Origin of the sequence: Bradyrhizobium iriomotense, from assembly GCF_018129405.1 — a bacterium.
GTDB lineage: Bacteria > Pseudomonadota > Alphaproteobacteria > Rhizobiales > Xanthobacteraceae > Bradyrhizobium > Bradyrhizobium iriomotense_B.
Window position 1 is genome coordinate 57,672 of record NZ_JAFCLP010000007.1, and the last position, 56,160, is coordinate 113,831.

The following is a 56,160-nucleotide window of genomic DNA, read 5'->3' on the forward strand; positions in this document are numbered from 1 at the left end:
CTGCCAGAGCGCAACGTGTCATCCTCTCCGACAACCAGCGCAAACCTATCAATGTCCCGAGCATCGCACCTACAAGCGCCGCCAAGGCATAGAGCCAAGTCTGCTCGGAAGGGGCTTGACCAGCATATGCTGCGCCGAGAAACCCCAGAACCGAATTTGCCAAAATGAAAGGCGCTGAGAGCGCGGCCGTCTGTTTCGGCGAAGCCCAGCGCAGCGCAATCAAGATCGGTGCCAGGAAGATCCCGCCACCAACACCAGTAAGCCCAGACACGAGACCAACCGCCGCGCCGACAGCGAAGGCGCCGCGCAACGGCATCGATCGATCTTGTGCTCCCTGACGTACGTGACCAACAGCAAGGATTGCCGCCGCGAGCAAAAGCACAATGCCGGTAAGAGCCTTGTACAGATGCGCATCAAGCACGATGAACCCGCCGACAAGAGCGGCCGGCAGCGACGCGGCTAGCAACGGACGGAGTTTGGTCCAGTCGACCAAACGACCGCGATTGAAAAGCCAGGTGGAGTACGTGGCAGCAACGATATTCAGCAGGAGGGCCGTCGGACGCATCTCAGCCGGAGGGAACGAGGCGAACGCCATCAAGGCGAGAAACGCCGTACCGCCAGCTTGGCCCACCGTTGCGTACAACAGCGAAATGACCGCAAATAGCACTGAGAGCATTCTGCCTACGTACAACGTAGGCGGCCGAGACTACAAAGAAAAAAGCCCCAGAAATCACTCCGGGGCTTTTTCGTAGGGCGGATCAGCACCGTAGCCCGGATGAAGCGAAGCGCAATCCGGGACTCTCTCGGCGCGACAAAGGCCCCGGATTTCGCTTCGCTCCATCCGGGCTACGTACTTCGCTGATCGGCTTACCGCAGCGCCGACAGCACGATCAGGCCGAGGATCAGCGCCGTCAGCGAATATTTCAGCGTGTAGTAGACGTTGCGGTTCCACTCCTTGACCTTGCGGCTGGCGAGATGGATCTCGTAGAGCTTGCCGAACACCTTGTTGAGCACGCCGACATTCTCGCCGTCGACGTTCTGGGTCGCCGATGCCTTGACGATGTGATGGCTGACCCAGCGGTTGATCGCGGTCATGAAGCCATACTTCATCGGGCGCTCGACGTCGCAGAACAGGATGATGCGGTTGACTTCGGTCGCATTCTCGGCGCTGTGGATGAAGGTCTCGTCGAACATGAAGGCCTCGCCGTCGCGCCAGACGCATTCGACGCCGTCGACGAGGATGCGGCACTTGTTCGAGTTCGGCGTGACCAGGCCGAGATGATAGCGCAGCGAGCCCGCGAACGGATCGCGGTGCGCCCCTAACTTGCCGCCGGGCGGCAGCATCGCGAACATCGCGCCATGCACGCTCGGGATCGACTTGAGCAGCTCGACCGTCTTCGGGCACAGCGTGTTCGCCGACGGCAGGAAGTCGTCGTACCATTTCAGGTAAAACCGCTTCCAGCCGCTCTTGAAGAACGAGTAGAAGCCCCAGTCGTTGTTCTTGGCAGCGGCGCGGATGAAACCCTCGTCGAACAGGCGCACAGCCTCGTCGCGGATGGTCTCCCAGTTCTCGCTGAGGGGCTTGAGCTCCGGAAACTGCTCGACCGCGATCACCGGCCTGTTCGGCACGGCCGAGCCGGCGTACATCAGTACGTTGTAGGGCGCGAGATAGGTCGAGTGGTCGCCAAGCTGGCGCGCGAAGCGCAGCCGCTGCTTGCCGCGGAAGTGAACGTAAATCGTCGATGCCGCAAGCACATACAAAATGACGAGTTGCGGCGCAAAAAGCTGTTTCAGCATTTCCCCAAGTTCCCAGGTGACCCAGCCGGGGACGTCATCTACTCCCGCCCGGCCCGAGCGGCAAGATATTCACCGGTGGGTTGCAATCACGCCGGGGAGAGCAAGGGGGATGGAACCTAGGGCCGAACCGGCCGAAACGAGCCGAATCAGACCCGCGACAGCGCCTGCAGACCCTTGAAGGTCAGGCGTTTGGGATCGGTGACGCCGGCGAGATAGAGCCGGCGAATGAATGCGATGACGGCGTCACGGTCGCAATCGGTCAGCGCGACGACGGCGTCGACCGCGATCTTCTGGGCTTCCATTGGGCTCACCTCGGCCTTGCGAGTAACCCCGGCCGAGACAGGCTAGGACTCATCCGTTAAATCGGCGTTAACCGTTTTGGAACCATCGCCGATTCAACCGACCGGCCGTATACGCAAAACAACGCATTGCGGACGGCGCGAAGCGGCTCAGCGCGCCTTGATGCTCTTCTTCAGCAGCGCAAACTGCTTCTTCAGCCGCGGCACGGCGAAGTCAGTGAAGGCCCGCACCTTGGGCACCGAAAGCCTGCCTTGCGGGCAGATCAGATGCGCCGGCATCTCCGGATCCTCGTCGTCCGCCAGCACGATCTCGAGCTCGCCGCGCGCGACCTGCTCGGCCACCTGGTACGAATACATCCGCGCCACGCCGCGCCCGGCCACAGCGGAGGCCACCGCCGCATAGGTGCTGTTGACGACAAGGCGCGGGGTGAACTGCACGGTGCGCGGTGCCGCTGAGCCGACTTGCGCCGCAAAGGTCCAGGAATTGGGCAAATGCGCCATCGCGACGATCTGGTGCTTGGCGAGATCGCCCGGCTCAGTGATGCGCGGATGCTGCTTCAGATAGCGGGGAGCTGCCACGACGACACGGCTGATCCCGCCGACCCGCATCGCCACCATCGCCGAATCCGCCAGCGGACCGATGCGAAGCGCGACGTCGACGCCCTCCTCGATCAGGTTGACCGCACGGTCGAACAACAGCAGCTTGGCCGACACGGTCGGATAGGCGTCGAGAAACGCATCGAGGATCGGCCGCAGCACCATTTCGCCTGAGACCACGGGGGCCGTGATCGTGAGCAGACCGCGCGGCGCCGTACGTGGTCCTGCCGCGATGTCCTCGGCCTCCTCCAGCTCGGTGAGCACGCGGCGGCAGATCGCGACGTAGCGCTCGCCCTCCTCGCTCAGCTTGATCGAGCGTGTCGTCCGGTGCAACAGCGCGGCACCGACCCGCTCTTCCAGAAAAGCGATGGCGCGGCTCACCGCCGCCGGCGAGCGGCCGAGCTTGCGCCCTGCGGCAGCCAGGCTGCCCTCGTCCACCGCGAGGACGAACACCTTCATCGCATCCAGACGATCCATGCCAGTCCCGCCCCCGAGTTTTCGGCTGCAAACTAGGCGTTCGCTGCAACCGCGACAACCGTCGCCGGGCGCCGATCCGGCATTCGTTCGCGCCGCGAAAGAGTGTCTGCCGGGCAGCGGATATTCGCAAGCAAGCCGCCGCAGCGTACCTCAACGCGCAAGCCAGCCGCTGCTGGCGCAGGTTCAAACCAACAACAGGAGCCCGTCATGGGTATCGAGCAGAAGGTCGCCATCATCACCGGTGCATCGCAGGGTATCGGCGCCGCCCTGGTCCAGGGTTTTCGCGATCGCAACTATCGCGTCGTCGCAACAGCGCGCTCCATCAAGCCGTCGGGCGACGACGACGTCCTCGCCGTTGCCGGCGACATCGCCGACCGGTCCACCGCCGAGCGCGTAGTCTCGCAGGCGGTCGCCCGCTTCGGCCGCGTCGACACGCTGGTCAACAATGCCGGCATCTTCGTCGCCAAGCCCTTCACGCAGTACACCGCCGAAGACTATGCGGCGGTGATGGGCACCAACGTCGCGGGCTTCTTCAACATCACGCAGCTCGCCGTCGCCGAGATGGAGAAGCAGGGGTCCGGCCACGTTGTCCAGATCACGACCACGCTGGTCGACCACGCCAATTCCAACGTGCCCTCGGTGCTGGCCTCGCTAAGCAAGGGCGGGCTGAACGCCGCGACCAAATCGCTTGCGATCGAATACGCCAGGCGCGGCATCCGCGTGAATGCGGTGTCGCCCGGCATCATCAAGTCGCCGATGCACCCGGTCGCGACGCATGCGCAGTACGGCGCGATGCATCCCGTGGGCCACATGGGCGAGATGTCCGACATCGTGGATGCCGTGCTCTATCTCGAACGTGCCTCCTTCGTCACCGGCGAGATCCTGCATGTCGACGGCGGCCAGAGCGCCGGCCATTGAGCGGAGGAGAACCACAATGCCCATCGTCACCATTCAAGTGACCCGCGAGGGAACGACACCGGGCGCGGCGTCGCTCACGGCGGAGGAGAAGGCCGCGCTGATCAAGGGTTCGAGCCAGCTCCTGCTGGACGTGCTCGGCAAGCCGCTCGAGTCCACCTTCGTCGTGATCGAGGAGGTCGACACCGACAATTGGGGCTGGGGTGGTCTGCCCGTGCAGGAATTCCGCCGCCGCCGCGCCGCCCAGACAGGATGACCCGCGCGCCATCGCGCGCAAGAGGATGACATGACCAGTGCAGATACGAAGCGACACGTCGAGACCCGGCCGCACCCGCGGCCGGGCTCAGACTCACAATCAACTTCACAAAGAACTTGGCGATACGCCGTGGCGGGCTTGTCCGCATCGCTGGTCGGACTCGGGCTCGCCCGTTTTTCCTATACACCGCTGATCCCGGCCCTGATCGCGGCAAAATGGTTCAACGCATCCGATGTCGTCTACCTCGGTGCGGCGAATCTTGCCGGCTATCTCGCCGGCGCGCTCGCGGCACGCGCCATCGCCACCCGGATCGGCGCAGTCCGCGCACTGCGGGCGATGATGCTGCTCGCCACCCTCTCGCTCTTTGCGAGCTCCGCTCCGGTGTCGTTCACCTGGTTCTTCGCCTGGCGCTTTCTGTCGGGCCTGACCGGCGGCATCATCATGGTGCTGGCAGCGTCCGTCATTCTGCCGCACACCTCGCCCGCAAGGCGCGGCATCGTCGGCGGCGTGATCTTTGCCGGCGTCGGGCTCGGCGTCGCCGCGTCGGGGACGCTGGTGCCGCTGCTGCTGCAACAAGGCTTGCAGCAGAGCTGGTATGGCCTCGGCATGCTCTCGGCCGTGCTGACGCTCGCGAGCTGGTGGAACTGGCCTGCGGAAGCCAAGGCTGATGCTGCGCCTTCGCATCAGGCGAAGCACCATCGCAGCTCGCCGGCCGCCCGTGCGCTACTGGTGCAGTACGGCCTCAATGCCGTGGCGCTGGTGCCGCACATGGTCTTCATCGTCGATTTCGTGGCGCGGGGGCTCGGCCAGGGCATTGCCGCGGGATCGCGCTACTGGGTGCTGTATGGCCTCGGCGCGATCGTCGGCCCGCTCGCCACCGGCCATCTCGGCGACCGCTCCGGATTCGGCCCGGCTCTGCGCGCGGCGTTTCTGATCGAGGCGGCGGCCGTGCTGCTGCCGACCGTCAGCACCGAGCCTCTCTCACTGATCGTGTCGAGCGTGGTGGTCGGCGGCTTCACGCCGGGCATCGTACCGCTGGTGCTCGGACGCATCCACGAGCTGGTGCCTCATTCGACCGAACAGCAGCGCGCGACCTGGAGCCACACCACCACCAGCTTTGCGCTGTTCCAGGCGGCCGCCGCTTACGGCTTCTCCTGGATCTATGCGCAGACCGGCGGGGACTATCTGGTCCTGTTCGGCCTCGGCGGCGGCGCGGTGGTGCTTGCGCTCGCGATCGATCTCGGCCGCGCCCTGGTCGTCCCGCGCAGATCCTGAGCGCGATGACGGCAGGCGAGCGCATTACCTGTCACTGGGCTTTGTCATGCTTTGAGTAAGCGAGCTCAGCAACTCGGCTTGCTTCAGGACCAACTCACATTGCTTTCGCGCATGCGTGCCCGACAGCTCAACCAACTCCGCCAGCGTTCTTGCACGGCCTAGCTCCCGCACATATTCCAAGGTCGCGCCCGCATTGACCTTCATCAGTTCGAGCACGACGCTGCGACACTCGGCTGCCGTTCCAATCGCGTCGATGAGGTCGCTTTCCGCGACGACAGTTCCATTGGCCTCTGATGTCACACCGGCCAGCCGTGACTTTGCGAGGTCATTGGCGTAGTTGAGCGTAGCGCTCATGCCGTCCAGGGCGCGAGCTTGATACTCCTTGGCCATGTCCACGATCAGATCAGTGGTGGTACTGCTCGGAGGTTCAGGTCTTGCAACGATGACGGTGGCCGCTTCTTGTACCGGAACAGTCATCGGAGCAGGCGCTTCTTGCGCGATCTGCGGCGCATCTTGGGGGAAGACGGCGACTGAGCCCGGCGGCATGGCCAAGCCCTCGTCGACCGCACGGCTCACTTCCGCTGCCAGTTCCAGCAGCGAGCGACGCCCGGCGCGTGCAACGTCAGCAGGCAGCTTTGAGCGCGCTTTTCCCATAATCGTCCGACTCCTCGGCCAAGTGCGCCGCGATCCAACCCCACAAACCGACAATTTCGTTCGAAGCTTTGCCCGCCGGTGCGAACTCCGTCACACCCAACCCTGCTCCGAGCGCATCCTGGTGATCGTTACGCTGCGCAATAAACGGGAGTGCAAGCACGCCGAGCGTGCTTAGCGATGTGGCAGCTTCGCTCAGCCGGCACCCCCGCGTCGGCGTCTGATTGAGGATGAACGCAAATCGGCGGTTGAGCCTGCGAATGGCGATCAGTGTAGGGATTGCGGCTTCGATATCGGCCGGGCTCGGGCGCGCCGGGATGAGGCAGAGATCGGCGCAGGCGATGACGCGCATCGCCAGGCTGTTGGCCGTGGCAGCTGTGTCGATGATGGCAAGCCAGACGCCTTCGGCCTTCAGGCGCGCGATCAACGGTTCGATCTCGGCAGGATCGGTAACGCGCTCAACGCGAGGATAGGGCTGCTCGCGGCGCTCTCTCCATTTCGAGATCGTACCTTGCGCGTCCGCCTCAATGAGAGCGACGCGCTCCGCACGCTGCATTGCTGCCACCGCCAGTCCAACGGAAAGCGTACTCTTGCCGCTTCCGCCTTTTTGCGTGACCAGGGCAAGGACGTGCATGTCCCGCGCTCCCCTCAAGACCACAACGACGCGGAACTCAGACGTTGTCGGAAATAAACTTCTTGCAGTGCAAAAACACTACCGCAAGTCGCGATTCGTCTCAAGCGAACGCGAGGCTATCCCGGTATCCTACGTAGCAGGATCAGGAGTATTGCATCACGCCGTCATCGATCCGGCCGAAGCGCAGGGAGACGATGTCGAACGCGTAGTTCTGGTACAGCCGCCACGGCCGCTTCGAACCCTGCTTCGGCATCTTGGCGACCGAGCGCTGCACGTAGCCCGAGGTAAAATCGAGCGAGGGCTGCGCGGTGATTTCGGGATCGTCATTGTGCGGCATGCACTGCCGGAAATTGTGCCGGTCCATGTAGTTGATGAGCCGGCAGACATATTCGCAGGTGAGATCGCATTTCAGCGTCCAGGACGCGTTGGTGTAGCCGAAGGCCGACGCCATGTTCGGCACGTCGGCATACATCATGCCCTTGTAGGTCAGCGTCTTGGCGAAATCGACGGCGCGGCCATCGACGCTGACCTCGAGACCACCGACGACCTGGAGTACCAGCCCCGTCGCCGTCACGATGATGTCGGCGGCAAGCTCGCGGCCGTCCTTCAGGCGGATACCGTCGCGCGTAAACGTGTCGATCTCGCTGGTGACGACGGACGCCCGCTGCTCGCGGATCGCCTTGAACAGATCGCCGTCGGGAACGAGGCACAGACGCTGGTCCCAGGGATTGTAGCGCGGCGTGAAATGGGTCGCGACGTCGTAGTCGGGGCCCAGCGCCATCTGCACGCCCTTGAGGATCAAGTCCTTGACCTTCGCAGGCCTGCGCCGGCTGAGCTGGAAGAAGAACATTCCCCACATCACGTTGCGCCAGCGGATCAGATGATAGGCAAGGCGCGCCGGCAGATTGCGGCGCAGCTTGTTGGCGACGGGATCCTGCGCAGGGCGCGACACCACGTAAGTCGGCGAACGCTGCAGCATGATGACCTGCGCCGCCTGCTTGGCGAGCTCCGGCACCAGCGTCACCGCGGTCGCGCCGGAGCCGATCACGACGACGCGCTTGCCCGCGTAGTCGATGTCCTCGGTCCATTTCTGCGGATGCACGATGCGCCCCGAGAAATCCGCCGTGCCCTTGAACTCCGGCGTGTAGCCCGCTTCGTATTTGTAATAGCCCGAGCACATGAACAGGAAATTGCAGGTGAAGCGCACGAGCTCGGTTGCGCCCTCCCCCGTGATGCGCTCGGCCTCGACGGTCCAGCGCGCATCCGGCGTTGACCACGCCGCGCGCTTGACGTGATGGCGGAAGCGGATGTGCTTCTCGATACCGTTCTCGGCTGCGGTCTCGCGCACATAGTTGAGGATCTGCGGCCCGTCGGCGATCGCCTTCGGATCGGTCCACGGCTTGAACGAATAGCCGAGCGTGAACATGTCGCTGTCGGAGCGGATGCCGGGATAGCGAAACAGGTCCCAGGTGCCGCCGATGCAGTCGCGCCCCTCCAGGATGACGTAGCTCTTGGCCGGACACTTGGTCTGCAAATGATAGCCTGCGCCGATGCCTGATAGCCCGGCGCCGACGATGAGCACGTCGAAATGTTCTTGTTGCATGGCTTCCTCCGCCGAGGAGGATTGTCCGCCCGCCGCCGCCGGCCGTCAATTGGCAATCAGCCGTGCTGCAACTGCAAAGCGAGTTGAATTCCATGTGCCGAAACAACAAAGCCCCGGATCGCTCCGGGGCTTCGCGTCGATGGTTGGTCGAACCGGTGGCTCAGTAGCGGTAGTGATCGCTCTTGTACGGACCTTCCTGCTTGACGCCGATGTAGTCGGCCTGGTCCTTGCGCAGCTCGGTGAGCTTGACGCCGATCTTGGCGAGGTGCAGGCGCGCGACCTTCTCGTCGAGGGTCTTCGGCAGCACGTAGACTTCCTTCTTGTACTTGCCGTCCTTGTTGTTGGCGAACAGCTCGATCTGCGCCAGAGTCTGGTTGGTGAAGGACGCCGACATCACGAAGGACGGATGGCCCATCGCGTTGCCGAGGTTCACGAGGCGCCCCTCCGACAGCATGATGATGCGATGCTTGTCGGGGAACTCGATCTCGTCGACCTGCGGCTTGATGTTGGTCCACTTCAGATTGCGCAAGCTCGCGATCTGGATCTCGTTGTCGAAGTGGCCGATGTTGCAGACGATGGCGCGATCCTTCATCGCGCGCATGTGCTCGATGGTGATGATGTCCTTGTTGCCGGTCGCGGTGACGAAGATGTCGGCGCGGGGCGCCGCATCTTCCATGGTCACGACCTCGTAGCCTTCCATCGCAGCCTGCAGCGCGCAGATCGGATCGACTTCCGACACCATGACGCGGCAGCCGGCCTGGCGCAGCGAGGCGGCCGAGCCCTTGCCGACGTCGCCGAAGCCGGCGACCATGGCGACCTTGCCCGACAGCATCACGTCGGTGCCGCGGCGGATGCCGTCGACCAGCGACTCACGGCAGCCATAGAGGTTGTCGAACTTCGACTTGGTGACGCTGTCGTTGACGTTGATCGCCGGCCACAACAGCGTGCCCGCCTTCTGCATGTCATAGAGGCGATGCACGCCCGTGGTGGTCTCTTCGGACACGCCCTTGATGCTCTTGGCGATCCCGGCGAAGTAGCCCTTCGGCTTTTCCTTGAGCTGCTTCTTCAGAAGCGCGAAGAAGACTTCCTCTTCCTCGGAGCCGGGCTTGTCGAGGAAGGCGGCGTCGCCGTTCTCGGCGCGCAGACCGAGATGGACGTACATGGTGGCGTCGCCGCCGTCATCGAGGATCATGTTCGGGTGACCGCCGCCGTGCCAGTCGAACAGTTTTGCGGTGTAGTCCCAGTACTCGGTGAGCGTCTCGCCCTTGACGGCGAAGACCGGAATGCCGGCGGCCGCGATCGCGGCGGCGGCGTGATCCTGCGTCGAATAGATGTTGCAGGAGACCCAGCGAATGTCGGCGCCGAGCGCGGCCAGCGTCTCGATCAGCACGCCGGTCTGGATCGTCATGTGCAGGGAGCCGGCGATGCGTGCGCCCTTCAGCGGCTGCTTCGGGCCGAATTCCTCGCGGGTGGCCATCAGGCCGGGCATCTCGGTCTCGGCGAGCGAGAGTTCCTTGCGGCCGAAATCGGCGAGCGAAATGTCCTTGACGATGTAATCGGTGAAGCCGGGCTTCGCGTTCATAGGGGGTTCCTGTTTGTTGGGCTCGTCGTTCCGGCGCGCTCGTGAATCGAACGACCCCGGAATCCGTAAGGTTCGAGATTCCGGGTTCGCCGCTGTCGCGACGCCCCGGAATGACGCACGAGAACTAGAGCGCGCGCTTCAGCTGCTCGACGAGATCGGTCTTCTCCCAGGAGAAGCCGCCCTCGTTGTCGGGCGTGCGGCCGAAATGGCCGTAGGCCGAGGTGCGTGCGTAGATCGGGCGGTTGAGGTCGAGATGGCTGCGGATGCCGCGCGGGGTGAGATCCATCGCCTTGGCGGCGGCCTGCTCGAGCTGGTCCTCCGACACCTTACCGGTGCCGTGGGTGTCGATGTAGATCGACAGCGGGCGCGCCACGCCGATGGCGTAGGCCAGCTGCAGCGTGCAGCGGTCGGCAAGACCGGCCGCGACGATGTTCTTGGCGACGTAGCGCGCCGCATAGGCCGCCGAACGGTCGACCTTGGTCGGATCCTTGCCGGAGAACGCGCCGCCGCCGTGCGGGGCCGCGCCGCCATAGGTGTCGACGATGATCTTGCGGCCGGTCAGGCCGGAGTCGCCGTCGGGACCGCCGATGTAGAACTTGCCGGTCGGGTTGATGTGCCAGATGGTCTTCGGCGTGATCCAGTCCTTCGGCAGCGCCTCGCGAACATAGGGCTCGACGATCTCGCGGACCTGGTTCGAGGTGAGGTCCGGAACCAGGTGCTGGTGCGAGACCACGATCTCGCGCACGCCGACCGGCTTGCCGTTCTCGTATTGCACGGTGACCTGGCTCTTGGAGTCCGGACCGAGCACCTTCTCCTTGCCGGAGTGACGGGCTTCGGAGATGAGGCGGAGGATCTTGTGGGCGTAGAAGATCGGCGCCGGCATCAGATCCGGGGTCTCGTTGGTGGCGTAGCCGAACATGATGCCCTGGTCGCCAGCGCCCTCTTCCTTGACCTCGCCCGGCTGCAGCGCATCGACGCCCTGGGCGATGTCGGCCGACTGCGGATGCAGCAGGATCTCGATGTCGCAGGTCTTCCAGTGGAAGCCTTCCTGCTCGTAGCCGATGTCCTTGATCGCGCCGCGCACGACGCTCTCGATCTGCTCGTTGGTGACGGACTTCGGGCCGCGGGTCTCGCCCGCAATCACGACCTTGTTGGTGGTCGCGAGCGTTTCGCAGGCCGCGCGGATCTGCCACGGGTCGATGCCAGCTTTCGGCCCCTCGCGGTAGAACAGATCGACGATTTCATCGGAGATCCGGTCGCAGACCTTGTCCGGATGGCCCTCAGACACGGACTCGCTGGTGAAGAGATAGGACGCGCGCATCAAGTAACCCCTTGTTCCGCCACTCGACGGCGGTTCGTTTGCGATGTTTGCCGTTGGATTGTGTCAATCACGCCGGCGCGAGATGACGTAGGATTCGTCAAGAAACCAGAGGCCGTTGTACTTTCTCAGCACGTCCCTGGCGGCATCCAGAGTGCGGCCGTTTTGAGTCATTTCTGTCAACCGGTCGTCCTCGATCTGAGCGACATACACCGCCGCATTCCACGCTGCAAAGGCCGTCGAGGTTCCGATATTGCCCGTAACCTCGTTGGGCAGAGCTTCCATATCATACCTGAAGATCGAGCGGTTATCAGCATAAGCATTAAAATTTAAGTCGCGGCCCAACGACCCGAGCTCGTACTTCACGGCGCGCAATAGCTCATGACGGCTCACCGAGAAAGGATTTTCTCCGGGCCAGATGGCCTGGATCATTTCCATGCCCGGATCCTGGCCGTGGGAGTGGATTCCGATCAGGCGCCCCCCCGGCCGCAGGGCCCGCGCCAGGGGTGCAATGATCCGCTTTGCCCGAAAATTGACCGAGGACAGCGCGCGGTATGGCTGGGATGCAATAACCAGGTCGAAATTGGCCTCGGTCTGGCCCGGCCGCGGAATGGTCGAATCCAGCAGGAACCTGTGGTCCTCGCGATAGAGCACGAGGACGACGGGCCGCTCGTAGAGCGGCATGGCCGTGCGCGGGCTGATCGCGGCGCGCCAGTTCTGCTCCAGGAACGGCCTGAGCTCGGCGATCTGCTGCTCGAACTCGCCCGATGAAGATCCCCGGAGCGGGACTTCGTGCCAGACGGTGGCCGCTGCCGCCGCGGGCGATGCCGGCGTGAGCCAGGGCGCTTCCGAATAGAACATGTTCGTGAAGACAAAAACCGACGCCGGATGCTCGAAAATGCGGTCCGGCACCCTCTCCAGCGTCAGCCGCAGGTCCTCGAGGCTGAGCTCCTTGCCGGCCACGTAGAACGGCATGTGCGGGTAGCGCTGGTGCGTCGCGCGCAGCACGCGCGCCAGCACCGTGCCGTCGCCGACGCCGGCGTCGAAAATGCGCAGTGCCGGCGGGCGCGGATGGATGGCGGAGAGCTCCAGCGCGACCCGGTCCGCGATGACCCGCTTCTCGCTGCAGGTGTGGACGAACAGCAGGTATTTCTGCCGGTTCTCGAAAAAGCGGAAATTGCCGCGGGGATCGCGCTTCTCGGGGGGCACCTGAAGCCCGCGCGGCGGTGGCAGGCCGCCCGTCGTCGATGCCGCGATATAGGCCTGGATCCGCTCCAGCGTGTCGATGGTGATGCGCTTGCCCTCGCGCAGGCGCTGCACGAGCTTCCCATCGTTCACCGCACGCCGGCCGAAGGTCGATTCCGCCATGCCCGCCTTGCGGCAGAACTCGGTGATTTGGCTCAGGATTTCGTCGTTCTTCATGAGTGGGAAGTCGGTGGGCAGAGCAATTGGGGACTGCCTCTTAACAAATTCTGCCCACTAGGGAAATAGGGACGAAATCTCTTCCCCGCCACGTTCGCATTGGCGAGAGGGGTGAACCCCTTGGCGCGGCCGGGCAACAAACAAGCGCCTCTCCTCCTATGGGACGACCACCATGCGCCGCCTGCTCGTCGCGCTCTGCCTGCTCACCGCCGCGCTGTGGCCGGCATCCGCCCTGGCGCAGGCGCGCAACCAGCTCGGGCCGCTCTGCACCACGGAGACCACCCCGGCGGACAAGATGGTCGACGCCTGCACCAAGATCATCGCGCTGAAGGTTTTCAAGGGCGAGCAGCTCGCGACCGTCTATTTCTGGCGCGCCGTGGGCTGGAACAAGAAGGGCGACTACGCCAAGGTCATCACTGATGCCACGGAGGCGATCCGGCTGCAGTCGAGCCAGGCAGTCTACAACCTCAGGGGCTCGGCCTATTACGACAAGGGCGACTACGACATCGCGATCGCCGATTTCGACGATGCGCTGAAGCTCGGCCCGCCCAGCGGCATCATCTTCCACAATCGCGGCAATGCCTGGCGCGGCAAGCGCGACTATGCCAAGGCGATCGCCGACTACGACATGTCGATCAAATCAGATCCGAAATCGGCGTTCTCGTTCCAGAACCGCGGCATCTCGAAGGAGGCGCTCGGCGATCTCGACGGCGCACTCGCCGACATCAACCAGGCGATCCGGCTCGACCCCTCGCTGCCGCAGCCGCTGATCAACCGCACCTCGATCTGGCGCGCCAAGGGCGATTTCGATCGCGCCATCGCCGACGGCAGCGAAGCGATCCGGCTCGCCAAGGACAAGCCCCCGGTCAACATCATGACGCCGCCTAACAGCGTGCTGATCTCGGGCTACACCCATCGCGCACTGGCCTATGAAGCCAAGGGAGACTACGCCCGCGCGCGCGACGACTACAAGGCGACGCTGGCGATCGTGGCATCCGATGCCGGCAGCAAGGCCAACCAGGCAACGGCAAAGGTGCGGCTGTCGCTGGTGACGGATGCGGCCGCGCCGATCCCGCGCGATGCGCCTTCACCCGCGACGCAGCCGGCAGCATCCCCTGCCTCGCAGCAGACCGGCGCGGCACCTCTGCCCTCGTCCGCTCCGGCCGTCCGCGGCACACGCATGGCGCTGATCATCGGCAACGGCGCCTATGCGCATGTGAAGGCGCTGCCAAATCCACCGAATGATGCGCGGGCGGTCGCGAAAAGCCTGCGCGACATCGGCTTCACCGTGTCGGAGGGCGTCGACCTCGACCGCGCAACGATGCAGAAGATGACGCGCGACTTTCTGCGCGCGGCCGCGCGAGCGCAAGTGGCGTTGGTCTACTATGCCGGCCACGGCGTGCAGGTCGACGGCCGCAACTATCTCATTCCCGTCGACGTCGAGCTCAAGCCGGGCACGGGCATGACGGAGGCGATGATCGACATGGACACGATCATGGCCGGCCTCGACGACCAGGTCCGCACCAACATCCTGATCTTCGATGCCTGCCGCAACAATCCGATGGCGCAGCAGGTGGCGAGCGCCGGCACCAGTCGCGGCATCGAGGATGCCTCGGGTCTCGCCGCGCCCACGAGCCTCGGCGCCGGCGCAACGCTGGGCGCCGGCACCCTGATCGCTTTCGCCACCGCACCGGGCCAGGTCGCGCTCGACGGCGAAGGCGCCAACTCGCCGTTCTCCGCCGCACTGTCCCGCCACATCGGCACGCCCGGGCTGGAGGTGCAACAGATGCTCACGCGGGTGCGGGCGGAGGTGGTCTCGACCACGAAGAACAAGCAGGTGCCGTGGTCGAACTCGTCGCTGCTGGGCGAGGTCTATCTGGCGGAGAAGTGACGACGCGCATGCGCGTCGTCATCCCGGGATGGTGCGCGCGCACCAGACCCGGGATCTCGAGATCCCGGTTCGCGCCAGGCGCGCCCCGGGATGACGCTACGCGTCAGTTACCCCACACTTCCTTCGCGATCTCGACCGCGAGGCTGAGCTTGGCCCACTGCTCCTCCTCGGAGAGGATGTTGCCTTCTTCGGTCGAGGCGAAGCCGCATTGCGGGGACAGCGCGAGCTGCTCCAGCGGCGCGAACTTGGCCGCCTCTTCCAGACGGCGCTTGATGTCCTCTTTCTTCTCGAGCTCGCCGAACTTCGAGGTGATGACGCCGACCACGACGACCTTGTTGCCCTTGGGCAGGAAGCGCAGCGGCTCGAAGCCGCCGGCGCGATCGCTGTCATATTCCAGGAAGTAGCCGTCGTAATTGGTGCCGGCGAGCAGGGTCTCGGCCACGGGTTCGTAGCCGCCCGAGGAAATCCAGGTCGAGCGGAAATTGCCGCGGCAGACATGCGTCGTCACCACCATGTCGGCAGGCTTCTCGGCCAGCGCGTAGTTGATGATGCGGGCATAGATCTGCTGCAGGCCGTCCGGATTGTCGCCGCGCTCGCGCGCCTTCTGCAATTCGTCCTGCGAGCAGAGATAGGCCCAGACGGTGTCGTCGAACTGGAGGTAGCGGCAGCCGGCGTCGTAGAACGCTTTCACCGCCTTGCGGTAGGTCTTGCCGAGGTCCTCGTAGAAGGCGTCGAGATCGGGATAGACGTCCTTGGAGATCGACTTGCGGCCGCCGCGGAAGTGCAGCACGGCCGGCGACGGGATCGTCATCTTGGCAGTGACGTGGGCCTGGTCGGCGACCTTCTTCAGGAAGCGGAAGTGATCCAGCATCGGGTGGTCATCGGGGAAGTCGAGCTTGCCGATCACACGCACCGCGTCGTGACGGGTCTGCACGCCCGTGAACTGGATGCCGGTGTCGGGGTGGAACAGCTCGCAGCCGGTCAGCTTGGCCAGGAAGTCGAAATGCCACCAGGAGCGGCGGAATTCGCCGTCGGTCGCAAGCTTCAGCCCGATCGAGGCCTGCTTGTGCACGACCTTCTCGATCTCCATGTCCTCGATCTTGCGCAGATCGTCGGCCGAGATCTCGCCATTCTCCAGACGGCTGCGGGCTTCCTTGATCTTGGCGGGGCGCAGGAGGCTGCCGACCTCGTCGGCGCGGAAGGGGGCTTTGGTTCGCTGCATTCTTGTTTCTCCCGAAATTTCAGTCGGCGCTCGTTGTACTCCCTCTCCCCGCGGGCGGGGAGAGGCGAAGATTAGTGGGCGGCCGCGCCTGCAACGCCGAGGTGGCGCTCCAGAACCGAGGGGTCGGCCTTCAGCGCGGCGCTCGGGGCGTCGTGGACGATCGTTCCGCGCTCCAATATCACAACGCGGTCGGCGAGCCCCAGAATCTTTTGCGCGTTCTGCTCGACGATGATGGAGCAGATGCCGCCCGCCCGGGTGATGGTCCCGATCGCCTTGAGCAGCTCCTCGACGATGATGGGGGCAAGGCCCTCGGTCGGCTCGTCCAGCAGCAGGACCTTCGGGTTGAGGGTCAGCGCGCGGCCGATCGCCAGCATCTGTTGCTCGCCGCCGGAGAGCTGGTTGCCGAAATTGCTCCGCCGCTCCTTCAGCCGCGGGAACATCTCGTAGACTTTCTCGACCGTCCAGGGGCCCGGCTGGGCCACCGCCGTCATGTTCTCCTCGACCGTGAGCGAGCGGAAGATGTTGCGCTCCTGCGGCACCCAGCCGATGCCGGCGCGCGCCCGCTGGTCGGGCCGCAAGGTGGTGACGTCGGTGCCGGCCAGCGCGACGGTGCCGGAGAAGCGGCGGGTGACGCCGACGATGGAGTTGATCAGCGTGGTCTTGCCGGTGCCGTTACGCCCGAGCAGCGCCAGCACCTGGCCCTCGGCGAGGTTCAGCGTCATCTTCGGCAGCACCACCGCCTCGCCATAGCCGGCGCGTAAGGCATCGATTGCGAGCAGGTCAGACATTGACCGCCTCCTCGCCGAGATAGACCGCCTTCACCTGCGGATCGCGCGCGACCTGCTCGGGCGGGCCCTCGGTCAGCAGCGCGCCGGAAACCAGCACCGAGATGCGGTCGGCGAAAGAGAAGACGAGATCCATGTCGTGCTCGATCAGCAGCACCGTGACGTCGCGCGGCAGCGCGCCGACCACAGCGAGAATGTCATGGCGCTCGCTCTCGGGCACGCCGGCGGCGGGCTCGTCGAGCAGCAGCACGCGCGGCTTGGCGGCAATGGCGACCGCGATCTCGAGCAGGCGCTGCTTGCCGTAAGGCAGCGTCACGGTCTGCTCGTTCATGACGTCGAGCAGATGGAAGCGCGTCAGCAGCTCGGCGATCTCGCCGTTGACGTCGCTGCGCGTCCCCATCCGCCGCCACCAGTCGCCGCCATGGCCGAGGCGTTCGGACACGGCAAGACCGATGGTCTCGAGCGGAGTCAGGTCGGGATAGAGCTGGTTGATCTGGAAGGTGCGCGACAGGCCGCGCAGCACGCGCTTGTGCACGGGCAGGTCGGTGATGTCCTGCCCTTCGAGCAGGATGCGGCCGGAGTTCGGCTTCAGCACACCAGTGAGCTGGTTGATCACGGTGGTCTTGCCGGCACCGTTCGGGCCGATCAACGCATGGCGGGCGCCCTGCTCGATTCTGAGGGAGAGATCGCGGGTGACGCGCAAGCCGCCGAACTGCTTTTCGAGATTCCGGGTTTCGAGCGCGATGGTCATGCCTCGCTCTCCGGCACGGCGACGACGGCCTTGCGGCCCGCGACCTGCTTGATGATCAGGTTCGGTACATACAACACCCAGCGGTGCAGGCGCTGGCGGCCGACCAGCACGATCACGACCAGCACGAGCCCGATCCAGAACTGCCAGTATTGCGGGGTGATGGTGGAGAACAATTCCTGGAGCATGCGGAACACCACCGCGCCGATCAGCCCGCCATAGAGATAGCCGGTGCCGCCGATCACGAGTACCAGCATCAGATCGGCGGAGCGCTCGAAGGCGAACACGTCGAGCGAGGCGATCGCGGTGGCCTGGGTGAACAGCGCGCCCGCGATGCCGGCATAGAATGCTGCCAGCGTGTAGATCGCGATCAGGCGACGGTTGACGGGAATGCCGATGGCGGCGGCACGCAGCGGGTTGTTCTTGATGGCGCGCAGCGACAGGCCGAATGGCGAGTGCACGACCCGGCGGGCGAGCAGGAACAGCACGAACAGCACGGCGAGCGAATAGAAGAAGCCGGCCTTGCCGAACATGTCGAACGGGATCTCGCCGAAGATCGGCTGCATCTCGATGCCTTGCAGGCCGTCGGTGCCGCCGGTGATGTTGGAGAAGCGCTCGGCGAGCGCCTCCAGCAGCAGCGCAATGCCAAGCGTCACCATCAGGCGGGTCAGATCGACGCCGCGGATCACCAGAAAGCTGGTGGCGAAACCGAGCACCATCGCAGCAAGGCCCGCGACGATGAGCGCGAGCACGGGCTCGTTGATGATTCCGTGCAAGGCCAGAAGTCCCGCCGCATAGGCGCCGACACCGAAGAAGGCGGCGTGGCCGAGCGAGACGATGCCGGCATAGCCGAGGATCAGATCGAGCGACATCGTGAACAGCGCAAGCCGCAGGATGTCGGTCATGATCAGATAGCGCGTGGGAAACAGAAAGCCACAGGCCAGCACGACGAGCCAGAAAGCGGCCTCGCCGTAGTGCCAGCGCGCCTGGCGCTGGGCATGAAAACCGACGTCGGAAGAAGCGGTCATCGGCGAACTCAACGCGCGGCCGTGCGGCCGAACAGGCCGTTCGGGCGCCAGATCAGGATCACGATCATCATGGTGTAGATCACGAAGGGTCCCATCTTCGGCACGTAGTACTTGCCGGCGACGTCGCCGATGCCGAGCAGGAGCGAGGCCAGGAACGGGCCCGTTATCGAGGAGGAGCCGCCGACGGTGACCACGATCAGAAAGTAGATCATGAACTTCAGCGGGAAATACGGGTCGAGGCCGAGGATCTCGGCGCTGAGCGCGCCGCCGAGTCCGGCGAGCCCGCATCCGAACGCAAAGGTGAAGGCGAACACCTGCGGCACGTTGATGCCGAGGCCGCTGGCGGCGCGCGGGTCATCGACCGCGGCGCGCAGGCGGCTGCCGAAGCGGGTCTTGGCCAGCACCATCTGCAGGCCGATGGTGAGCAGGCCGCAGATCACGATGATCATCAGGCGGTAGCGGCCGATGCCGACGCCGAACACGTCGAACTGGCCCTGCAGCGCAGCCGGCAGGTTGATGAACACGCGCGAGGAGCCCTGGATGTAGTCGACGGCTGCGACCGACATGAAGGTCAGGCCGATGGTGAACAGCACCTGGTCGAGATGACTGCGGGTGTAGAGGTGGCGGTACAGCGTGCGCTCGAGCGCGATGCCGATCGCGGCCGACGAGACGAAAGCGAGCGGCAGCGCGGCGAAGAACGGCCAGCCCATCCGGTTGACCAGCACCATGCAGACATAGCCGCCGGCCATGGCGAAGGCGCCATGGGCGAGGTTGACGAAATTCATCAGACCGAGCGTTACCGCGAGCCCGCAGGCGAGCACGAACAGCAGCATGCCGTAGGCAACGCCATCGAACAGGTTGGTGAGAATTGCTGTCATCGAGAGTAGATCGTTCCTGGTAGACGCTCGTCACTCCGGGGCAGCGCGAAAGCGCTGAACCCGGAATCTCGTTTCAACAATTTCCAGATACCGGATGCGCGCTAATGCGCGCCCCGGGATGACGCGCTTTCGCGCGTCACTTCTTGGTCTTGCCGAGATCCTTGACGGCCTCGAAGGTCGCGAACTCGACGTTGTAGAGCTCGCCGTCGACCTTCTCGACCTTGCGGATGTAGATGTTCTGCACGATGTCGCGGGTCTCGGGGTCGATCGAGATCGGGCCGCGCGGGCTCTCCCACTTCTGGCCCTTCATCGCCTCGATCAACTTGTCGCCGTTGGTGTCGCCACCGGTTTTCTTCAGCGCCTCGTAGATCAGGTGGATGCCGTCATAGCCGCTCACCGCCATGAAGCCGGGGCGGTTGCCGTAGGCCTTCTTGTAGGCCGCGACGAAATCCTTGTTCATCGTGGACGGATGCGCGGCGGAGTAGAGATGCGCGGTGACCGTGCCGAGCACGGCGTCGCCCATGTTGTTGAGCAGATCGTCGTCCGTGACGTCGCCCGGTCCGATCACCTTGATGCCGGCCTTGTCGAGACCACGCTCGGCATATTGCTTCATGAAGTTGCCGCCCTGGCCCGCCGGCACGAACACGAAGATCGCGTCGGGCTTGGCGTCCTTCATGCGCTGCAGGAACGGCGCGAAGTCGGGGTTTTGCAAGGGCGTCTTGACCTCTTCGACCACCTCGCCGCCGCCCGCGGTGAAATTCTGCTTGAAGAAGTTGAGCGCGTCATTGCCCGGCGCGTAGTCCGAGGTCAGCGTCGCCACCTTCTTGATGCCGTTCTTCACCGCCCAGTCGCCGATGATGGTCGAGGACTGCGCCAGCGTGAAGCTGGTGCGCACGATATAGGGCGAACGCTCGGTGATGATGGAGGTGCCGGCCGCCATCACGACTTCCGGAATCTTGGCTTGCGTCGCGAGCGGAGCCGCCGCGAGCGCTGCCGGCGTCACGCCGAAGCCGGCGATGAAGTTGACCTTGTCGTTGACGATCAATTCCTGCGCGGCGGTCTTGGTCTTGTCGGGGATCGCAGCGTCGTCCTTGAGGATGATCTCGACCTTCTTGCCGGCGACGGTGTCGCCCTTCTGCTGCATGTAGAGCTTGACCGCGTTCTCGATCTGCTTGCCGGTCGAGGCCTGGCCGCCGGTCATCGGCAGGATCAGGCCGACCTTGACCGTGTCTTCCGCCTTGGCGGGCGCGACGGCCGCGAGGCCCGCGATGGCAGCGACCGCTGCGGTACGTGAAAAAATCTTGCGTTCGAACATCAGATGTCCCTCCCCTTCATTCCTGACCTCTTGTGAGCCGGACCGAGTGCCCGGTCCTTGCCGCGCTTAACTCACGGACGAGCCATGCCGTGCGGCCACATGGCGTCCTCTGCAACCCCGTTGTCAATCGGACGTTGGGCGACCATTCGGCGCAAGCCGCGTGATCTGCCTCAACGCGGCAGGGAGAGATTTGTACGATTGTACAAATAAAATGGTCCTGTCAACGAAAAAGCCCCTCGTGGCGTTGGCCCGTTGGGCGATGGCTCGTTGCTGCGCCACTGTAAGAAGGCCGCACGAGGCCGTGGATGGAGGATTCCGCCTCTCATTTGCAGAATCCGGACATCTCACGTGCTTTGCGGTGAGGCCGCTTCGTTGGCGCTCGCCGAACGAGCATGATGGTGAATACGTTATGTATACCGTATCAGCTAAAGGCGCACCATCAATGGTTAAATTTGCTTACCATAATACCTGTTATGTATACAATATCACCGACCCTCGAATAGGCCAATTTTACATGTTGAGGGTTATAGTTCGCCGCTGACGCCCATCCCGGCGCCCCCTCATCCGCGCCCGATCGGGCACGACCTAGAAGATGTCCATGCATTCCCGTTCGCTTTCGATCGCTGCCGCAGTCGCCCTGCTCGCTTGCAACCTCGCAGGCTGCGGCACGGTCAACGAGAAGCTCTCGGCCGGCGTGGGCGACTACGTCCCGCAATGGGCCGGCGGCCTGCCGGCCGATGCTCCGCCGCGACCGGGCACGCCGCAATACGACGCCTACATGAAGGAGCGCGAGCGCAAGCGGCTGATGCCGGCGGCCGATCGCGAGAAGGAAGAGCAGGCGCAGAAGGGCGCGGCGGGGACGACGTCGGCTGGCGCGGTGCGTTAAGGGAGCGAATGGCGAATAGCGAGTGGCGAATATGGCCACCCTTTCTATTCGCTACTCGCCACTCCCTATTCGCTAATCCACGAACACCACCGTCTTGCGGCCGTTGAGGATGACGCGGTCGTCGAGATGGTAGCGGATCGCGCGGGCCAGCACACGGCGTTCGATGTCGCGGCCCTTGCGCACGAGATCCTCCGGCGTGTCGCGGTGGCTGATGCGCTCGACGTCCTGGTCGATGATCGGGCCTTCGTCGAGGTCGCTCGTGACATAATGCGCGGTGGCACCGATCAGCTTCACCCCGCGCTCATGCGCCTGGTGATAGGGTTTTGCGCCCTTGAAGCCGGGCAGGAACGAGTGGTGGATGTTGATGCAGCGTCCGGAGAGCTTTGCCGAGAGATCGTCGGACAGGATCTGCATGTAGCGGGCGAGCACCACGAGATCGGTCTTCGTCTTGCCGACGAGGTCCATGATCTGCCCCTCCTGCTCCCGCTTGGTCTCCTTGGTAACGGGCAGATGGTGGAACGGAATGCCGCCGAAATCGAGCCCGGCATAGACCTCGCGCGGATGGTTGGAGACGATCGCGGTCGGAACCATCGGCAGTTCGCCAGTGCGCCAGCGATAGAGGATGTCGACCAGGCAATGGTCCGATTTCGACACCAGCAGCAACACCTTGCGATGCGCAGCGCGGTCGCGCATCTGCCACTCCATGCCGAAACGCTCGGCGATTGCGGCAAAACCGGTCTGGAGTGCCGCGAGCTCGACGGCGAGATCGGCCGCGGTGAACACCACACGCATGAAGAAGTTCTTGGTCTCGACGTCGTCGAACTGCTGGGCGTCGAGAATGTTCTGTCCGTTATGGGCCAGGAAGGTCGACACCGCCGAGACGATGCCGGGACGATCCGGACAGGACAGGGTCAGGACATATTGATGGTCGGGCATCTCGATGAACAGGCTTGGCTCTTGATGAAGGTTTGTGCAACGGCCGCGGAACACCCCGCGAATTGCGCCCTGCTCTAGCACCGACCCTAGCCTTGCGCCAATCCCAAGACTTGCTTCAACGTAGAGCGCAGAGTCAGGATGAACGTACCATTGCGATTGATACCGGAGCACGCCCATGGCCGACCGCTTGAACGGCACCCGCATCCTGATCCTGGAAACACGCGAGGAGGCGCAGTTTTCGAAGCTCCTGGCCGAGCAAGGCGCCGATGTCGTGCAGTGCCCGATGTTCACGATCCATGACGCGCCAGACCCCGCTCCCGTCGAGGCCTGGATCCGCCGCGCCATCGACAGGCCGTTCGACGACCTCGTGCTGATGACGGGCGAAGGCCTGCGGCGGATCATGAAGCTCGCGCGGGCCAGCGGGCTCGATCAGGCCCTGGTCGCGGCCATCGCCAAATCGCGAAAATTCACGCGCGGACCGAAGCCCGGCAAGGCGTTGCGCGAGATCTCGCTCGAGGCGCAGCAGACCACGGAGAAGCCGACCACCGAGGGCGTGATCGAGATGCTGGGCAAGCTCGACCTGAATGGGCGGCGCCTCGGCCTGCAGCTCTATCCCGACAAGGACCACAGCGCACTGACCGGCGCGCTCTCGGCGCAAGGTGCCGAGGTCGATACCGTGCTGCCCTATGTCTACGATTCCAAGGCCGCGGATGCCAACATCGTCGCCGCCATCGACGAGATGGCGGAGGGACGCATCGACTCCATCGCGCTGACCAATCTCGGCCAGGTCCGCCGCCTGATCGACGCCGCCAAGGCCCATGGCAGCGAGGTGAAGCTGCGCGCAGGTCTCGAACGCACACTGATCGCATCGGTCGGCCCGGCAGTCTCCGGCGAGCTCGCCGCGCACGGCCTGCGCACCGACGTCTCGCCGGCCGACGAGGCCTATTTCATGCGGCCGTTGATCTCGGCGATGGCAAGTGCGCTGGCGGAGCGGAAGGCGGGGGCGAAGTGAACGAACCGCCTCCGCAGAGTCGTCCTGGCGAAAGCCAGGACCCCGCCACTAATCGCCGTACCCGCGCAGCCGCTCGATATCCAGAATCGTCACCCCGCCATATTCCAGCCGCAGCAGCCCCTCCTTTTCCAGCCGGTTCAGCGCGCGGTTGGCGTTCTGGCGCGACATGCCGGAGAGCGCGCCGATCTCCTCCTGGGTGATCTCCAGATGCGCCGTCGATTCCGGATAGAGGATCGGGTTGAACAGCGAGGCGATGCTTCGCGCGAGCCGCGAGGTGGCATCGAGCGTGCGGTTGACCTCAAGCATGCCGATGAACTGGCCGAGCCGCTCGTTGAGCTGGCGCACCAGGAAACGATTGAAGCCGACGCTGTTCTCGAACAGCCACATAAACGCGCTGCGCTCCATCAGCGCGACGCGGCTGTTGCGCAGCGCCACCACGTCGTAGCGGCGCGGCTCGTTCTTGAGCACGCTGCCCTCGCCGAACCAGGCCCCCGCCGTCAGCCCGGCTAGGCTCGTCTCCTTGCCGTCGCGCGACACCCCGCCCATCCGGGCAAGGCCGAAGACCATGCCGGCCCAATAGTCGAAATTGTCGCCGCGCATGAACACGGTCTCGCCGGTGCCGTAGGACCGCTCCGTGATTCCGGCGCGGGCGACCTCGATCTCCGCGTGCGTGAGCTCGCGCGACCAGGCGGCAACGCGCTTCAGATGATCCTCTGAAATCATGATCCCGAAGTCAGCCGCACCGTGTCGTCACTCCGTCCTATGCTGCATTGCAACACCATCATTCCGGCCCGGCATCCGACGAAAGATGAAGACCGCCTCGGTCCGAAAAACTTTTGTCGCAGAATTGTCAGGCCGGAGACATTTCAAAATAGCGCTTTCCCTTATTGAGAGCCACCTCGGGTGATGCGGCTTTTGATCCCAAACGGGAACGAAAGTGGCGACCGTCCGGTCGAGACCAATAGCTGCATGGTCTGGCCGGCACGGCCGTACTAGGATCGCCCGACAGGAACGGACGAAGAGCGCCAATCAAGCGCCATCACCGGGAGGGATTCGTTTGGTGGCTACCAGTCTCGAAGTGCGCGGCGTGTCCTTGCGATTCGGCGGCGTCCGTGCGCTGACCGATGTCGGCTTCGCCATCAAGGAAGGCGAGCTGTTCTCGATCATCGGCCCCAACGGCGCCGGCAAGACCTCGATCGTGAACTGTATTTCCGGACGCTACAAGCCGACCGAAGGCCAGCTGTTCTACCAGGGCCGCGACATCACCGGCCTGACCCCGAACGCCCGCGCCTCGCTCGGCATCGGCCGCACCTTCCAGAATCTGGCGCTGTTCCACCACATGAGCGTGCTCGACAACATCATGGTCGGCCGCCATCACCTCCTGAAGAACAACTTCCTCACGGGATCGCTGTACTGGCTCACCGGCGCTCGCAAGGAAGAGCTCGCGCACCGCCACAAGGTCGAGGAGATCATCGACTTCCTTGACCTGCAGTCGGTCCGCAAGGCGACCGCCGGCACCCTCTCCTACGGCCTGCGCAAGCGCGTCGAGCTCGCCCGCGCCATGGCACTGGAGCCGCGCCTCATCCTCCTCGACGAGCCCATGGCCGGCATGAATTTCGAGGAGAAGGAGGACATGGCCCGCTACATCGTCGATCTCAACGAGGAGTTCGGCATGACGGTGGTGATGATCGAGCACGACATGGGCGTGGTGATGGACATCTCCCACCGCGTCATGGTGCTGGATTTCGGCCGCAAGATCGCCGAGGGCGATCCGGGCGCGGTGCTCGCCGATCCCCACGTCAAGCGCGCCTACCTGGGTGAAGAAGACGAGGTGCTGGTCGATCCCGACGACAAGCCCGCTGCTCCGGAGTGCGCGGCATGATGGATTATGCGGGCCGCGTCGCGCAGGCCGACACCTATCCGAAGATGCTCCGGCTCAACGCCAGGGAGCACGGCAACGAGATCGCATTGCGCGAAAAGGATCTCGGGCTGTGGCGCATCTTCACCTGGAACGACTACCAGACTCGCGTGCGCGATTTCGCGCTCGGCCTGCTCGAACTCGGTCTTGGGCGCGGCGACGTGATCGGCATCATCGGCGACAACCGGCCGGACTGGGTCGCGGCCGAAGTCGCAACGCATGCCACCGGTGGCCTCAGCCTCGGGCTCTATCGCGACGTGCTGGATGAGGAGGCCTCCTATCTCCTCAATTATGGCGAGGCGCAGCTGGTCTTCGCCGAGGACGAGGAGCAGGTCGACAAGCTGCTCACGCTCGCTGACCGTGTCCCGAAGCTGAAGCACATCATCTATTCCGACCCGCGCGGGATGCGGAAATATGACGACCCGCGCCTGATGTCGGCGGAAAAGTTCGCCGAGCTCGGTCGTGCCCGGGCCGCACGCGAGCCGGAGCTCTACGACAAGCTGGTCGATGCAACCAGTGGCGAGGATGTCGCGATCCTCTGCACTACCTCCGGCACCACCTCGCATCCGAAACTCGCGATGCTCGCCGCCGGCCGCGTGCTCGGCCATTGCGCAACCTATCTCGCGTTCGATCCGAAGGGGCCGGACGACGAATATGTCTCGGTGCTGCCGCTGCCGTGGATCATGGAGCAGGTCTATGTGCTCGGCAAAGGCCTGCTCTGCCGGATGAAGATCAACTTCGTCGAAGAGCCCGACACGATGATGAACGATCTGCGCGAGATCGCGCCGACCTTCGTGCTCTTTGCCCCACGGGTCTGGGAATCGATCGCTGCCGACGTCCGCGCCAAGGTGATGGATGCGACGCCCTTCAAGCAGCGCCTGTTCGACATCGGCATGAAGTCGGGCCTCGCGGCGCTCGAGCAGGGCAAGCGCTCCGGCTTTGCCGACGCGATCCTGTTTCGCGCGCTGCGCGACCGCCTCGGCTTCACCCGCCTGCGCTCGGCCGCCACCGGCGGTGCGGCGCTGGGGCCTGATACCTTCAAGTTCTTCCAGGCCATGGGCGTGCCGCTGCGCACGCTCTACGGCCAGACCGAACTGCTGGGCGCCTACACGCTGCATCCCGAGGGCAAGGTCGATCCTGACACGACCGGCGTGCCGATGGCGGACAGCGTCGAGATCCGCATCGACAATGCCGACGTCCACGGCGTCGGCGAGATCGTGGTGCGGCATCCCAACATGTTCCTGGGCTACTACAAGAATCCCGAGGCCAGCGTTGCCGACATCAGGGACGGGTGGATGCTGTCGGGCGATGCCGGCTATTTCAATGCCAACCAGCAGCTCGTCGTCATCGATCGCATCAAGGATCTCGCCGAGACCTCGCGCGGCGAACGCTTCTCGCCGCAATTCATCGAGAACAAGCTGAAATTCTCGCCCTATATCGCGGAAGCCGTGGTGCTCGGGGCCGGCCGCGACGCACTCGCGGCGATGATCTGCATCCGCTACTCCATCATCTCGAAATGGGCGGAGAAGAACCGCCTCTCCTTCACAACCTACAGCGACCTCGCCTCGCGGCCCGAGGTCTACACGCTGCTGCAAAAGGAGGTCGAGACCGTCAACGCCACGCTGCCGCCGGCGCAGCGCATCTCGCGCTTCCTGCTGCTCTACAAGGAGCTGGACGCCGACGACGGCGAGCTCACCCGCACGAGAAAGGTGCGCCGCGGCGTCATCAACGAGAAATACGAAGGCATCATCGACGCGATCTACCGCGGCGATTCCGACATCCCCGTGGACACCGTGATCCGCTTCCAGGACGGCACCACGCAGCGCGTGCGAACGACGCTGCGCGTGGTGGACCTCGGCGGACACGGCCACATGGCGGAGGCCGCGGAGTGAGCAAGCCAACAAGGCACGCCGCTGCCCTTCGCCTCTCCCCGCCTGCGGGGAGAGGCCGGAGCGCGTCAGCGATCCGGGTGAGGGGGAGCCTCCGCGAGCGCGGTGACAATCGTCTCGAGAACGCCAGCCAGGTTGTGCGACACGTCGTTGTTCCAGAAACGCAGGATCCGATAGTTTCGATCGGTCAGCCATTTGTCGCGCACGGCGTCGCGCGGACTGTCGGCGTGTTGGCCACCGTCCACCTCGATGATCAGGCGGGCTTCGCGGCAAATGAAGTCTACCGTGTACGGACCAATCGGCTCCTGCCGGACGAATTTATAACCGTTCAGTCGGCGAGCGCGCAGGCGATACCACAACACTCCTTCCGCATCTGTCGAGGCGCTGCGCAGGCTTCTGGCACGCCTCGTCTTGCCCTCATCGGCACCTCGCATGCGGAGACTCCCCCTCACCCGCCGCGCGTTCCGCGCGTCGGCCTCTCCCCGCAAGCGGGGAGAGGCGAAGGATAGCATAGCATGAACACCGCCTTCCTCATCCAGCTCCTGGTCAACGGCCTCGTGGTCGGCACGCTCTATGGCGTGGTCGCGATGTCGTTTGTGCTGATCTACAAGGCGACGCAGGTCGTCAATTTCGCGCAAGGTGAATTGCTGCTGGTCGGTGCCTGGGTGTGCTGGGCGCTGCTCGCCAAATACCAGGTGCCGTTCTGGATCGGCATGCCGATCACGCTGGTGTTCATGTTCGTGTTCGGCATCGCGGTCCAGGTCCTGATCCTGCGGCCGATGATCGGCGAGCCCATCATCTCCGTGATCATGGTGACGATCGGCCTGTCCACCGTGCTGCAGGCGACGCTGAAATGGATGTTCGGCGTCAACCCGCAGCCGTTCCCGCGCGTGTTCGAGAGCCAGTCGGTGAGCCTGTTCGGCCTCCAGATCCAGACCGTCTATGTGATGAGTCTCGTCGTCTCGGTCGCGATGATGATCGGAATGGCCTGGTTCTTCCGTGCATCGAAATACGGCCTCGCCATGCGCGCCACCGCGTTCAACCAGCAGGTCGCGCAGTCGCTCGGCATCTCCGTAAAAAGCGTGTTCGCGATGGCTTGGGCCATCTCGGCCACCGTATCGGCCGTCGCAGGCGTCGTCGTCGCTGTGGTGAACGGTGTCTCATCAGGCCTGGCCGCCTACGGCATAAAAGTGTTTCCGGCTGCGATCCTCGGCGGGCTCGATTCCGTCGGCGGCGCCGTGCTCGGCGGCATCATCATCGGGCTGCTCGAGAACGTCGCCCAATATGTCGACAGCGAGTATCTGCACTGGGGCAATCTCTACGAGATCGCGCCGTTCTACGTCCTCATCATCGTGCTGATGATCAAGCCCTATGGCCTGTTCGGCACCCACGACATCGAGCGGATCTGACCCATGGCCGGCCCTGCCCTCATCCCCGCTGGTGATTTCCGCACCTCCTACGCCGCGGACACCACGATCTTCCCGACCACGACCAGCCGCAACTTCGCGATTCTCGGCGTTGCGCTCCTTTGCCTCGCGCCGCAATTCTTCAGCGGCTACTGGCTCAGCATCCTGATCCAGATCGGCATCTTCTCGATCGCGGCGCTCGGCCTCAACATCCTGGTCGGCTTCACCGGCCAGATCTCGATCGGGCACGCTGCGTTCTTCCTGCTCGGCGCCTTTACCTCGGCCTACATCTCCAACAACGCGCCGATCCCGGTGTTCTTTGCGATCCCGCTCGCGGGCGTCGTGACTGCGCTGGTCGGGCTGATCTTCGGTATCCCGGCCGCCCGGCTGAAGGGCCTCTACCTCGTCATCGCGACGCTGGCCGCGCAATACATCCTGCTCGACTTCTTCTCGCGCGCCGAATGGTTCTCCGGCGGCTCGGTGCCGGCGAGCGCCGAGCCGTTCTCGATCTTCGGCTACACGCTGCGCGGCGACAGGCAATATTTCTACGTCGTGCTGGCCTATGTGCTCTTGAGCTACATCCTCGTCACCAACCTGATGCGCACGCGCGACGGCCGCGCGCTGGTCGCGATCCGCGACCATTATCTCTCCGCGGAGATCATGGGCATCAACCTCACCAAGTACCGCACGCTGTCGTTTGGCCTTGCCGCCTTCTTCGCCGGCATCGCGGGTGCGCTCTACGCGCACTACCAGCTCGTGGTGTCGCAGGAAGGCTTTGGCATCGAGCGCTCGATCCTGTTCCTGGCCATGATCATCATCGGCGGCACCGGCTCGATCATGGGCACGCTGATGGGCACCGCCTTCGTGGTGCTGCTGCCGGAATCGATGGAGTGGATCAGCCTGCATCTGAAGGGGGGCGCGATCGATCATGCGCTGTCGCTCAATACCAACATCAGCTTCCTGCGCGAGATCTCGATCGGGCTCATCATCATCGCGTTCCTGATGTTCGAGCCGGACGGGCTCGCGCATCGCTGGCGGCAAATCAAGGCTTACTGGAAACTCTATCCGTTCTCGCATTGAGCGCGGCAAATTCGGCATAAACGATAACAGGAGGAACCAACCAATGACGATGAACTCCCTTTTGAGCACCGCTTCCCTCGCGTTTGCGATCGCAGGTTTTGCGGCGCCCGCGCAGGCGCAGATCGCGATCGGCCACCTCGCCGATTATTCGGGCGCGACCTCGGAAGTCGGACAGCCCTACGGCCAGGCCGTCGCCGACACCTTTGCCTGGATCAACAAGAACGGCGGCATCGGTGGCAAGCAGGTCGCCCTCGACAGCAACGACTACGGCTATCAGGTGCCGCGCGCGATCGCGCTCTACAAGAAATGGTCCGGTGGCGACAAGGTCGCGGCGATCATGGGCTGGGGCACTGCGGACACCGAAGCGCTGACCGGCTTCGTCGCGCAGGACAAAATCCCCTATGTTTCCGCCTCCTATGCGGCGGCGCTGACCGATCCGGAAGGCACCAGCGGCAAGGCCAAGCCCGCGCCCTACAACTTCTTCTACGGTCCAAGCTACTCGGACGCGATGCGGGCATTGGTGACCTGGGCTGCGGAGGACTGGAAGGCGAAGGGCAAGCCCGGCAAGCCCAAATTCGTCCATATGGGCGCCAACCATCCCTATCCGAACGCGCCGAAGGCCGCCGGTGAGGCGCTCGCCGCCGAGCTCGGCTTCGAGGTGCTGCCGCCGATCGTGTTTGCGCTCACCCCCGGCGACTACAGCGCACAGTGCCTGAGCCTGAAATCATCAGGCGCCAACTACGCCTATCTCGGCAACACGTCCGGCTCCAACATCTCCGTGCTGAAGGCCTGCAAGGCCGCCGGCGTCGACGTGCAGTTCCTCGGCAACGTCTGGGGCATGGACGAGAATGCCGCCAAGGCCGCGGCCGATGCGGCTGACGGTGTCGTGTTCCCGCTGCGCACGGCCGTCATCTGGGGCGGCAACGCGCCGGGCATGAAGACGGTGATGGAAATCTCGAAAATGTCGGATGCGAGCGGCAAGGCCTATCGCCCGGTGCACTACATCGCCGGCGTCTGTAGCGCGCTCTACACCAGGGAAGCGCTCGACTGGGCCGCCAAGAACGGCGGCGCCACCGGCGAGAACGTCGCCAAGGGCTTCTACCAGAAGAAGGACTGGGTGCCATCAGGCATGGACGGCGTCTGCAATCCCTCAACCTGGACCGACAAGGACCATCGCGGCACGCTGAAGGTCGATCTCTATCGCACCAAGGTGTCGGGCGCGACCGACGGCGACCTCAACGACCTCATGGCCAAGGGCACGATCAAGCTCGAGAAGGTCAAGACGGTCGAGCTGCCGCGCAAGCCGGAATGGCTGGGGTGGTGAGCCCTAGTCCGTTCGTCGTTCCGGGGCGCCTCGAAGAGGCGAACCCGGAACCTCGAGATTCCGGGTTCGGTCCTGCGGACCGCCCCGGAATGACGGGATAGAGCCGCGACGACACCGAGAGAGTAATTGACCATGAGTGAAACGGCTCACATCGAGCGCCCCTCCCCCAGCATCGTGCCCGCACCGCCCCTCCTCGCCGTGCGCAACATCGAGGTCGTCTATGACGATGTCATCCTGGTGCTGCGCGGGCTCAGCCTCGACGTGCCCAAGGGCGCGATCGTGGCGCTGCTGGGGGCCAACGGTGCCGGCAAGTCGACGACGCTGAAGGCGATCTCGGGACTGCTCAAGACCGAGGACGGCGAAGTGACGCGCGGCGAGATCCTGTTCGAGGGCGAGCGCATCAACGGCATCGATCCGGACAAGATCGTCCGCCGCGGCATCTTCCAGGTGATGGAGGGTCGGCGCATCGTCGCCGACATGACCTCGCTGGAGAACCTCAGGCTCGGCGCCTTCACCCGCAGGGACCGCGAAATCGATGCCGACCTCGACATGGTCTTCAACTATTTCCCGCGCCTGAAGGAGCGCACCGGCCTTGCCGGCTATCTCTCCGGCGGCGAGCAGCAGATGCTCGCGATCGGCCGTGCGCTGATGGCGCGGCCGAAGATGATTTTGATGGACGAGCCGTCGATGGGCCTGTCGCCACTGCTGGTGAAGGAGGTGTTTTCCATCATCCAGAAGATCAACCGCGATCTCGGCGTCACCATCCTCTTGGTCGAGCAGAACGCGCGCGCCGCACTGTCGGTGGCGAGCCACGGCTACATCATGGAGCAGGGCAAGGTCGTGCTCGACGGCACCGCGGACGAATTGCGCGACAACGAGGACGTCAAGGAGTTCTATCTCGGCGGCGCCGGCGACCAGCGCAAGAGTTTTAAAAACCTCAAGAGCTTCAAGCGGCGCAAAAGGTGGCTTTAACAAAGCGTTTTCGAGCGAAGTGGGAACCGGTTCGCGTGAAGAAAACGCGTCAAAACAAAAGAGTCTTACTCAAGCACCTGCTCCGCTTCCGTGACTGCGCAGAGAACATGATAGAACGACGACGCAGGAATGGTGTCGACCAGCGATTTGCCGTCGCGATCGAACTGATCGTACCAGCCGCCCCGAACGGGATGGCTGAGATAATGCCGTTCGAGCCGCACCAGCGCCACGCGCGCTTCCTCCGCCGCGCCCGCCTCGCCGGACTCGGCCTGCGCGATCCACGCTTTTGCGATCTCGGTCTGCGGCCACAGCCGGCGCGTGCTGCGGCGGATGTTGCCGCTCGCGTCGCCCTCGTCGATCAGGCAGCCCGTCGCCTCGTCGCGATAGCGCAGCGCCGTCGCCAGCAGCTCCGCGCGCCGCTGCCCGGTCGGACAACCCGTGATGCGCTCGAATCCCTTCAGCAGCCAGACCCATTCCGCCTGATGGCCCGGCTCGACGCTGACCGGCTCGATCTTCGACCAGTCCTCCTCGAAATACTCCGACAACACGTGCTTCTGCTTGTCGTAGAGGTTGGCGAGGAACAGTGCGAAGAACTCGCCGGCACGGTTCTGGAACGACAGATCATGGGTTGCGTCGAAGCACGCGATCATGGCCTCGAACAGGTGCATGTGCGGGTTCTGCCGGCGCGGCAGCGAGACCGGAAGGCCTTCGTGGACGCCGCCATGCGGCGAGCGCAGGTGGCCGTCGAGGAAGGCGAGCAGCGCGTCGATCTCGGCGCGCACCTGCGCGTCCCTGTCGAGCGCGTAGACCGTCGCGAGCGCAAACAGGATGAAGGCATGGTCATAGGCATCGCGCCGGCCGTCCAGCACCGCGCCCTCCGGCGTCAGCCGGTGCACATAGCCGGGCCTGCCGTCGGGCGCCTTGGCCTTCGCCAGCAGGTGCTCCAGTCCCTCCAGCGCGATGGCGCGACCCTCAGGATACCAGCCCATCTGCGCTGCCTTGGCGTAGCACCAGATCTGCCGCGCCTGCACGAACACGCGCCGCGGCGCGGCGGCATCCGCCGTGCCGTCGCGGTGCAGCCGGTCGATGAAGCCGCCCATGGCATGATCCCAGCCGATGGTCGACCACAGCGGCATCGCGTCGTCGATCATACGGCGCTTCAGGCGCGCCACGACGCCGGCCGTCTCCTCCGCCGCCATGATCCGTTCCTCCGCCATCTCGCACTCCCCACGTCCCGACTATGGCCGTCTGATACCCATGCCAGCGGCGGCGTGCAACGGATGCCAACCCGGAAAGATCAGCCATGACCGCCCATTACGACGCCCTCGAGACGCGCGAGCAAGCTGCGCGCGAGGCCGAGCTATTTTCGCGCCTGCCCGGCGTGCTGCGAAGCGCGATGACGGCGCCCGCCTATGCCGAGCGGCTCAAAGGCGTGGATCCGAGCGCCATGACCACGCGCGCGGCGCTGGCGCGCCTGCCGGTGCTGCGCAAGTCGGAACTGCCGGCCCTGCACAAGGCCGCCGCGCCCTTCGGCGGCTTCGTGGCGGCGGCCCCTGGCTCGTTCGCGCGGCTCTTCACCTCCCCAGGGCCGATCTTCGAGCCGGAAGGGCGGCAGGCCGATCCGTGGCGCGGCGCGCGGGCGCTGTTCGCGGCCGGGTTCCGGGAAGGTGACATCGTGCTTAACACCTTCAGCTACCACCTCACGCCCGGCGGCTTCATCTTCGACGCGTCGGCGCGCGCGCTCGGTTGCGCGGTGATCCCAGCAGGTCCAGGCAACGCCGAGCAGCAATTCGAGCTGATCGAAGCCTACCGGCCCGTCGGCTACAGCGGCACGCCGGACTTCCTGAAGATCCTGCTCGATGCAGCGGCGACCGCGGGCCGCGACGTCTCCTCGATCAAGCGCGCGCTGGTCTCGGGCGCGGCCTTCCCGCCCTCGCTCCAGGCCGAGATCAAGGCGCGCGGCATCGACGCCTACCAGGCCTTCGGCACCGCCGATCTCGGTCTCATCGCCTTCGAGACCGAGGCCCGTGAAGGCATGATCGTGAACGAGGACCTGATCATGGAGATCGTCAGGCCCGGCACCGGCGATCCCGTGGCGCCGGGCGACGTCGGCGAGATCGTCGTCACCTCGCTCGACCCGCACCATCCCTGGATCCGCCTCGCGCTCGGCGACCTCACCGCCGCGCTGCCGGGCACCAGCCCCTGCGGTCGCACCAACATGCGTATCAAGGGCTGGATGGGCCGCGCCGACCAGACCACGAAGATCAAAGGCATGTTCGTCCGTCCCGAGCAGGTCGCCGAGATCGGCAAGCGCCATCCCGCGCTCGGCCGGTTGCGCCTCGTCGTCACGCGCCAGGGCGAAACCGACGCGATGACGCTGAAAGCGGAAACGGCGGCGGCAAGCGAGACGCTGCGCGGGGAGATCGCGGGCACCTTGCGGGCGGTGACAAAGCTCGGCGGCGCGGTCGAGCTGGTCGGCCCCGGCGCGCTGCCGAACGACGGCAAGGTGATCGCGGACGAGCGCTAGAATTTCCGGACGAGGTCGATCACCTCGTCTTGCTGGGCGCGCGTGATTTCTGCGAACATCGGCAGCGACAGGATCTGCCCCTGGTCGCGGTACGCATTCGGAAACTCTTCGGCGCGATGGCCGAGCCGCTGATACGCGGCCAGGAAGGGTAGCGCGGTTGGATAGTTGATCGCCGTCTGCACGCCATTGGCACTGAGATGCGCCGCCAGCGCGTCGCGCCGCGGATGGCGGATCGTATAGAGGTGATAGACGTGGCTGCGCTCGGGAGCGACCCTGGGCACCCCCACATCCTCGATCTGATTGAGGCCGGAATCATAGGCCCTGGCCGCATCCTGCCGCGCCTTGGTCCAGGCGGTCAGATGCGGCAGCTTGGCCGAGAGGATCCCCGCCTGCAGGCCGTCGAGCCGGCTGTTGATGCCCTCGATCTGGTGCTGATGCTTCACCAAGCCGCCATGACGCGCCACCATGGTCATGTGTTCGGCCAGCGCGCTGTCATTCGTGACGACCGCGCCGGCGTCTCCCATCGCACCGAGATTCTTGCCGGGGTAAAACGAATAGGTCGCGGCCGCGCCGAAGGTGCCGACCATTTGCCCCTTGTAACGTGCCAGATGCGCCTGCGCGCAATCCTCGATCACCCACAATTTGTGCCTGGCTGCGATCGCCATGATCGCATCCATGTCGGCGGGCTGGCCGTAGAGATGGACGGGGATGATGCCGACAGTACGCGGCGTGATCGCTGCCTCGATCGCCGCCGGATCGATCGTGAAGGTCGTGTCGTCGGTATCGCAGAACACGACGTCGGCGCCCGCGTGCGTAATCATCGCCGCGGTCGAAATCCAGGAATGAGCGGTCGTGATCACCTGGTCGCCGGGCTTCACCTTCAGCGCTTTCATGGCAAGGTAGATCGCATCCGTTCCATTGGCGCAGGATACACAATGCCTGACCTCGGCGGCCTCGGCAAAGTCTCGCTCGAAAGCATCGACGTAGCTGCCGCGAATGAATGCGCTGCCGCTGATCACGCCGGCGATCGCCGTATCGATCTCGCTCTTGATCGTCTGATACTGCAGATTGAGATCGGCATAAGGCACGGCCATCGATCCTGCTCCTCAACTTCTGCCCGGCAGCCGGCGCGCCGGATTGCCGGCATAGGTGCCCGACGTCGTAATGTCCTTGGTAACCACGGCGCCCGCGCCGATCACGACGTCGTCCGCGATCTTCACCGGCAGGATGGTGGCGTTCGAGCCGATCGACACCCGATTGCCGATCACCGTCTCGCGCCACAGTTCCTTGCGGCCCCGCGCCGGGCCGCCGGTCGAAAACGTATCGTTGACGAACATCACGCCATGACCGATGAAGCAGTCATCACCGATCGTCACCAGCTCGCAGACAAACGCATGCGATTGCACGCGCGTCCGCGCGCCAATCACCACGCCCTTCTGAATCTCGGTGAACGGACCGACAAAGCAATCGTCGCCGATCTTGCAGCCATAGAGATTGCTGGGCTCGACGACCTTGACGCCGACACCGAAGGTGACGTCGCGAATGGCAGCCTGCTTTATGTCCGGCTTGCTCACAATGCGGCGCCCAGGCGGCTCAGGCGCGGCATGAACCGCAGCGGGACCTCCGCGCCGGTCTCGATCGATTCATACAGCGCGGAGATCAGTTCCAGGCTCTTGCGGCCCTCGAGCCCGTCGACCAGCGCAGCGCGCTGGTTCACCAGGCAGTCGACCACATGGTGATAATAGGCCTGATGGCCGAAGCCATAGACGTTGGGCGGATTGACCGAGAACTTCTCGACTACGTCCTTGTCGGACGGCAGCTCGTCGACGAAGCGCCAATGCCGGATCTGATTGACCGCGAAGCCGGAGATTTCCACCGTGCCCTTTTCTCCGAGGATCGAGAGCGATCCCTCCAGATCGGTCGGTCGCGCCGCTGTGGTGGCCTCGACAATTCCGAGAGCGCCGTTACGAAACTTCAACGTCGCAACCGCAGTGTCCTCGGTCTCGATCTTCGCGAGCGCCGTCATCCCGCGCGCATGCACGCTGACGACGTCGCCGAAGAACCACTCCAGCATGTCGATGTGATGGCTCGCCTGGTTGGTGAGCACGCCGCCGTCATAGGCCCAGGTGCCGCGCCAGGCGTCCTGGTCGTAATAGGCCTGATCGCGGCACCAGCGTACGCGCACGGTGCCGAGAATTAGCTTGCCGAAACGGCCTGCCTCGAGCGCCTCGCGCGCCTTGACGACAGGAACATTGAAGCGGTTCTGCTTGACGATGAACATCTTCACGCCCGCCTCGTCGCAGGCGCGGATCATATCGTCGGCATCCTGCAGCCGGAGCGCCATCGGCTTCTCGACGACGACATGCTTGCCGGCCCTGGCGCAGGCAATGACGTGCGCCGGATGCAGACCGCTCGGCGTCAGCACCGCGACCGCGTCGATGTCCTTGCGGGCGAGAAAGTCATCCATGTCGTAGACCGCCGGCACGCCGAATTTTCCGGCAATGGCATCGGCGCGTGCGCGGACGGGATCGCAGACCGCAACGAGGCTCGCACCTTCTACGTGATTGCCGCCCAAGAGGTCGGAGTGGCGTTTGGCAATTCGCCCGCAGCCAAGCAGCCCAAATCTAATCATGCAGAGCCTTCATCATACCGGTAAACGCCGGTGATCGCGGACGGGGCCGGCCCAGGCAAGGCCCGACCGTCCGCAAGTGCCAGGTGGGTCAAATACAGGCAAAGCAGACGGCAAGGCAAGGCGAGCCGTGGACCAGGCAGCTCAAGGCCCGTGGCGCAACCATCCGGAGCAGGCACCGCGAGCGGTCCGCAATGCCCGGCCGGCTCCTGACGGAGCCGGTTCCGGCGCTGACGCGCCCATTTGCGGCGCGAAGACGGCTCGATTCCGGGAAACTTGCGTGATCCGCCCCCCTGCCGTATCTAACGACTTGAAAAACGCGACGCTTTCGGCGGCTCGCCGCGGGGGTTAAGGGCCTGAAATTCCTTCCCCTTTTTGGATTCAGGACCTTGGCAGAAACCAGCCATCTCACCATCGCTGAGACCGAGACCATCGAGGAAGCCTTTCGGCGCCTCAATGCCAACATGCTCGGTATCCTCTTCGCGCAGGATGCGACCGGACGAATCGTCGGCGCGGTGACCGATGGCGACATCCGCCGGCGGATGCTGACGGGCGTCACGATCCACGACCAGTTGGCAGCCTGCATCAACCGCAACTTCGTGTGGGCAAAGGCCGGAGGACCGCGGGAGCAGATTCTCAAGCTGCTCGACCAGCGCGTGCACCTCGTGCCCATCCTCGATACCGAGGGCCGGCTGGTCGACGTGTTCAGCCGCGAGCTGTTCAACCTGTCGGAGGAGAGCGAGGTTTTCGCGCGCGCGCGCTCGCCGGTCCGCATCTCCTTCTCCGGCGGCGGCACCGATCTGACGCACTACTTCGTCGCCAATGACGGCGGCGCTGTGGTCAGCGCCACGATCAAGATGTACGCGCATGCGACCTTGCGGCGCCGGCGCGATCCCCGCATCCGGATCTATTCGCATGATTTTCGCTGCACGGTCGAGGCCGACAATCTCGCCGAGCTCGGCACGGGCGGCGATCTCGCCCTGATCAAATCGGTGGTGCGGCTGATCAAGCCGACCTACGGGTTCGAGCTCGAGGTCTCCGCAGACTTCCCGGTCGGCTCCGGCCTCGGCGGCTCGGCGGTGGTCTCCTCCGCCATCATCGGCTGCTTCAACGAATTTCGCAGCGACCAATGGGATCGCCACGAGATCGCGGAAATGGCGTTTCAGGCCGAGCGGTTGATGCTGAACATTCCGGGCGGGTGGCAGGATCAATACGCCACCGTGTTTGGCGGCTTTAACCACATGGAGTTCTCCTCCGACCAGAACACCATCGTACCGCTGCGTCTCGACCCCAACATCATCGCCGAGCTCGAGGAGAGCCTGTTGCTCTGCTACACCGGCGCAGGCCGTGACTCCGGAGCGATCCATCGCGACCAGAAGGCGCAGCACGAGACGACCGATGCGGTGACCGCCGCTGCCAAGCAGAAGGAGGTGACGCGCGAGATCCGCAAGCATCTGCTGCGTGGCCGGCTGCTGGATTGCGGGCGCCTCGTCGACGAAGCCTGGCACGCCAAGCGCAAGTTCAGCTCCAAGATCTCCTCCGGCGAGCTCGACGCCATCTACGACTTCGCCAAGTCGCATGGCGCCGTCGGTGGCAAGCTGCTGGGCGCGGGCGGCGGCGGCTACTTCATGTTCTTCGTGCGTCCGTTCGAGCGCTACCAGCTCATCGCGGCGCTGGAGCAGCGGGGGCATAGCTGCTCGCGCATCATGTTCGAAGAGAACGGACTACGGACGTGGAAATCGCGCTTTCCCGCGCGACCCGCCTGACGTGTGTGAGACGAGAATGTTAATGACACCGCCCAAAAAGCCGGCCCCAGTGCGTATCGGCAACCGCCTCCTGGGCGAGGACGAGCCCTGCTACATCATCGCCGAGATCGGCAACAACCACAACGGCGATTTCGACCGCGCCATCGCGCTGGTCGACGCCGCGGTCGCGGCCGGCGCGGATTGCGCCAAGTTCCAGATGCGAAAGCTCGATGAGGTCTATCGCGCCTCCTCGCTCTCCGGAAAGGATGACGACCTCGCCGTCGAGTACACGCTCGACCTGCTCCGCCGCTTCGAGCTGACGACGGAGCAGCACAAGAAGATCGCCGATTATTGCGCCTCGAAGGGCATTCAATATCTCTGCACGCCCTGGGACGCGAAGAGCGTCACGGTGCTCGAAGGTTTTGGCGTACAGGCCTACAAGGTCGCTTCTGCCGATTTGACCAACCTTCCCCTGCTCGTCCGGCTCGCCGCAACCGGCAAGACGCTCATCGTCTCGACCGGCATGAGCACCACGGACGAGATCAAAACCGTGGCAAAGTTCCTCGACGACCGCAACGCCGGTTATGTGCTGCTGCATTGCCAGAGCACCTATCCCGCAGCGCTGTACAACATCCATCTGCGCTTCATGGAGACGCTGCGGGACATTCACCCGCTGGTCGGCTATTCCGGCCATGAGCGCGGCACCGCGGTGTCCACTGCGGCGGTCGCGCTCGGTGCCGTCGTGATCGAGCGTCACATCACGCTCGACCGCGCGATGGAGGGCCCGGACCATGCCGCGAGCCTGGAGCCGGAGGAGTTCAAGGCACTCGTCACCGGCATTCGCGAGGTGGAAGCGGCACGCGGCGAAAAGCTCGCCGAGCGCGCGCTCAGCCAGGGCGAGCTGATCAACCGCGAAAACCTCGCAAAGAGCCTCGTCGCTGCGCGCGACATCGAAGCCGGCACCGTCATCTCCGAGGACGACATCGCCGTGAAGAGCCCGGGCCAGGGCCTGTCGCCGCTGAAGATGCCGGCCCTGATCGGCAAGACTCTCAAGCGCAGGATTGCGGCCGACGACTATTTCTTCCAGAGCGATCTCGACGCGGGCGCCGCGAAGGCGCGACGCTACCGCTTCGACCGGCCCTGGGGCGTGCCGGTGCGCTATTACGACATCGAGCGCTTTCTCGAGATCTGCGAGCCCGACATCATCGAATTCCATCTCAGCTACAGCGACATGGAGCGCGATCCGACGGCCTATCTCTCCGGCACCTACGATCTCGGCTTGGTCGTGCATGCGCCGGAACTGTTCGCCGGCTCCAAGCTGATGGACCTCGCAACGCCCGACGAGGCGCTGCGCCGCTATTCGCTCGAGCAGACGCAGGCGGTGATCGACATCACCCGTGGCCTGAAGAAGTTCTTTCCCAAGACGAAACGTCCGCCGATCGTCGCCAATATCGGCGGCTTCACCATGGACGAGCCGCTGCCCCCGGAAGAGAAGGCCGAACGCTACCGCATTTTCGCGCAGAGCCTGAAGGAGCTCGACATGGACGGCGTCGAGCTGACGCCGCAGACCATGGCGCCCTTCCCCTGGCATTTCGGCGGCCAGCGTCACCAGAACATCTTCATCTTCCCGGAAGAGTCGGCCGCGTTTTGCGCCAAGCACGATTTGCGCATGTGCGTTGACATCTCGCACACCAAACTCGCCGCCAATCATTTCGGCTTCGACTTCGCGCAAGGCCTCGCCCAGCTCGGCCCTCATACCGCGCATCTGCATTTCGGCGACGCCAAGGGGCTCGACGGCGAAGGCCTGCAGATCGGCGAGGGTGAGATCGACTTCGACGAGATCGGACGGGTGCTGCGCAAGCATGCGCCAACCGCATCCTTCATCCCCGAGATCTGGCAGGGCCACAAGAACATGGGCGAAGGCTTCTGGACCGCGCTCGAGCGCCTCGAGGGACACATCTGATGGCGCGCAAGACGCTGGCCGTGATCGCCGCACGCGGCGGCTCCAAAGGCATCCCGCACAAGAACATGCTCGACCTCTGCGGCAAGCCGCTGATCGCCTGGACGGTCGAGCAGGCACGCGCTGCGCGGGGCGTGGACGTGGTGGCGGTCTCGTCCGACAGCGACAGGATTCTGGAAGCCGCGGAAGCCGCCGGCGCGGTGGGCGTGCGGCGTCCCGACGACATCTCGGGCGACCTCGCCTCCTCCGAATCCGCCTGGCTGCATGCACTCAACGCCGTCGACGAGCGGATGGGCCGCTTCGAGCGCATCGTCGCGCTGCAGGCGACCTCGCCGATCCGCGAACCCCGCGATATCGAGGAGGCGCTTGCGACCTTCGATCGCGAGCATCTCGACAGCCTGCTTTCGGTCTGCGAGGTCGAGGACTATTTCAACTGGCGCATCGGCCAAAACGGGCCGGAGCCGATCAACTACGACTATCGCAACCGCCGCATGCGGCAACAGATCGAGACGCGCTATCTGGAGAACGGCTCGTTCTACGTATTGATTCCTTCACTCCTGCGCGAGCAGAACAACCGTCTCGGCGGCAAGATCGGCTTTCACGTGATGGAGCGCCACAAGATGTTCCAGATCGACCGCCCGGAAGACGTCAAGCTCTGCGGCGCCATCATGCGCAGTTACGGCTATGCCTGATCTCAGCGCCTTCTCTCTTGCCGGCAAGATCGCCGTCGTCACCGGCGCCTCGCGCGGCATCGGCGCTGCGATCGCGAGCGGCCTCAAGGAGGCCGGCGCCACGGTGTTCGGTCTCAGCCGTTCCGGCACCGCGCCGCAGGGCGTCACTGCGGTGGCCTGCGATCTCTCCGACGATGCCGCGATCGGGCGCGCGTTCGAGGCCATCGCGGCGCACGGCGGCCGTATCGAGGCGCTGGTCAACGCGGCCGGCATCAGCCTTCCCCCGGAGGGCGCCGAAAGCGAGCTCGCGCGCTTCCGGACTACGGTCGCGACCGATCTCACCGGCGTCTACGCCACGATCCTTGCCGCCTATCCGCTGCTCAAGACCGCGGGCTCGGCTGCGATCATCAATGTCACCAGCATCAATTCGATCCGCGGCTTCCCCGGCAATCCCGGTTACGTCGCGGCGAAAGCGGGCCTCGCCGGGCTGACACGCGCGCTTGCCGCCGATTATGCGAGTGACGGCATCCGCGTCAACGCGCTCGCGCCCGGGTACGTCGCGACCGAGATGACCGCGAAGAGCTTTGCCGATCCCGTCATGCACGAAGACCGGCGGCGTCACACCATGCTCGGCCGCTGGGGGCAACCCGCCGACATGGTCGGCGCTGCCATCTTCCTGGCGTCGGACGCCTCGGCCTATGTGACCGGCCAGGAGATCTTCGTCGACGGCGGGTGGACCGCCAAGGGCCTCGCCATCAGCTCGGATAACAAGTCGTGACCGCAACACTGCAACGCATCGGTTTCATGCAGGGACGCCTGTCGGCACTGGTCGACGGCAAGATCCAGGCGTTCCCGTGGAATGAATGGCGCGAGGAATTTCCCCGCGCCAAGGCGCTCGGCCTGACACGGATGGAATGGACCATCGATCAGGAACGACTGCGGGAAAATCCGCTTACGACCGAAGCCGGCCAGGCGGAGATCATCGCCCTGGCACGCGAGAACGGTCTGCGCATTCCGAGCCTGACCGGGGACTGCTTCATGCAAGCGCCGTTCTGGAAAGTCGATGCCGTCGTGCGCGACGCTCTCGTCGGCGATCTCGATCTGCTGATTGCCGCCTGCAGCCGGATCGGCATCGAGTTCGTCGTGATCCCGCTGGTCGACAATGGCAAGATCGAACGCGAGAGCGAGAGCGACACGCTCAAGCGGGTGCTGATCGCCCGCCGCGAACAGCTTGTTGGACAGAACGTCAAGATCGTCTTCGAATCCGATCTGCCGCCGCGCGATCTCGCCCGGTTCATGGAGGCGTTTCCGGCAGACGTCTTCGGCATCAACTACGACAGCGGCAACAGCGCCTCGCTCGGCTATGACAGCGCCGAGGAGATCGAGGCTTACGCGCCCCGCATTCTCAATGTGCATGTGAAGGACCGCGTTCGCGGCGGCACCACCGTGCCGCTCGGCACCGGCAACGGCGATCTCGCCAAGACGATCCGGCTGATCGAGCGCTCCGGCTACAGGGGACAATACATCCTGCAAACCGCACGCGCCGCCGACGGCGACCATGCCGGCGCGCTCGCCCGATATCGCGACATGACGGTCGGCTGGATCGAGGACGCGGCGCGATGAAACTCGAGCTGGAAGGCCGCGTCGCTCTCGTCACCGGCGCCAGCCGCGGCATCGGCCTTGCCATTGCCGCTGCACTTGCCGCGGAGGGAGCGAAGGTCGCGCTGGCTGCACGCGGCTCGGATGCGCTGAATGCGGCGCGCGCGACTGTCGGCGGACAGAGCTCGATCCATATTGCCGACGTCACCGATCCGGCCGCCGCTGCGGCACTGATCCAGGATGTCGAGCAGCAATGGGGCCGCCTCGACGTCCTCGTCTGCAACGTCGGCAGCAGCGCCTCGGTTCCGCCAGGCAAGGAAACCGCGGCGGAATGGTCGCGGGTGATGGATCTCAACTTCTTCGCCACCACCAACACGATCGAGGCCGCACGGCCGCTGCTGGCGCGCGGCAGCGGCGACCGGTCCATCGTCTGCATCTCTTCGATTGCAGGCATGGCCGCGCTGGGGGCGCCCGTGACCTACTATGCCGCGAAGGCGGCGCTGAACGCGATCGTGCGCGGACTGGCGCGGCCGCTGGCGCTCGATGGCATTCGCATCAATGCCGTCGCTCCGGGCAATATCCTCGCCGCCGAGGGGACCTGGGCGCGCAAGCTCGCCGAGAACAAGGCCGCGGTCGAGGACATGCTTGCGCGCGAGGTGGCGCTGCGCCGGCTCGGCAAGCCGGAAGAGATCGCCGACCTCGTCGCGTTTCTTGCCTCGCCCCGTGCCGCTTTCATCACCGGCAGCGTCATGGTCGCCGACGGCGGCCAGTTGCGCAGCTGAACAGGAGCCCCCGATGGCAAGCCCCTCCTCCCGCTATGACCTGACCGGCCGTACTGCGCTCGTGACCGGCGCCGGCGGCCTGCTCGGGCGGCAGCATGTCGCCGCACTCTCCGAAGTCGGGGCGCGCGTCGTCGTCACCGAAATCGGCCTCACGCAGGCCGAGGCGGCTGTCGCGGCCCTGAAACAAGCCACGCCTTCCGCCGATCTGATCGCGCTCGCGCTCGATGTGACCGCGCAGGACTCGGTGCGCGCCGCGAGCGAGCAGCTTGCAAGCCGCGGCGTCACCGTCGACATCCTCGTCAACAATGCCGCGATCGATCCGAAGGTGACGTCGAGCCCCGGCGTCATGCACTCCTCGCGCTTCGAGGCGTTCCCGGTGCCGCAGTGGCAGACCGAGATCGCGGTGGGCCTGACCGGAGCGATGCTGTGCGCGCAGGAATTCGGCGGCCAGATGGCCAGACGTAGCGGCGGCGTGATCCTCAACATCGCCTCCGATCTCGGCGTGATCGCGCCGGATCAGCGGCTCTACCGCCAACCGCATGTGACGCGCGAGGAGGAACAGCCGGTCAAGCCCGTGACCTACTCGGTCATCAAGCACGGGCTGATCGGCCTGACGAAATATCTGGCGACCTACTGGGCCGATCACGGCGTGCGGGTCAACGCGATCTCGCCGGGCGGGGTCTTCAACAACCAGGATCCCGCCTTCGTGGAACGCCTCACCCGCCTGATCCCGATGGGGCGCATGGCCGAGGTCGACGAATATCGCGCCGCGGTCCAGTTCCTCTGCTCGGATGCGTCCAGCTACATGACCGGGCAGAACCTGGTGATGGACGGTGGCCGGAGCGTGTGGTAGCGGTCACCCGGTGTTGACCAACTTCCGGTTGCCGATCCAATCTGCCCTCCGGCCTCAAGCGACGCTGGTCAATCCCTTCCATCCGATTCCTCGACCCAAGCCGGCACGGCCCGACAACGCGACCTGGAATGACCGACAAAGTGAGTGACGAGTTGATCACGGCCGAAGTGCCGCCGCGCCGCCGGCGTTCGCTTGCAGCAGCAGGCCTCGCCAACACGATCCTCGCCGTGATGGCGATCGGAACCGTGGTCTGGCTCGGCCTCCTACTCGCTGCCATGCTGCGGCAGCCATTCGAAGCGACCGACGATCTGATCTGGCTTGCCAAGCTGCGCAGCGACAGCTTCTTCGCCTTGCCGCTGTCGCCCGCCTGGATGCTTCAGAGCCCGTTCTACCGGCCGGTCGCCGAGTTCGTGCTGAAGTGCCTGTATTCGCTGTTCGGCCTCAACCCGACGCCGTACCGCTACGTGCAATTCGCCATCTTCCTGCTGCTGTTGGGTCTAAGCCTGCAGGTGGTGCGGCGACTGGGGCTGCGCCCGGAAAGCGTGCTTCTGATCACGGTGTTCGCAATCGGCTCGCCGTTCATTTCCGGATCGGTGGTGTGGATCAGCGAATTGCCGCATGTCCTGGTGCTGGTCTGTTTCGCAGTCGCGCTCCTCGTCGTTCTCTCTGACAGCACCGATGCGACAAAGCTCGCGTTGTGCGGGCTGGCGTACGCGATCGCGCTGCTCTCGAAGGAGAACGGGATCATCTTGATCGCGTTCTACGTCTGCTTCTTGCGCGCCGCGCCGTTCAGGGCGGCGTTCGTATTCGCCGGCATCACGCTGGCCTATTTCGCCATGCGCGCCGTCGTGCTCGGCCCCGGCATGGGGACCGCCGGGGTCGATGAGTCCGTCGGCTATTTCTTCCGGATGCTGTCAAACGAGGAACGCCGAACGCTGTTCTCGGGCTATGCTGTCTACAAGCTCTACGCCTACAACGTGCTGGCCCAGTTGGGCGCGCTCGCATTCCGCATCACGCAATGGGGCGTCATCTTCGATCGCCTGCACTACCAGATCATCGTGGAGACCCTCTCGACCGCACTGATCGTGGCGGGCCTCATAGCGCTCAGGAACCGGCCACAGCGTCACACGATCGTCGTCGTCGTCATCGCGGCGATCGCGATTGGCGGGCCGTTCCTCTCCTATTCATATGCGCGAGACCGGCATCTTGCCCTTCCCGCCTTCGCCTATGCCTTCCTGCTCGCGATCGCGGTCAACGAGCTCGCGAATCTGCTGCGCGACCGTACGCAGGCGACCGCGCTGATCGCGAGCGTCTGGATCGCCTGGTCGCTGCAGGCGGGCCTGATGCTGCGCCAGATCAACTGGGCCTCGGCAGACGTGATCGAGCGCGTGTATCGGGCGAACGAAAAACCGGTCAATCCCAATTTGCCCCCGGACGTCTGGGCCACCGCCCGCGCGCATGCGCTGTCGCTGGCGCCGGCGTCACGGCAATGACGCAGGGCCCCGGCGGGACGCCTGCTCGATCCGCATCCACAGCGCGATGATGTCGCGCTGACGCGCCGCATGGCTTGCGTCGGGCTCGCTGAGCGAGCGACACAACCGCACCAGCACGTCGACCCTGGGATCGCGAACGTTGACCGAATCCGGCTTGATCCACACGAAGGGATCAGACTGATCCACGATCGGGGCACGCGAGGCCGCGGTGATCCTGAAGCAGGTCTGCGGCGCACGGCTGTCGACGCGCAGCGCAAACGGCGGCAAGCCTTTCCCGGTCAGGGTCGCTTCCCAGGACGCGGTTTCAGCTTCCGACGGACCATTGATCGCGGACGACGCCACGTCATCGTAACCGAGCTCCGCGAGCAGTGCGACGAGGTGAATGCCGTAGAAGCGGAGCGCGCCGCCGCCGCTGATGTCGTACCGCTTCCAGTTCTCGAGATTGGCACGGTAGTGATGCGCCATGAAGCTCCAGTCTAGCGACAGGCCGTCGACCCCCTCCTGGAGGACCGCGCGCAGCCGTTCCGCCCATGGCATGAATCGAAACGTGTACCCGACACGGTAGCGCTTGCCGGAATGCTCGAACGCCTCGAGGAGCTGCGCCGCACGCCGAGGCTCGGGTGCGACCGGCTTTTCCAGGATGAGATCGCGAATCCCGGGCATGTCCGCCATCCGCGCCAACCAGCCGGCCTGATCGGCGGGTCGAAGCGCGATGACCGCACCGGTCGCACGCGCCAGCGCCCCTTCCGCGTCGGCGCACCAAATCACCTCGGACTCGTATTGGACGAGCTCGCTTCGCCCGCCGACCACCGCGCGGTAGCGCTCCGGCAGCGCCACCTTCATCCCGCACTCGATCAGCGCGGGCAGATATCCGTACATCCCGAAGCCCGATCCGAGGATCGTGAAGACCGGGGCCTCAGGCATGGAAATCGTCAGCGCCGAGCACGTCGATCACCGCGCCCTTGTAGCCGTTGTCGGACAGATACTGACGGATCTCGCGCGAGATGTGCCAGGCAAGATTGAGCAGTGGCTTGCCCTGGTCGCCATGCGCGAACAATTCGTCGTCGGACACGATCGGAATTCGGGTCCCCGGCACATAGTGCCCGATCTTGATCGAGCCCGGCTTTTCGTGGACCGCGACGATCTCCTTTTCCGTCAGGCCGAGCAGCTTGACCAGGATGGCCGCGCGGCCCGGAAACGCCTTGGCGCGGACAGGACCATGCGCCGCGATGATCTTCTTCAGCTCTTCGCCCTTGCGCGCCTTCCAGAGCTCGACGTCGCGCGCGAGCTGGGCGAACTCGGCTTGGAAATTGTTCTCGCGCGCAACGATGTCGGCTGCGACGGCATCGCTCTTCGCCGCGTGTCCGAGAATGACGCGGATATTGCCGCCATAGCGCGCGGGAAACTCGACATTGACGATGTCGAGGCCGAGCGATTTTGCGATGAAGCTGAACGATTTGTACGAATAGGTGCGCGGATGCTCGTGATAGAAGGTGTCGAACTGGTGCCGGTCCAGCACCGCACCGAGATAGTGATTCTCGATCACGATCACCGTCTCGGGTCCGAGCAGCGCCTTCAGCGCCGCAAGCACGCCGTTCAGATCCTCGATATGCGCGAAAACATTGGTGAAGGTGATGATGTCGGGCGTGCCGACGCCGCGACGGATCTCGGCCGCGGTTTCGGTGCTGAGATAGTTCTGCACCACGAAATGGCCCTTGGCGGCGGCGTCCTGCGCCGCGCCGGTCGGCTCGATGCCGGCCGTTGTCGCGCCGGCCTCGCGGAAGAAGTCGAGCAGGCTGCCGTCGTTGCAGCCGATGTCGAGCGCGATCTTGCCGGTCAACGGTCCCATCCGCCCCACACAGGTCGCCACGAGGCTCTGCATCCCCGAGAGCACGTCGGCGGTGAAACGCGAGCGGTAATGATAGTCCTTCGGGAAAAGGTCCTCTTTCGGCACCTGGAAGCGCTGGTGGCCGGTGGCGCAAGTCGGGCAGAAATCGATCTGAATTGGATATTCGCGACACTGGCGCGAATCGCCGACCGCCACCAGGTCGTCGCAGAGGGGATGCAGGCCGAGATCGAGCACCGGCACGAGCTTGTCGCTGCCGCAGACCTCGCAACTCTTGATCTCGGTAAGCGGTCTCGTCGACGTGGTGGCCATCATATTGATCCGATTTGAAAGGCGGCTAGGCCCGCCTGGTGTTCATGAAAGCGTCGATCTGGTCAACCATCACCGGCCTGACCGCGGCGCCCTGCTCGAACGCCTTGTACCATTCCACCACGGCGGACGCGGCCCGATCGAGGCTCCAGCGCGGCGCCCAACCGAGATGAGCCCGCGCCTTGGAGCTGTCCAGTGACAGCAGCCGCGCCTCTTGCGGATGCTGTCCCGGCTGGGGCATCTGCTGCGGCGGAACACCCCATAGGACGGCCAGGCGGTCAACAAGCCAGCGCACGGTGCGCACGCTATCGGCGTCGGGGCCGAAATTCCATTCGCTGGAGAAGGCGGCCGGATCGCGCCACAGATGCTCGGCGAGCAGAAGGTAGCCTGACAGCGGCTCGAGCACGTGCTGCCAGGGCCGCACCGCATCGGGATTGCGGACCGGCACCGGCTGACCGTTGCGGATCGCGGCGATCACATCGGGGATGAGACGATCCTGCGCCCAGTCGCCGCCACCGATCACGTTGCCGGCGCGGGCGCTCGCGAACCCGATCCGGCGAGTTCCGCTGAAGAACGACGACCGATACGCCGCCGTGACCAATTCCGCACAGGCCTTGCTGCTGGAATAGGGGTCCTTGCCGCCGAGCGGATCGGTCTCGCGGTAGCCCCAGACCCACTCCTTGTTGTCGTAGCACTTGTCGCTGGTGACGTTGACCACCACGCGCACGCCGGAGGTCCGCACCGCCTCGAAGACGTGCACGGTGCCCATGACGTTGGTCGCATAGGTGCCGACCGGATCGTCATAGGATGCCCGCACGATCGCCTGCGCCGCCATGTGAAACACGATCTCGGGCTGGAATCGGTCGAACACCGCCTTGATCGCGAGTGGATCGCGGATATCGGCGAAGACCGACACAACGTCCTGCGCAGTCTGCGCTAGATCGAACAGGTTGGGCGTCGTCGACGGCGGCAGCGCGAGACCCGCGACCTCGGCGCCGAGATGGCGCAGCCAGGCCACCAGCCAGCCGCCCTTGAAGCCAGTATGGCCGGTAACGAGAACGCGCTTGCCCGTCCAGAAGCCAGGGTTCATTGCCATCGCTTCCAGGGGGCCTGCCCGCTCTCCCAGAGCTGCTCCAGATGAAGCTTGTCGCGCAAGGTGTCCATCGCTTCCCAGAAGCCGGTGTGGCGGTAGGCCGCGAGCTGCCCGTCCTGCGACAGGCGCTTCAGCGGCTCCTGCTCCCAGATGGTGGCGTCGTCCCCGAGATAGTCGAAGATCGCCGGCTCCAGCACGAAGAAGCCGCCGTTGATCCAGCGACCATCGCCGCGCGGCTTCTCCTCGAAATGTCGGACCACGTCGTCGCCGATATCGAGTGCGCCGAAACGCGCCGGCGGCTGGATGGCGGTGACCGTGGCGTGACGCCCGTGAGCGCGATGAAACTCCTGCAGCGCGCCGATGTCGACGTCAGCGAGTCCGTCGCCATAGGTCATGCAGAACGTCTCGTTGCCGACATAGTCCCTGATGCGCTTGAGACGGCCGCCGGTCATGGTGTTCAGGCCAGTGTCGACCAGCGTCACCTTCCAGTGCTCGGCAAACCTGTTGTGCACTTCCATCGAATTGTTGGCGAGGTCGAAGGTGACATCCGCCATGTGGAGGAAGTAGTTAGCGAAATATTCCTTGATGACGTAGGACTTGTAGCCACAGCAAATGATGAATTCGTCGATACCGTGCGACGAGAAGATCTTCATGATGTGCCACAGGATCGGCTTGCCGCCGATCTCGATCATGGGTTTCGGCTTGATGTGGCTCTCTTCGGTGATGCGAGTCCCGAATCCACCTGCCAGAATCACGGCCTTCATGCTCATACCCGCCCAGCAGAAAACGTCACATCAGAACAATTAGTCCAGTCTTGTCAACAAGATCCGACCGCCCCCTGCCTTGTTCCCGGAACGGTTGAAGTTGCCGACTTACCTGCTAAAGAAACGATCGAAGGATGGCAACCCCACCACCGGTTCACCAGTCCCCTCGGGCGGCCGCCGGCTGCCTAATTCCCCGCGGCGGAGTGATGCCGCTCGATGGACGTCCTTGGAGCATTGATGCGGAAGAAGATCAGCCTTGTGACGCCCTGCTACAACGAGGAGGCGGGAATCCGGGAATGCTACGCGGCGGTCAAGGAAATCTTCGACCGTGAGCTTCCGGATTACGAGCGCGAGCACATTTTCTGCGACAACGCCTCGAGCGACCGGACCGTGGAGATTCTCAAGGAGATCGCAGCCGAGGATCCCTCGGTGAAGGTCATCGTGAATGCCCGGAACTTCGGCGTGTTGAGGAACACCTACAACGGCGTGCTGGCCTCGACAGGCGATGCCACCGTGCTGTTCATGCCCGCGGATTTGCAGGACCCGCCGTCGCTGATCCCGACTTTCGTCAAGCACTGGGAACAGGGCTACGAGATCGTGTTTGGCATCCGGGCCCGTCGCGAGGAGCCTCTCCTGAGCCGAACCGCGCGGCATCTCTACTACAAGATGATCAGCCGCATGTCCTATGTCGACTATCCGGCCGACGTCGGCGACTACCAGCTTGTCGACCGCAAGGTGCTCGACGCCATGAAGCAATTCGAAGACGTCCAGCCCTTCATGCGGATGATGCCGTTCGAATGCGGCTTTCGCTCGATCGGCGTGCCCTACACTTGGCTCGCGCGCAAGCACGGCATCTCGCGCAACCGGCTGTCGAGCCTGATCGACCAGGGGCTGCTCGGCGCCATCAGCTTCTCGACTGTGCCGCTACGTACCGCGTTCTTCTTCGGACTGATCATCTCGTCGCTGAGCTTCGCCTATGCGTTCGTCGTGTTCCTGCTCAAGATAGCCGGCTTCGACATAGGTCCGCGCGGCATCCCCACGATCGTCATCGGCCTGTTCTTCTTCGGCGGCGTGCAGCTGTTCTTTCTCGGCGTGCTCGGCGAGTACATCGTGGCGATCTTCAACCAGGTCCGGCGGCGGCCGATCGTGGTCGAGCGCGAACGAATCAATTTCTGACGGCGCAGCGGCCAAAGCTCAGGCTTGTGCCTGAGCTCCGTCGTTGTCGGGCTCAGCCCGGCTCTTGCCCGCCAGAAGATTTCCAAGCGCCTCGCTGCTCACGAAAGTGAGAACGCCCAACGCGGGCGCGATCAGCCGGGTCTCGGAGAAATCGGCGATCAAGAACACGATCCCGACGTGGATCAGGCCGGCGGGCAGCACAACGGCCATCGTCCGGGTGATCGAGCACGTTCTCACGATCACGATCGCGAGCACGGGACTGGCGATGGCAACCGCCATCTTCATGGACAGAAGGTTGCCGAGGAGTTTGGTGAAATAGTCGCCTTGAGTAATCAGGAATGAGCTGAAAATCGCCTGGGGATGCATCCAGATCAGCATCTTGGGCACGAGCAGGGAAATTCCGACCAATACGGCGCTCACGGACCATTCCCGCGTGGTGGGCCACCGCCGTTCGAAGGCCGCCAGGGTCAACGGGACGAAAGCGGTTGCGAACACCACGTCTGTTCGCGCGAAGCTGATGATGAGCCCCGATACGATCGCTACCGGGTAGCGGCGGGACACCAGAAGAAACATCTGCCAGAACAACCCGCCCGCGATGAAGACCGCGCCCATGCGTCCGGCAAAAATGGCCGTTTGCGTGTAAAAAGCGAAGGTGAGCAGGCACAGCCATGTCGCGGTCGGCGTGAGCAAGAGCGTCCCAAGCGCAAACACCGCGAGAAACGATAAGGAGTCGAACATGTAGTTGATCGCAACATGCGTTCGGAAGGTCGATCCTCTCAGGTGATCGTCGCCGAGAACCTGAACGTAGATCTCCACGATCTTCGATATCAGCGGACGGATGATGCCTTCGACGAACTCGCCATGGGCAAACTCTCGCTCGTGATCGAGGCTGAACTGCATCTGCTCGCGCAGCAGATTGGCCTCATGAGCCGTGATGGACGCGGCCAGGCAACAGCTGACGAGCAGCCCCAGGACAACCGGATTGAAAAACCGATCTCGGACTTTGAAGAGAAGAACCAGCGGAGCGAGCGCCACGAGCGCGGGGACCGCCATTCCAACATACCGCAACGCGCCGGGAAACCATCTGTCGGAAATCCCCAGACGCCACCAGACCACCATCAGGACGTTCGCGACGACCCAGAATCCCAGCACGAGCCGGAGCGGCGGCGTCTGCACGCCCTCTTCGACCCTCATCAGCCGATCGAGACGGCTGGATAACCAGTTCATTGCCCCCCCAGTGACAAGCAGGCCCGCCGGATCAGTGTTGCAAAATGCCGACGAGATTCATGTGAGCGGGGCGCGAGTGCTCGATCCCCAGGAGCGTCCGCCGGTTGTCATTCGTGCGCTGCAAATGCAGGCTCGCGAGCGTGACCCCGGTGCAGGTGGTGACCGTGCTTCCGCGACCGCCGAACGGTTTGAGGAAGTCGAACACGCGACTGCCAAACATGTCCACCACCGACATTTCGCGTGCCCCCAGCGGCGGAATCTCGCCGAAATCCGCCTCCAGTTCCTCGCCATCCGCGCGGATCAGCCTCGAGGTCGGCCGCGCCGCATGAGCATATTCGGGATCGGAGGAGTGGTTGATCAGCAACAGGCTGCTGACGATGTCGCTGGTCGCAATGATCTTCGGGTTGATCCCGGTGAAGCCGACATGCGCCTTGAGCCTGCCCTCGTTCAGCGGCCGGGCAAATGCGCCGGTGCGATAGATCGCGACGTTGTCCTGATCCACATAGGTCATGGAATAGCTGGCGGGCGAGGAACGAAATCCGTCCATGCGTCCGCGCGACATCACGACGATGACCAGATAGTCGTCCTGAGGAAGCCCCAGCGAGGCGAAGAGGCGCGACAGCTCGATCTCGACAGTGGCGCCGGGCCGATAGTCTTCCGGAAACTCGTAGGTCGTCCGGTAGTCGCCCTGACGCGACAGGATGTGCAACTTGAATCTGAGCTTCTTGCTGAAGCCCGAGGCGACAAGGCTCGCGAGCTCGGGAATGAGGTCCTTGACCGTTTCGCGGAAGTTCTTGCGCAGGCTGCCAGCGACGAGGCTGCGGAGATACCGGATGTCGATCGGACGATACCAGGCGGGAATCGAGAAGCCCATGCGCGACTCGATGCCCGCAAAGGTCGGGAACATGAACCTGGGCTCGTGAGGCTTCCACGGATTGGATGAAAAACGTGTCACGGGCGCCGCCTCTAGAAATGATGCAAGCTGAACTTGCCGTTGGCAAATTCATAATAGCTGAACGGGCTGGCGATGTTGGTGCCCTTGAACTCCAGGGCAAAGCCCTCGCTCGGCCCCACCAATCTTTCAGCTTCCGGGAACAGGTCCAGCGTGCCGATGCGGGCAGCGCCCATCGGCGCGATTTCCGGAAGGGTCCGCTCGCCCAAGGCGGTGCCGTTCAGGGCCATGAGCCGAGCCGTTCCCACCGAAGCGCCTTCGGGCGCCATGCAGGAGTTCACGAGCACCACGCCGGACTCCTTCAGGAACCGCGTGAGATAGGGCTGCATCCAGGCGGTGGTCGGAAACGGCGATGCCGCGACGGGCTCGCGCTCGTGCGACAATGTTATTGCGCCGTGCTGCGAGAAATATTGTGCGTAATAACCGGTCGTCACCTTTCGTCCGGGACGAAGCTTGGTCTCATGTTTCGGTATCAGCGCCATCGCCACCGTTCCCGAAACGTGCGGACAGAGCTCCGACGTCTGCAGCTGCAATTGTCCGTTAACTCCGAGCTCCCTGTGGAAATATCCAGCCGGCTTGCCCAGCCCGTCGAACAACCAGACATGGGCATCCACTTCCGGATGATCCTTCATGAAGACCGAGAAGTAGTTGTATGCGCAGACTTCCGTCGTGACTGTCTCGTCGTTGCGCAGGTAGAGCACCGCTGGCGGATAGCCCCTTGCGACGGCCTCGCCAATCTGCAATTCACCTGGCATGCAATGAAACTCGGCGGGAAGCAACGATCAGGCCGGATTGGCCGACAGATAGCGAAGATTGCGCCCAGATATTCTCGCCCGCATGCCAAAAATCCTGCACAACTGCACGGACGTTTACGCTCAGCCGTGCATGGAATCAACCGTGAATGGAGCTGCCCAAGCCTTCCGAAAACCCCGCGCAATCCCCTATCCGCCGGATTCCGAATGCATCAAGTCGCTTCGCGCAGGCCCGTTCAAGGCGCTGTCTGCAAACAAGCGGAGTGCCGTCGTTCGAATTCCGTGCGAACGCCGACCTCAGGCACTATCCGTCACGACGAAAGCACGTCTGGCGCGGAGATCTGTGGCGCGCTATGGACATTGGAAATGACACCCGCCTTTCACCGACAGCTCGATCGATGTCGCAAAATCCCCGCGCTATGCTGAGACAGGCCGTTATCCTCGTCGGCGGGCTTGGCACCCGGCTCGGCGAGCGCACCAGGCTGGTTCCGAAGCCGATGCTCGACATCGGCGGGCGGCCGTTCCTCGACACGCTGATCGACGAACTCGTCCGCTATGGCATGTTCGATGAAATCGTCCTGCTTGCCGGCCACAAGGCGGAGATCGTCGAGACGCACTACGCCGCGGCCGCCAGGGGACCGACGCGCATCGTGGTGTCGCGCGAGACCGAGCCGCTCGGCACCGGCGGTGCGCTCGTGCATGCGCGCGACCTGCTGCACGACCGCTTCCTGCTGCTCAACGGCGACTCGCTGTTCGATTTCAACCTGCTCGATCTGATCGCGCGCGCGCAGGACGGTCGCGTCCACATGGCACTGCGCGACGGCGTCGTCGGAGACCGCTACGGGCGCGTCGCCCTCGACGGCGACGTGGTGCGCGATTTCATCGCCCCGGGTGCAGGCGCCACGGGACCGGTCAATGCCGGCATCTACGTCGTCGACAAGTCCGTTCTCGCTGACATCGCGAAGCTTCCCGCTTCCCTGGAACAGGACGTATTTCCCGGCCTTGCCTCGCGCGGCGAGCTGCGCGGCACGGCCTATCGCGGCTATTTCATCGACATCGGCATCCCCGATGATTTCGCACGCGCCGATCGCGAGATGCACGAGAAGCTGCGACGTCCCGCCGTGTTCTTCGACCGCGACGGCGTGCTCAACCACGATTCCGGCTACACGTTCGAGACGCACAAGCTGCAATGGATCGAGGGGGCACGCGAGGCAGTGAAGGCCGTGAACGACGCCGGCTATTTCGCCTTCGTCATCACCAATCAATCCGGCGTCGCGCGCGGCTACTACGAGGAGCATCACGTCGTCACCCTGCACCGCTGGATGGCAGACCAGATGGCAGAGGTCGGCGCGCATATCGACGCCTTCGAATATTGCCCCGATCATCCCGACGGAACCGTCGCGCGCTATTGCCGCACGAGCGACCGGCGCAAGCCGGCGCCGGGCATGATCACCGACCTCGCGCAGCGCTTTCCGGTCGACATGACGCGCAGCATGGTGATCGGCGACAAGCCGAGCGACATCGAGGCTGCGCGGGCTGCCGGCCTCCCCGGCCATTTGTTCGAGGGCGGCAATCTCGAGGCGTTCGTGAGAGCGCGCCTGAACCCGGCCGGCAAGGCCTAGGTGGCCTTAAAAAAACTGCTGCTTCCCCGGGCATTTGGCAGCTT

The 56,160-nt window shown here is 64.4% G+C and carries 53 protein-coding genes (1 of these 53 cut by a window edge); 23 read left to right on the forward strand and 30 right to left on the reverse strand.

Annotation, left to right across the window (positions count from 1 at the left end; all coding sequences use genetic code 11):
• From JQ592_RS17065 to JQ592_RS17080, 4 genes are all read right to left on the reverse strand, one after another.
• A protein-coding gene (locus JQ592_RS17065; protein ID WP_211403977.1) for a sulfite exporter TauE/SafE family protein crosses the window boundary here: on the reverse strand, positions 1-676 show its 5' portion. It extends 56 nt beyond the left edge of the window; only the first 676 of its 732 coding nucleotides appear in the window; the start codon lies at positions 674-676; the stop codon falls past the left edge of the window.
• A gap of 191 nt (positions 677-867) precedes the next feature.
• The gene (locus tag JQ592_RS17070) at positions 868-1,797 is read right to left on the reverse strand and encodes an aspartyl/asparaginyl beta-hydroxylase domain-containing protein (RefSeq protein WP_211403978.1); all 930 of its coding nucleotides are present in this window, start codon (positions 1,795-1,797) and stop codon (positions 868-870) included.
• A 146-nt stretch (positions 1,798-1,943) separates the two neighbouring features.
• The gene (locus tag JQ592_RS17075; protein WP_167768006.1) at positions 1,944-2,099 is read right to left on the reverse strand and encodes a hypothetical protein; all 156 of its coding nucleotides are present in this window, start codon (positions 2,097-2,099) and stop codon (positions 1,944-1,946) included.
• Between the two features lie 147 nt (positions 2,100-2,246).
• Positions 2,247-3,170, reverse strand: coding sequence for a LysR family transcriptional regulator (locus JQ592_RS17080; RefSeq protein ID WP_211403979.1), 924 nt, complete (start codon positions 3,168-3,170; stop codon positions 2,247-2,249).
• Positions 3,171-3,377: 207 nt separating this feature from the next.
• On the opposite strand from JQ592_RS17080, the gene JQ592_RS17085 reads away from it, so the two are divergent.
• The 3 genes from JQ592_RS17085 to JQ592_RS17095 are packed head-to-tail and all read left to right on the forward strand — an operon-like array spanning position 3,378 to position 5,616.
• The gene (locus JQ592_RS17085; RefSeq protein WP_211403980.1) at positions 3,378-4,088 is read left to right on the forward strand and encodes an SDR family NAD(P)-dependent oxidoreductase; all 711 of its coding nucleotides are present in this window, start codon (positions 3,378-3,380) and stop codon (positions 4,086-4,088) included.
• 16 nt (positions 4,089-4,104) lie between these two features.
• Positions 4,105-4,341 carry a tautomerase family protein gene (locus JQ592_RS17090; protein ID WP_211403981.1) on the forward strand — a complete coding sequence of 79 codons (237 nt, stop codon included), beginning with the start codon at positions 4,105-4,107 and terminating at the stop codon, positions 4,339-4,341.
• Between the two features lie 30 nt (positions 4,342-4,371).
• Positions 4,372-5,616 carry an MFS transporter gene (locus JQ592_RS17095; RefSeq protein ID WP_211403982.1) on the forward strand — a complete coding sequence of 415 codons (1,245 nt, stop codon included), beginning with the start codon at positions 4,372-4,374 and terminating at the stop codon, positions 5,614-5,616.
• 24 nt (positions 5,617-5,640) lie between these two features.
• On the opposite strand, the gene JQ592_RS17100 is transcribed toward JQ592_RS17095, so the two are convergent.
• The 6 genes from JQ592_RS17100 to JQ592_RS17125 form a co-directional block, all read right to left on the reverse strand.
• Positions 5,641-6,270: a phasin family protein gene (locus JQ592_RS17100; RefSeq protein ID WP_211403983.1), complete on the reverse strand. Its 630-nt coding sequence runs from the start codon at positions 6,268-6,270 to the stop codon at positions 5,641-5,643.
• Positions 6,239-6,901 (reverse strand): ParA family protein, encoded by a 663-nt coding sequence (locus tag JQ592_RS17105; protein ID WP_211403984.1) that lies wholly within the window; start codon positions 6,899-6,901, stop codon positions 6,239-6,241. Before JQ592_RS17105 ends, JQ592_RS17100 begins: the two co-directional genes overlap by 32 nt.
• Positions 6,902-7,043: 142 nt before the next feature.
• Positions 7,044-8,504: a flavin-containing monooxygenase gene (locus JQ592_RS17110; RefSeq protein ID WP_211403985.1), complete on the reverse strand. Its 1,461-nt coding sequence runs from the start codon at positions 8,502-8,504 to the stop codon at positions 7,044-7,046.
• A 160-nt stretch (positions 8,505-8,664) separates the two neighbouring features.
• Positions 8,665-10,086 (reverse strand): adenosylhomocysteinase, encoded by a 1,422-nt coding sequence (ahcY, locus tag JQ592_RS17115; protein ID WP_211403986.1) that lies wholly within the window; start codon positions 10,084-10,086, stop codon positions 8,665-8,667.
• 124 nt (positions 10,087-10,210) lie between these two features.
• The gene (gene metK, locus JQ592_RS17120; RefSeq protein ID WP_211403987.1) at positions 10,211-11,407 is read right to left on the reverse strand and encodes a methionine adenosyltransferase; all 1,197 of its coding nucleotides are present in this window, start codon (positions 11,405-11,407) and stop codon (positions 10,211-10,213) included.
• A gap of 63 nt (positions 11,408-11,470) precedes the next feature.
• Positions 11,471-12,826, reverse strand: a complete 1,356-nt coding sequence (locus tag JQ592_RS17125) for a hypothetical protein (RefSeq protein WP_211403988.1) — start codon at positions 12,824-12,826, stop codon at positions 11,471-11,473.
• 172 nt (positions 12,827-12,998) lie between these two features.
• Here JQ592_RS17125 and JQ592_RS17130 point away from each other — a divergent pair, with 172 nt between their 5' ends.
• Positions 12,999-14,717 (forward strand): caspase family protein, encoded by a 1,719-nt coding sequence (locus JQ592_RS17130; RefSeq protein WP_211403989.1) that lies wholly within the window; start codon positions 12,999-13,001, stop codon positions 14,715-14,717.
• A gap of 103 nt (positions 14,718-14,820) precedes the next feature.
• Here JQ592_RS17130 and JQ592_RS17135 read toward each other — a convergent pair whose 3' ends face one another.
• From JQ592_RS17135 to JQ592_RS17160, 6 genes are all read right to left on the reverse strand, one after another.
• Positions 14,821-15,939: a cobalamin-independent methionine synthase II family protein gene (locus JQ592_RS17135; RefSeq protein ID WP_211403990.1), complete on the reverse strand. Its 1,119-nt coding sequence runs from the start codon at positions 15,937-15,939 to the stop codon at positions 14,821-14,823.
• 71 nt (positions 15,940-16,010) lie between these two features.
• Positions 16,011-16,727: an ABC transporter ATP-binding protein gene (locus tag JQ592_RS17140; protein ID WP_211403991.1), complete on the reverse strand. Its 717-nt coding sequence runs from the start codon at positions 16,725-16,727 to the stop codon at positions 16,011-16,013.
• Complete coding sequence (locus JQ592_RS17145; RefSeq protein ID WP_211403992.1) at positions 16,720-17,475, reverse strand: ABC transporter ATP-binding protein; 756 nt, start codon at positions 17,473-17,475, stop codon at positions 16,720-16,722. The genes JQ592_RS17140 and JQ592_RS17145 overlap by 8 nt, the downstream gene beginning before the upstream one ends.
• On the reverse strand, positions 17,472-18,500 hold the full coding sequence (locus JQ592_RS17150) for a branched-chain amino acid ABC transporter permease (protein ID WP_211403993.1): 1,029 nt from the start codon (positions 18,498-18,500) through the stop codon (positions 17,472-17,474). The genes JQ592_RS17145 and JQ592_RS17150 overlap by 4 nt, the downstream gene beginning before the upstream one ends.
• 8 nt (positions 18,501-18,508) lie before the next feature.
• Entirely contained in the window at positions 18,509-19,378 is an 870-nt protein-coding gene (locus tag JQ592_RS17155) for a branched-chain amino acid ABC transporter permease (protein ID WP_018643262.1), read from the reverse strand.
• 136 nt (positions 19,379-19,514) lie between these two features.
• A complete protein-coding gene (locus tag JQ592_RS17160; RefSeq protein ID WP_211403994.1) occupies positions 19,515-20,693 on the reverse strand; it encodes an ABC transporter substrate-binding protein in 1,179 nt (392 codons plus the stop codon).
• 592 nt (positions 20,694-21,285) lie between these two features.
• On the opposite strand from JQ592_RS17160, the gene JQ592_RS17165 reads away from it, so the two are divergent.
• Positions 21,286-21,579 (forward strand): hypothetical protein, encoded by a 294-nt coding sequence (locus JQ592_RS17165; protein WP_211403995.1) that lies wholly within the window; start codon positions 21,286-21,288, stop codon positions 21,577-21,579.
• Between the two features lie 72 nt (positions 21,580-21,651).
• Here the strand turns inward: JQ592_RS17165 and purU are convergent, their stop codons facing one another.
• On the reverse strand, positions 21,652-22,515 hold the full coding sequence (purU, locus tag JQ592_RS17170) for a formyltetrahydrofolate deformylase (RefSeq protein ID WP_211403996.1): 864 nt from the start codon (positions 22,513-22,515) through the stop codon (positions 21,652-21,654).
• Between the two features lie 175 nt (positions 22,516-22,690).
• On the opposite strand from purU, the gene JQ592_RS17175 reads away from it, so the two are divergent.
• Positions 22,691-23,527 carry a uroporphyrinogen-III synthase gene (locus JQ592_RS17175; RefSeq protein WP_211403997.1) on the forward strand — a complete coding sequence of 279 codons (837 nt, stop codon included), beginning with the start codon at positions 22,691-22,693 and terminating at the stop codon, positions 23,525-23,527.
• Between the two features lie 48 nt (positions 23,528-23,575).
• On the opposite strand, the gene JQ592_RS17180 is transcribed toward JQ592_RS17175, so the two are convergent.
• On the reverse strand, positions 23,576-24,250 hold the full coding sequence (locus JQ592_RS17180) for a Crp/Fnr family transcriptional regulator (RefSeq protein ID WP_211403998.1): 675 nt from the start codon (positions 24,248-24,250) through the stop codon (positions 23,576-23,578).
• A 337-nt stretch (positions 24,251-24,587) separates the two neighbouring features.
• Between JQ592_RS17180 and JQ592_RS17185 the strand changes: the two genes are divergently transcribed.
• The gene (locus JQ592_RS17185; RefSeq protein WP_211403999.1) at positions 24,588-25,409 is read left to right on the forward strand and encodes an ABC transporter ATP-binding protein; all 822 of its coding nucleotides are present in this window, start codon (positions 24,588-24,590) and stop codon (positions 25,407-25,409) included.
• A complete protein-coding gene (locus tag JQ592_RS17190) occupies positions 25,406-27,337 on the forward strand; it encodes a long-chain fatty acid--CoA ligase (RefSeq protein WP_211404000.1) in 1,932 nt (643 codons plus the stop codon). The genes JQ592_RS17185 and JQ592_RS17190 overlap by 4 nt, the downstream gene beginning before the upstream one ends.
• 65 nt (positions 27,338-27,402) lie before the next feature.
• On the opposite strand, the gene JQ592_RS17195 is transcribed toward JQ592_RS17190, so the two are convergent.
• Positions 27,403-27,768, reverse strand: a complete 366-nt coding sequence (locus JQ592_RS17195) for an endonuclease domain-containing protein (protein ID WP_211404001.1) — start codon at positions 27,766-27,768, stop codon at positions 27,403-27,405.
• Positions 27,769-27,849: 81 nt separating this feature from the next.
• Here JQ592_RS17195 and JQ592_RS17200 point away from each other — a divergent pair, with 81 nt between their 5' ends.
• From JQ592_RS17200 to JQ592_RS17215, 4 genes are all read left to right on the forward strand, one after another.
• Entirely contained in the window at positions 27,850-28,743 is an 894-nt protein-coding gene (locus JQ592_RS17200) for a branched-chain amino acid ABC transporter permease (RefSeq protein WP_018643253.1), read from the forward strand.
• 3 nt (positions 28,744-28,746) lie between these two features.
• On the forward strand, positions 28,747-29,820 hold the full coding sequence (locus tag JQ592_RS17205; protein ID WP_211404002.1) for a branched-chain amino acid ABC transporter permease: 1,074 nt from the start codon (positions 28,747-28,749) through the stop codon (positions 29,818-29,820).
• Positions 29,821-29,863: 43 nt separating this feature from the next.
• On the forward strand, positions 29,864-31,144 hold the full coding sequence (locus JQ592_RS17210; protein WP_211404003.1) for an ABC transporter substrate-binding protein: 1,281 nt from the start codon (positions 29,864-29,866) through the stop codon (positions 31,142-31,144).
• A 132-nt stretch (positions 31,145-31,276) separates the two neighbouring features.
• On the forward strand, positions 31,277-32,116 hold the full coding sequence (locus JQ592_RS17215) for an ABC transporter ATP-binding protein (protein WP_211404004.1): 840 nt from the start codon (positions 31,277-31,279) through the stop codon (positions 32,114-32,116).
• 65 nt (positions 32,117-32,181) lie between these two features.
• Here the strand turns inward: JQ592_RS17215 and JQ592_RS17220 are convergent, their stop codons facing one another.
• Complete coding sequence (locus JQ592_RS17220; protein ID WP_211404005.1) at positions 32,182-33,333, reverse strand: AGE family epimerase/isomerase; 1,152 nt, start codon at positions 33,331-33,333, stop codon at positions 32,182-32,184.
• A gap of 86 nt (positions 33,334-33,419) precedes the next feature.
• Here JQ592_RS17220 and JQ592_RS17225 point away from each other — a divergent pair, with 86 nt between their 5' ends.
• A complete protein-coding gene (locus tag JQ592_RS17225; protein WP_211404006.1) occupies positions 33,420-34,643 on the forward strand; it encodes a phenylacetate--CoA ligase family protein in 1,224 nt (407 codons plus the stop codon).
• On the opposite strand, the gene JQ592_RS17230 is transcribed toward JQ592_RS17225, so the two are convergent.
• From JQ592_RS17230 to JQ592_RS17240, 3 genes are read right to left on the reverse strand one after another with little or no spacing between them, the layout of a single operon-like run.
• A complete protein-coding gene (locus JQ592_RS17230) occupies positions 34,640-35,737 on the reverse strand; it encodes a DegT/DnrJ/EryC1/StrS family aminotransferase (RefSeq protein ID WP_211404007.1) in 1,098 nt (365 codons plus the stop codon). The two genes, JQ592_RS17225 and JQ592_RS17230, sit on opposite strands and share 4 nt — an antisense overlap.
• A gap of 12 nt (positions 35,738-35,749) precedes the next feature.
• Positions 35,750-36,217, reverse strand: a complete 468-nt coding sequence (locus tag JQ592_RS17235; protein WP_211404008.1) for an acyltransferase — start codon at positions 36,215-36,217, stop codon at positions 35,750-35,752.
• On the reverse strand, positions 36,214-37,275 hold the full coding sequence (locus JQ592_RS17240) for a Gfo/Idh/MocA family protein (protein ID WP_211404009.1): 1,062 nt from the start codon (positions 37,273-37,275) through the stop codon (positions 36,214-36,216). The genes JQ592_RS17235 and JQ592_RS17240 overlap by 4 nt, the downstream gene beginning before the upstream one ends.
• 386 nt (positions 37,276-37,661) lie before the next feature.
• Between JQ592_RS17240 and JQ592_RS17245 the strand changes: the two genes are divergently transcribed.
• From JQ592_RS17245 to JQ592_RS17280, 8 genes are all read left to right on the forward strand, one after another.
• A complete protein-coding gene (locus JQ592_RS17245; RefSeq protein ID WP_211404010.1) occupies positions 37,662-39,038 on the forward strand; it encodes a CBS domain-containing protein in 1,377 nt (458 codons plus the stop codon).
• Between the two features lie 22 nt (positions 39,039-39,060).
• Positions 39,061-40,980 (forward strand): N-acetylneuraminate synthase family protein, encoded by a 1,920-nt coding sequence (locus tag JQ592_RS17250; RefSeq protein WP_246820467.1) that lies wholly within the window; start codon positions 39,061-39,063, stop codon positions 40,978-40,980.
• On the forward strand, positions 40,980-41,669 hold the full coding sequence (locus JQ592_RS17255; RefSeq protein ID WP_211404012.1) for an acylneuraminate cytidylyltransferase family protein: 690 nt from the start codon (positions 40,980-40,982) through the stop codon (positions 41,667-41,669). Before JQ592_RS17250 ends, JQ592_RS17255 begins: the two co-directional genes overlap by 1 nt.
• The gene (locus JQ592_RS17260) at positions 41,662-42,426 is read left to right on the forward strand and encodes an SDR family oxidoreductase (protein WP_211404013.1); all 765 of its coding nucleotides are present in this window, start codon (positions 41,662-41,664) and stop codon (positions 42,424-42,426) included. The genes JQ592_RS17255 and JQ592_RS17260 overlap by 8 nt, the downstream gene beginning before the upstream one ends.
• Entirely contained in the window at positions 42,423-43,271 is an 849-nt protein-coding gene (locus JQ592_RS17265; RefSeq protein ID WP_349630467.1) for a sugar phosphate isomerase/epimerase family protein, read from the forward strand. Before JQ592_RS17260 ends, JQ592_RS17265 begins: the two co-directional genes overlap by 4 nt.
• The gene (locus tag JQ592_RS17270; protein ID WP_211404014.1) at positions 43,268-44,029 is read left to right on the forward strand and encodes an SDR family NAD(P)-dependent oxidoreductase; all 762 of its coding nucleotides are present in this window, start codon (positions 43,268-43,270) and stop codon (positions 44,027-44,029) included. The genes JQ592_RS17265 and JQ592_RS17270 overlap by 4 nt, the downstream gene beginning before the upstream one ends.
• A 13-nt stretch (positions 44,030-44,042) precedes the next feature.
• Positions 44,043-44,882, forward strand: coding sequence for an SDR family oxidoreductase (locus JQ592_RS17275; RefSeq protein WP_211404015.1), 840 nt, complete (start codon positions 44,043-44,045; stop codon positions 44,880-44,882).
• Between the two features lie 128 nt (positions 44,883-45,010).
• Positions 45,011-46,375, forward strand: a complete 1,365-nt coding sequence (locus JQ592_RS17280) for a hypothetical protein (RefSeq protein WP_211404016.1) — start codon at positions 45,011-45,013, stop codon at positions 46,373-46,375.
• Here the strand turns inward: JQ592_RS17280 and JQ592_RS17285 are convergent.
• Genes JQ592_RS17285 through rfbF form a run of 4 tightly spaced genes read right to left on the reverse strand, consistent with a single transcriptional unit; the run spans position 46,364 to position 50,387 of the window.
• A complete protein-coding gene (locus tag JQ592_RS17285; RefSeq protein WP_211404017.1) occupies positions 46,364-47,299 on the reverse strand; it encodes a hypothetical protein in 936 nt (311 codons plus the stop codon). The two genes, JQ592_RS17280 and JQ592_RS17285, sit on opposite strands and share 12 nt — an antisense overlap.
• A complete protein-coding gene (locus JQ592_RS17290) occupies positions 47,292-48,533 on the reverse strand; it encodes a class I SAM-dependent methyltransferase (protein WP_246820468.1) in 1,242 nt (413 codons plus the stop codon). Before JQ592_RS17290 ends, JQ592_RS17285 begins: the two co-directional genes overlap by 8 nt.
• A gap of 25 nt (positions 48,534-48,558) precedes the next feature.
• Positions 48,559-49,620, reverse strand: a complete 1,062-nt coding sequence (gene rfbG / locus JQ592_RS17295) for a CDP-glucose 4,6-dehydratase (RefSeq protein ID WP_211404019.1) — start codon at positions 49,618-49,620, stop codon at positions 48,559-48,561.
• Positions 49,617-50,387 (reverse strand): glucose-1-phosphate cytidylyltransferase, encoded by a 771-nt coding sequence (rfbF, locus tag JQ592_RS17300; protein ID WP_211404020.1) that lies wholly within the window; start codon positions 50,385-50,387, stop codon positions 49,617-49,619. Before rfbF ends, rfbG begins: the two co-directional genes overlap by 4 nt.
• A 237-nt stretch (positions 50,388-50,624) precedes the next feature.
• Between rfbF and JQ592_RS17305 the strand changes: the two genes are divergently transcribed.
• Positions 50,625-51,563 (forward strand): glycosyltransferase family 2 protein, encoded by a 939-nt coding sequence (locus JQ592_RS17305; protein ID WP_246820469.1) that lies wholly within the window; start codon positions 50,625-50,627, stop codon positions 51,561-51,563.
• A gap of 18 nt (positions 51,564-51,581) precedes the next feature.
• Here the strand turns inward: JQ592_RS17305 and JQ592_RS17310 are convergent, their stop codons facing one another.
• Genes JQ592_RS17310 through JQ592_RS17320 form a run of 3 tightly spaced genes read right to left on the reverse strand, consistent with a single transcriptional unit; the run spans position 51,582 to position 54,497 of the window.
• Positions 51,582-52,790 (reverse strand): hypothetical protein, encoded by a 1,209-nt coding sequence (locus JQ592_RS17310; protein ID WP_211404021.1) that lies wholly within the window; start codon positions 52,788-52,790, stop codon positions 51,582-51,584.
• 31 nt (positions 52,791-52,821) lie between these two features.
• Positions 52,822-53,745 (reverse strand): hypothetical protein, encoded by a 924-nt coding sequence (locus JQ592_RS17315; RefSeq protein ID WP_349630468.1) that lies wholly within the window; start codon positions 53,743-53,745, stop codon positions 52,822-52,824.
• An 11-nt stretch (positions 53,746-53,756) separates the two neighbouring features.
• Positions 53,757-54,497 (reverse strand): hypothetical protein, encoded by a 741-nt coding sequence (locus tag JQ592_RS17320; protein ID WP_211404022.1) that lies wholly within the window; start codon positions 54,495-54,497, stop codon positions 53,757-53,759.
• A 416-nt stretch (positions 54,498-54,913) separates the two neighbouring features.
• Here JQ592_RS17320 and JQ592_RS17325 point away from each other — a divergent pair, with 416 nt between their 5' ends.
• Positions 54,914-56,116 (forward strand): HAD-IIIA family hydrolase, encoded by a 1,203-nt coding sequence (locus JQ592_RS17325; protein WP_211404023.1) that lies wholly within the window; start codon positions 54,914-54,916, stop codon positions 56,114-56,116.
• Positions 56,117-56,160: the final 44 nt, after the last annotated feature.

Excerpts from the sequence above, each read along its gene's own strand:
- JQ592_RS17200 (WP_018643253.1), top strand. The coding sequence starts at position 27,850 with ATGAACACCGCCTTCCTCATCCAGCTCCTGGTCAACGGCCTCGTGGTC.
- ahcY (WP_211403986.1), bottom strand. The coding sequence starts at position 10,086 with ATGAACGCGAAGCCCGGCTTCACCGATTACATCGTCAAGGACATTTCG.
- JQ592_RS17160 (WP_211403994.1), bottom strand. The coding sequence starts at position 20,693 with ATGTTCGAACGCAAGATTTTTTCACGTACCGCAGCGGTCGCTGCCATC.
- JQ592_RS17325 (WP_211404023.1), top strand. The coding sequence starts at position 54,914 with ATGCTGAGACAGGCCGTTATCCTCGTCGGCGGGCTTGGCACCCGGCTC.
- rfbF (WP_211404020.1), bottom strand. The coding sequence starts at position 50,387 with ATGAAGGCCGTGATTCTGGCAGGTGGATTCGGGACTCGCATCACCGAA.
- JQ592_RS17145 (WP_211403992.1), bottom strand. The coding sequence starts at position 17,475 with ATGACCATCGCGCTCGAAACCCGGAATCTCGAAAAGCAGTTCGGCGGC.
- JQ592_RS17240 (WP_211404009.1), bottom strand. The coding sequence starts at position 37,275 with ATGATTAGATTTGGGCTGCTTGGCTGCGGGCGAATTGCCAAACGCCAC.
- JQ592_RS17075 (WP_167768006.1), bottom strand. The coding sequence starts at position 2,099 with ATGGAAGCCCAGAAGATCGCGGTCGACGCCGTCGTCGCGCTGACCGAT.
- JQ592_RS17150 (WP_211403993.1), bottom strand. The coding sequence starts at position 18,500 with ATGACCGCTTCTTCCGACGTCGGTTTTCATGCCCAGCGCCAGGCGCGC.
- JQ592_RS17270 (WP_211404014.1), top strand. The coding sequence starts at position 43,268 with ATGAAACTCGAGCTGGAAGGCCGCGTCGCTCTCGTCACCGGCGCCAGC.
- JQ592_RS17275 (WP_211404015.1), top strand. The coding sequence starts at position 44,043 with ATGGCAAGCCCCTCCTCCCGCTATGACCTGACCGGCCGTACTGCGCTC.
- JQ592_RS17155 (WP_018643262.1), bottom strand. The coding sequence starts at position 19,378 with ATGACAGCAATTCTCACCAACCTGTTCGATGGCGTTGCCTACGGCATG.
- JQ592_RS17165 (WP_211403995.1), top strand. The coding sequence starts at position 21,286 with ATGTCCATGCATTCCCGTTCGCTTTCGATCGCTGCCGCAGTCGCCCTG.
- JQ592_RS17175 (WP_211403997.1), top strand. The coding sequence starts at position 22,691 with ATGGCCGACCGCTTGAACGGCACCCGCATCCTGATCCTGGAAACACGC.
- rfbG (WP_211404019.1), bottom strand. The coding sequence starts at position 49,620 with ATGAACCCTGGCTTCTGGACGGGCAAGCGCGTTCTCGTTACCGGCCAT.
- JQ592_RS17290 (WP_246820468.1), bottom strand. The coding sequence starts at position 48,533 with ATGGCCACCACGTCGACGAGACCGCTTACCGAGATCAAGAGTTGCGAG.
- JQ592_RS17305 (WP_246820469.1), top strand. The coding sequence starts at position 50,625 with ATGCGGAAGAAGATCAGCCTTGTGACGCCCTGCTACAACGAGGAGGCG.
- purU (WP_211403996.1), bottom strand. The coding sequence starts at position 22,515 with ATGCCCGACCATCAATATGTCCTGACCCTGTCCTGTCCGGATCGTCCC.
- JQ592_RS17130 (WP_211403989.1), top strand. The coding sequence starts at position 12,999 with ATGCGCCGCCTGCTCGTCGCGCTCTGCCTGCTCACCGCCGCGCTGTGG.
- JQ592_RS17180 (WP_211403998.1), bottom strand. The coding sequence starts at position 24,250 with ATGATTTCAGAGGATCATCTGAAGCGCGTTGCCGCCTGGTCGCGCGAG.
- JQ592_RS17100 (WP_211403983.1), bottom strand. The coding sequence starts at position 6,270 with ATGGGAAAAGCGCGCTCAAAGCTGCCTGCTGACGTTGCACGCGCCGGG.
- JQ592_RS17260 (WP_211404013.1), top strand. The coding sequence starts at position 41,662 with ATGCCTGATCTCAGCGCCTTCTCTCTTGCCGGCAAGATCGCCGTCGTC.
- JQ592_RS17125 (WP_211403988.1), bottom strand. The coding sequence starts at position 12,826 with ATGAAGAACGACGAAATCCTGAGCCAAATCACCGAGTTCTGCCGCAAG.
- metK (WP_211403987.1), bottom strand. The coding sequence starts at position 11,407 with ATGCGCGCGTCCTATCTCTTCACCAGCGAGTCCGTGTCTGAGGGCCAT.
- JQ592_RS17135 (WP_211403990.1), bottom strand. The coding sequence starts at position 15,939 with ATGCAGCGAACCAAAGCCCCCTTCCGCGCCGACGAGGTCGGCAGCCTC.
- JQ592_RS17140 (WP_211403991.1), bottom strand. The coding sequence starts at position 16,727 with ATGTCTGACCTGCTCGCAATCGATGCCTTACGCGCCGGCTATGGCGAG.
- JQ592_RS17230 (WP_211404007.1), bottom strand. The coding sequence starts at position 35,737 with ATGGCCGTGCCTTATGCCGATCTCAATCTGCAGTATCAGACGATCAAG.
- JQ592_RS17095 (WP_211403982.1), top strand. The coding sequence starts at position 4,372 with ATGACCAGTGCAGATACGAAGCGACACGTCGAGACCCGGCCGCACCCG.
- JQ592_RS17080 (WP_211403979.1), bottom strand. The coding sequence starts at position 3,170 with ATGGATCGTCTGGATGCGATGAAGGTGTTCGTCCTCGCGGTGGACGAG.
- JQ592_RS17320 (WP_211404022.1), bottom strand. The coding sequence starts at position 54,497 with ATGCCAGGTGAATTGCAGATTGGCGAGGCCGTCGCAAGGGGCTATCCG.
- JQ592_RS17225 (WP_211404006.1), top strand. The coding sequence starts at position 33,420 with ATGACCGCCCATTACGACGCCCTCGAGACGCGCGAGCAAGCTGCGCGC.
- JQ592_RS17090 (WP_211403981.1), top strand. The coding sequence starts at position 4,105 with ATGCCCATCGTCACCATTCAAGTGACCCGCGAGGGAACGACACCGGGC.
- JQ592_RS17215 (WP_211404004.1), top strand. The coding sequence starts at position 31,277 with ATGAGTGAAACGGCTCACATCGAGCGCCCCTCCCCCAGCATCGTGCCC.
- JQ592_RS17195 (WP_211404001.1), bottom strand. The coding sequence starts at position 27,768 with ATGCGAGGTGCCGATGAGGGCAAGACGAGGCGTGCCAGAAGCCTGCGC.
- JQ592_RS17250 (WP_246820467.1), top strand. The coding sequence starts at position 39,061 with ATGACACCGCCCAAAAAGCCGGCCCCAGTGCGTATCGGCAACCGCCTC.
- JQ592_RS17285 (WP_211404017.1), bottom strand. The coding sequence starts at position 47,299 with ATGCCTGAGGCCCCGGTCTTCACGATCCTCGGATCGGGCTTCGGGATG.
- JQ592_RS17110 (WP_211403985.1), bottom strand. The coding sequence starts at position 8,504 with ATGCAACAAGAACATTTCGACGTGCTCATCGTCGGCGCCGGGCTATCA.
- JQ592_RS17085 (WP_211403980.1), top strand. The coding sequence starts at position 3,378 with ATGGGTATCGAGCAGAAGGTCGCCATCATCACCGGTGCATCGCAGGGT.
- JQ592_RS17280 (WP_211404016.1), top strand. The coding sequence starts at position 45,011 with ATGACCGACAAAGTGAGTGACGAGTTGATCACGGCCGAAGTGCCGCCG.
- JQ592_RS17220 (WP_211404005.1), bottom strand. The coding sequence starts at position 33,333 with ATGGCGGAGGAACGGATCATGGCGGCGGAGGAGACGGCCGGCGTCGTG.
- JQ592_RS17210 (WP_211404003.1), top strand. The coding sequence starts at position 29,864 with ATGACGATGAACTCCCTTTTGAGCACCGCTTCCCTCGCGTTTGCGATC.
- JQ592_RS17105 (WP_211403984.1), bottom strand. The coding sequence starts at position 6,901 with ATGCACGTCCTTGCCCTGGTCACGCAAAAAGGCGGAAGCGGCAAGAGT.
- JQ592_RS17205 (WP_211404002.1), top strand. The coding sequence starts at position 28,747 with ATGGCCGGCCCTGCCCTCATCCCCGCTGGTGATTTCCGCACCTCCTAC.
- JQ592_RS17190 (WP_211404000.1), top strand. The coding sequence starts at position 25,406 with ATGATGGATTATGCGGGCCGCGTCGCGCAGGCCGACACCTATCCGAAG.
- JQ592_RS17310 (WP_211404021.1), bottom strand. The coding sequence starts at position 52,790 with ATGAACTGGTTATCCAGCCGTCTCGATCGGCTGATGAGGGTCGAAGAG.
- JQ592_RS17255 (WP_211404012.1), top strand. The coding sequence starts at position 40,980 with ATGGCGCGCAAGACGCTGGCCGTGATCGCCGCACGCGGCGGCTCCAAA.
- JQ592_RS17070 (WP_211403978.1), bottom strand. The coding sequence starts at position 1,797 with ATGCTGAAACAGCTTTTTGCGCCGCAACTCGTCATTTTGTATGTGCTT.